Annotated in this window: 50 protein-coding genes (2 of these 50 only partly in view); 14 read left to right on the forward strand and 36 right to left on the reverse strand. The window is 58.6% G+C overall.

Annotated features, from left to right (window positions below):
- A protein-coding gene (gene acs, locus ACPOL_RS05125; protein ID WP_114206102.1) for an acetate--CoA ligase crosses the window boundary here: on the forward strand, positions 1-388 show its 3' portion. The gene continues 1,583 nt to the left of window position 1, outside the view; only the last 388 of its 1,971 coding nucleotides appear in the window; the start codon falls outside the window, past its left edge; the stop codon is at positions 386-388.
- Between the two features lie 118 nt (positions 389-506).
- Here acs and ACPOL_RS05130 read toward each other — a convergent pair whose 3' ends face one another.
- Both ACPOL_RS05130 and ACPOL_RS05135 read right to left on the reverse strand, forming a co-directional pair.
- Entirely contained in the window at positions 507-1,001 is a 495-nt protein-coding gene (locus ACPOL_RS05130; RefSeq protein WP_114206103.1) for a dUTP diphosphatase, read from the reverse strand.
- Positions 1,002-1,014: 13 nt separating this feature from the next.
- Positions 1,015-1,254 carry a hypothetical protein gene (locus tag ACPOL_RS05135; protein WP_114206104.1) on the reverse strand — a complete coding sequence of 80 codons (240 nt, stop codon included), beginning with the start codon at positions 1,252-1,254 and terminating at the stop codon, positions 1,015-1,017.
- Positions 1,255-2,074: 820 nt separating this feature from the next.
- Here ACPOL_RS05135 and ACPOL_RS05140 point away from each other — a divergent pair.
- Positions 2,075-2,713 carry a sigma-70 family RNA polymerase sigma factor gene (locus ACPOL_RS05140; RefSeq protein ID WP_338026751.1) on the forward strand — a complete coding sequence of 213 codons (639 nt, stop codon included), beginning with the start codon at positions 2,075-2,077 and terminating at the stop codon, positions 2,711-2,713.
- Positions 2,710-2,955: an anti-sigma factor family protein gene (locus tag ACPOL_RS05145; RefSeq protein WP_338026752.1), complete on the forward strand. Its 246-nt coding sequence runs from the start codon at positions 2,710-2,712 to the stop codon at positions 2,953-2,955. The genes ACPOL_RS05140 and ACPOL_RS05145 overlap by 4 nt, the downstream gene beginning before the upstream one ends.
- Before the next feature lie 609 nt (positions 2,956-3,564).
- Here ACPOL_RS05145 and ACPOL_RS05155 read toward each other — a convergent pair.
- Complete coding sequence (locus ACPOL_RS05155) at positions 3,565-3,765, reverse strand: cold-shock protein (RefSeq protein ID WP_114206108.1); 201 nt, start codon at positions 3,763-3,765, stop codon at positions 3,565-3,567.
- A 381-nt stretch (positions 3,766-4,146) separates the two neighbouring features.
- On the opposite strand from ACPOL_RS05155, the gene ACPOL_RS05160 reads away from it, so the two are divergent.
- Positions 4,147-4,956, forward strand: a complete 810-nt coding sequence (locus ACPOL_RS05160) for a GNAT family N-acetyltransferase (RefSeq protein WP_236657246.1) — start codon at positions 4,147-4,149, stop codon at positions 4,954-4,956.
- A 170-nt stretch (positions 4,957-5,126) separates the two neighbouring features.
- Positions 5,127-5,774, forward strand: coding sequence for a lysophospholipid acyltransferase family protein (locus ACPOL_RS05165; RefSeq protein ID WP_161557218.1), 648 nt, complete (start codon positions 5,127-5,129; stop codon positions 5,772-5,774).
- Positions 5,775-5,793: 19 nt separating this feature from the next.
- Here the strand turns inward: ACPOL_RS05165 and ACPOL_RS05170 are convergent, their stop codons facing one another.
- Positions 5,794-6,849, reverse strand: a complete 1,056-nt coding sequence (locus tag ACPOL_RS05170; protein WP_114206110.1) for a LacI family DNA-binding transcriptional regulator — start codon at positions 6,847-6,849, stop codon at positions 5,794-5,796.
- Between the two features lie 119 nt (positions 6,850-6,968).
- Positions 6,969-8,150: a M24 family metallopeptidase gene (locus tag ACPOL_RS05175; RefSeq protein WP_114206111.1), complete on the reverse strand. Its 1,182-nt coding sequence runs from the start codon at positions 8,148-8,150 to the stop codon at positions 6,969-6,971.
- A 145-nt stretch (positions 8,151-8,295) separates the two neighbouring features.
- Between ACPOL_RS05175 and xylB the strand changes: the two genes are divergently transcribed.
- The 3 genes from xylB to ACPOL_RS05190 are packed head-to-tail and all read left to right on the forward strand — an operon-like array spanning position 8,296 to position 12,269.
- Entirely contained in the window at positions 8,296-9,771 is a 1,476-nt protein-coding gene (gene xylB / locus ACPOL_RS05180; protein WP_114206112.1) for a xylulokinase, read from the forward strand.
- Between the two features lie 40 nt (positions 9,772-9,811).
- Positions 9,812-11,353, forward strand: a complete 1,542-nt coding sequence (locus tag ACPOL_RS05185) for a sialate O-acetylesterase (protein ID WP_236657247.1) — start codon at positions 9,812-9,814, stop codon at positions 11,351-11,353.
- Positions 11,354-11,396: 43 nt separating this feature from the next.
- Positions 11,397-12,269, forward strand: a complete 873-nt coding sequence (locus tag ACPOL_RS05190) for a creatininase family protein (protein WP_114206114.1) — start codon at positions 11,397-11,399, stop codon at positions 12,267-12,269.
- A gap of 19 nt (positions 12,270-12,288) precedes the next feature.
- Here the strand turns inward: ACPOL_RS05190 and ACPOL_RS05195 are convergent, their stop codons facing one another.
- The 5 genes from ACPOL_RS05195 to ACPOL_RS05215 all read right to left on the reverse strand — a co-directional run bounded on the left by ACPOL_RS05195 (position 12,289) and on the right by ACPOL_RS05215 (position 18,705).
- Entirely contained in the window at positions 12,289-14,421 is a 2,133-nt protein-coding gene (locus ACPOL_RS05195; RefSeq protein ID WP_114206115.1) for a hypothetical protein, read from the reverse strand.
- Positions 14,422-14,489: 68 nt separating this feature from the next.
- Positions 14,490-15,626 (reverse strand): SIS domain-containing protein, encoded by a 1,137-nt coding sequence (locus tag ACPOL_RS05200; protein WP_114206116.1) that lies wholly within the window; start codon positions 15,624-15,626, stop codon positions 14,490-14,492.
- Positions 15,627-15,777: 151 nt separating this feature from the next.
- Positions 15,778-16,617 (reverse strand): ABC transporter permease, encoded by an 840-nt coding sequence (locus ACPOL_RS05205; protein ID WP_114206117.1) that lies wholly within the window; start codon positions 16,615-16,617, stop codon positions 15,778-15,780.
- On the reverse strand, positions 16,610-17,575 hold the full coding sequence (locus tag ACPOL_RS05210; protein WP_236657248.1) for an ATP-binding cassette domain-containing protein: 966 nt from the start codon (positions 17,573-17,575) through the stop codon (positions 16,610-16,612). Before ACPOL_RS05210 ends, ACPOL_RS05205 begins: the two co-directional genes overlap by 8 nt.
- Before the next feature lie 116 nt (positions 17,576-17,691).
- Positions 17,692-18,705: a zinc-dependent alcohol dehydrogenase family protein gene (locus tag ACPOL_RS05215; RefSeq protein ID WP_114206118.1), complete on the reverse strand. Its 1,014-nt coding sequence runs from the start codon at positions 18,703-18,705 to the stop codon at positions 17,692-17,694.
- 135 nt (positions 18,706-18,840) lie between these two features.
- On the opposite strand from ACPOL_RS05215, the gene ACPOL_RS05220 reads away from it, so the two are divergent.
- Complete coding sequence (locus ACPOL_RS05220) at positions 18,841-19,041, forward strand: hypothetical protein (RefSeq protein ID WP_114206119.1); 201 nt, start codon at positions 18,841-18,843, stop codon at positions 19,039-19,041.
- A 30-nt stretch (positions 19,042-19,071) separates the two neighbouring features.
- On the opposite strand, the gene ACPOL_RS05225 is transcribed toward ACPOL_RS05220, so the two are convergent.
- The 4 genes from ACPOL_RS05225 to ACPOL_RS05240 form a co-directional block, all read right to left on the reverse strand.
- On the reverse strand, positions 19,072-19,863 hold the full coding sequence (locus tag ACPOL_RS05225; RefSeq protein ID WP_114206120.1) for an SDR family oxidoreductase: 792 nt from the start codon (positions 19,861-19,863) through the stop codon (positions 19,072-19,074).
- A gap of 12 nt (positions 19,864-19,875) precedes the next feature.
- Entirely contained in the window at positions 19,876-20,772 is an 897-nt protein-coding gene (locus ACPOL_RS05230) for an NAD(P)-dependent oxidoreductase (protein ID WP_114206121.1), read from the reverse strand.
- A gap of 177 nt (positions 20,773-20,949) precedes the next feature.
- Positions 20,950-22,545 (reverse strand): OmpA family protein, encoded by a 1,596-nt coding sequence (locus ACPOL_RS35415; protein WP_114210604.1) that lies wholly within the window; start codon positions 22,543-22,545, stop codon positions 20,950-20,952.
- Positions 22,546-22,698: 153 nt separating this feature from the next.
- A complete protein-coding gene (locus ACPOL_RS05240; RefSeq protein WP_114206122.1) occupies positions 22,699-23,358 on the reverse strand; it encodes a response regulator transcription factor in 660 nt (219 codons plus the stop codon).
- A 134-nt stretch (positions 23,359-23,492) separates the two neighbouring features.
- Here ACPOL_RS05240 and ACPOL_RS05245 point away from each other — a divergent pair, with 134 nt between their 5' ends.
- Positions 23,493-25,457: a DUF2339 domain-containing protein gene (locus ACPOL_RS05245; RefSeq protein ID WP_236657249.1), complete on the forward strand. Its 1,965-nt coding sequence runs from the start codon at positions 23,493-23,495 to the stop codon at positions 25,455-25,457.
- Between the two features lie 52 nt (positions 25,458-25,509).
- On the opposite strand, the gene ACPOL_RS05250 is transcribed toward ACPOL_RS05245, so the two are convergent.
- The 5 genes from ACPOL_RS05250 to ACPOL_RS05270 form a co-directional block, all read right to left on the reverse strand.
- Positions 25,510-28,065 carry a DNA translocase FtsK gene (locus ACPOL_RS05250; protein ID WP_114206124.1) on the reverse strand — a complete coding sequence of 852 codons (2,556 nt, stop codon included), beginning with the start codon at positions 28,063-28,065 and terminating at the stop codon, positions 25,510-25,512.
- A gap of 167 nt (positions 28,066-28,232) precedes the next feature.
- On the reverse strand, positions 28,233-29,108 hold the full coding sequence (locus ACPOL_RS05255) for an undecaprenyl-diphosphate phosphatase (RefSeq protein ID WP_114206125.1): 876 nt from the start codon (positions 29,106-29,108) through the stop codon (positions 28,233-28,235).
- A 37-nt stretch (positions 29,109-29,145) separates the two neighbouring features.
- Positions 29,146-30,153, reverse strand: coding sequence for a tetratricopeptide repeat protein (locus ACPOL_RS05260; protein ID WP_114206126.1), 1,008 nt, complete (start codon positions 30,151-30,153; stop codon positions 29,146-29,148).
- Positions 30,154-30,565: 412 nt separating this feature from the next.
- Positions 30,566-32,227 (reverse strand): ribonuclease J, encoded by a 1,662-nt coding sequence (locus ACPOL_RS05265; RefSeq protein ID WP_114206127.1) that lies wholly within the window; start codon positions 32,225-32,227, stop codon positions 30,566-30,568.
- A gap of 113 nt (positions 32,228-32,340) precedes the next feature.
- Complete coding sequence (locus ACPOL_RS05270) at positions 32,341-33,195, reverse strand: 2,3,4,5-tetrahydropyridine-2,6-dicarboxylate N-succinyltransferase (RefSeq protein WP_114206128.1); 855 nt, start codon at positions 33,193-33,195, stop codon at positions 32,341-32,343.
- 59 nt (positions 33,196-33,254) lie between these two features.
- On the opposite strand from ACPOL_RS05270, the gene ACPOL_RS05275 reads away from it, so the two are divergent.
- The gene (locus ACPOL_RS05275) at positions 33,255-33,788 is read left to right on the forward strand and encodes a GNAT family N-acetyltransferase (RefSeq protein WP_114206129.1); all 534 of its coding nucleotides are present in this window, start codon (positions 33,255-33,257) and stop codon (positions 33,786-33,788) included.
- 19 nt (positions 33,789-33,807) lie between these two features.
- Here the strand turns inward: ACPOL_RS05275 and dapA are convergent, their stop codons facing one another.
- The 7 genes from dapA to nrdR all read right to left on the reverse strand — a co-directional run bounded on the left by dapA (position 33,808) and on the right by nrdR (position 40,963).
- Complete coding sequence (gene dapA / locus ACPOL_RS05280) at positions 33,808-34,731, reverse strand: 4-hydroxy-tetrahydrodipicolinate synthase (protein ID WP_114206130.1); 924 nt, start codon at positions 34,729-34,731, stop codon at positions 33,808-33,810.
- Between the two features lie 352 nt (positions 34,732-35,083).
- On the reverse strand, positions 35,084-35,767 hold the full coding sequence (locus ACPOL_RS05285; RefSeq protein WP_114206131.1) for a 4-hydroxy-tetrahydrodipicolinate reductase: 684 nt from the start codon (positions 35,765-35,767) through the stop codon (positions 35,084-35,086).
- A 153-nt stretch (positions 35,768-35,920) separates the two neighbouring features.
- Entirely contained in the window at positions 35,921-37,372 is a 1,452-nt protein-coding gene (lysC, locus tag ACPOL_RS05290) for a lysine-sensitive aspartokinase 3 (protein WP_114206132.1), read from the reverse strand.
- On the reverse strand, positions 37,369-38,475 hold the full coding sequence (asd, locus tag ACPOL_RS05295; protein ID WP_114206133.1) for an aspartate-semialdehyde dehydrogenase: 1,107 nt from the start codon (positions 38,473-38,475) through the stop codon (positions 37,369-37,371). Before asd ends, lysC begins: the two co-directional genes overlap by 4 nt.
- Before the next feature lie 108 nt (positions 38,476-38,583).
- Positions 38,584-39,378 carry a carboxypeptidase regulatory-like domain-containing protein gene (locus ACPOL_RS05300; RefSeq protein ID WP_114206134.1) on the reverse strand — a complete coding sequence of 265 codons (795 nt, stop codon included), beginning with the start codon at positions 39,376-39,378 and terminating at the stop codon, positions 38,584-38,586.
- On the reverse strand, positions 39,375-40,415 hold the full coding sequence (locus ACPOL_RS05305; RefSeq protein ID WP_114206135.1) for an isocitrate/isopropylmalate dehydrogenase family protein: 1,041 nt from the start codon (positions 40,413-40,415) through the stop codon (positions 39,375-39,377). The genes ACPOL_RS05300 and ACPOL_RS05305 overlap by 4 nt, the downstream gene beginning before the upstream one ends.
- A 68-nt stretch (positions 40,416-40,483) precedes the next feature.
- Positions 40,484-40,963: a transcriptional regulator NrdR gene (gene nrdR, locus ACPOL_RS05310; protein WP_114206136.1), complete on the reverse strand. Its 480-nt coding sequence runs from the start codon at positions 40,961-40,963 to the stop codon at positions 40,484-40,486.
- Between the two features lie 129 nt (positions 40,964-41,092).
- On the opposite strand from nrdR, the gene ACPOL_RS05315 reads away from it, so the two are divergent.
- Positions 41,093-41,968, forward strand: coding sequence for a DUF4097 family beta strand repeat-containing protein (locus ACPOL_RS05315; protein WP_114206137.1), 876 nt, complete (start codon positions 41,093-41,095; stop codon positions 41,966-41,968).
- A gap of 25 nt (positions 41,969-41,993) precedes the next feature.
- Here ACPOL_RS05315 and ACPOL_RS05320 read toward each other — a convergent pair whose 3' ends face one another.
- From ACPOL_RS05320 to ACPOL_RS05335, 4 genes are all read right to left on the reverse strand, one after another.
- Positions 41,994-42,470 carry a DUF1440 domain-containing protein gene (locus ACPOL_RS05320; protein ID WP_114206138.1) on the reverse strand — a complete coding sequence of 159 codons (477 nt, stop codon included), beginning with the start codon at positions 42,468-42,470 and terminating at the stop codon, positions 41,994-41,996.
- A gap of 136 nt (positions 42,471-42,606) precedes the next feature.
- The gene (locus ACPOL_RS05325; protein WP_114206139.1) at positions 42,607-43,716 is read right to left on the reverse strand and encodes a lysylphosphatidylglycerol synthase transmembrane domain-containing protein; all 1,110 of its coding nucleotides are present in this window, start codon (positions 43,714-43,716) and stop codon (positions 42,607-42,609) included.
- A complete protein-coding gene (locus ACPOL_RS05330) occupies positions 43,713-44,510 on the reverse strand; it encodes a lytic transglycosylase domain-containing protein (RefSeq protein WP_236657250.1) in 798 nt (265 codons plus the stop codon). The genes ACPOL_RS05325 and ACPOL_RS05330 overlap by 4 nt, the downstream gene beginning before the upstream one ends.
- Complete coding sequence (locus ACPOL_RS05335) at positions 44,510-45,448, reverse strand: Cof-type HAD-IIB family hydrolase (RefSeq protein WP_114206140.1); 939 nt, start codon at positions 45,446-45,448, stop codon at positions 44,510-44,512. The genes ACPOL_RS05330 and ACPOL_RS05335 overlap by 1 nt, the downstream gene beginning before the upstream one ends.
- A 151-nt stretch (positions 45,449-45,599) precedes the next feature.
- On the opposite strand from ACPOL_RS05335, the gene ACPOL_RS05340 reads away from it, so the two are divergent.
- Complete coding sequence (locus ACPOL_RS05340; RefSeq protein WP_114206141.1) at positions 45,600-47,027, forward strand: HD-GYP domain-containing protein; 1,428 nt, start codon at positions 45,600-45,602, stop codon at positions 47,025-47,027.
- Between the two features lie 271 nt (positions 47,028-47,298).
- Here the strand turns inward: ACPOL_RS05340 and ACPOL_RS05350 are convergent, their stop codons facing one another.
- From ACPOL_RS05350 to ACPOL_RS05360, 3 genes are all read right to left on the reverse strand, one after another.
- Positions 47,299-49,365: a RecQ family ATP-dependent DNA helicase gene (locus ACPOL_RS05350; RefSeq protein WP_114206143.1), complete on the reverse strand. Its 2,067-nt coding sequence runs from the start codon at positions 49,363-49,365 to the stop codon at positions 47,299-47,301.
- A gap of 175 nt (positions 49,366-49,540) precedes the next feature.
- Positions 49,541-50,218: a YceH family protein gene (locus ACPOL_RS05355; RefSeq protein WP_114206144.1), complete on the reverse strand. Its 678-nt coding sequence runs from the start codon at positions 50,216-50,218 to the stop codon at positions 49,541-49,543.
- Complete coding sequence (locus ACPOL_RS05360; RefSeq protein ID WP_114206145.1) at positions 50,215-51,282, reverse strand: hypothetical protein; 1,068 nt, start codon at positions 51,280-51,282, stop codon at positions 50,215-50,217. The genes ACPOL_RS05355 and ACPOL_RS05360 overlap by 4 nt, the downstream gene beginning before the upstream one ends.
- Between ACPOL_RS05360 and ACPOL_RS33445 the strand changes: the two genes are divergently transcribed.
- Positions 51,276-51,446 (forward strand): hypothetical protein, encoded by a 171-nt coding sequence (locus tag ACPOL_RS33445; RefSeq protein ID WP_161557219.1) that lies wholly within the window; start codon positions 51,276-51,278, stop codon positions 51,444-51,446. The two genes, ACPOL_RS05360 and ACPOL_RS33445, sit on opposite strands and share 7 nt — an antisense overlap.
- Positions 51,447-51,486: 40 nt before the next feature.
- Here ACPOL_RS33445 and ACPOL_RS05365 read toward each other — a convergent pair whose 3' ends face one another.
- The 3 genes from ACPOL_RS05365 to ACPOL_RS05375 form a co-directional block, all read right to left on the reverse strand.
- Positions 51,487-53,373 (reverse strand): CRTAC1 family protein, encoded by a 1,887-nt coding sequence (locus tag ACPOL_RS05365; protein ID WP_114210606.1) that lies wholly within the window; start codon positions 53,371-53,373, stop codon positions 51,487-51,489.
- A gap of 172 nt (positions 53,374-53,545) precedes the next feature.
- A complete protein-coding gene (locus ACPOL_RS05370) occupies positions 53,546-54,655 on the reverse strand; it encodes a tetratricopeptide repeat protein (RefSeq protein WP_114206146.1) in 1,110 nt (369 codons plus the stop codon).
- A gap of 82 nt (positions 54,656-54,737) precedes the next feature.
- Positions 54,738-57,325 carry the 3' portion of a TonB-dependent receptor gene (locus tag ACPOL_RS05375; RefSeq protein ID WP_114206147.1) on the reverse strand. 1,171 nt of this gene lie beyond the right edge of the window, so 2,588 of the gene's 3,759 nt are visible here — the last part of the coding sequence; the start codon falls outside the window, past its right edge — the gene reads right to left on this strand; it ends in the stop codon at positions 54,738-54,740.

Raw genomic sequence — 57,325 nt, forward strand, 5'->3', positions numbered from 1 at the left:
TGTCATCAATGTGAGCGGCCATCGTCTCGGCACGATGGAGATAGAATCGGCGCTTGTTGCCCACAAGAAAGTGGCGGAGGCAGCAGTTGTGGGCCGTCCTCATGATATGAAGGGCCAGGCGATTTCTGCGTTCGTAACCTTAGAAAGCGGCCACCAGCCATCGCCAGAACTCAAAGATGAACTTCGTGCTTGGGTTGCGAAGGAGATAGGGGCGCTCGCCCGACCCGACGACTTGCGGTTCACCGAGCAGCTGCCAAAGACTCGTTCTGGAAAAATTATGCGGCGGCTGCTCCGCGAGCTAGCCACTCATGGAGAGATCAAAGGGGACACTACGACCCTAGAAGATTTCAGTATTATTGCGAAGCTGCGAGAGTCCGAGGAAGCATGAAGGCCATCCGGATGATAGCCATGCTTACCATCGCTGGTGCTTAACCCCTATTCCGACGAGATGATTTCCTTGGACGAGCATTAGTTCTATCAAGAGACTTATGCCCGTCCAAGTTGACTCAGCGTCCGCTCGACCCGAATCCTTTGGCATCGCGATCGCTATCAGATAGGTCTTGTACCGCAATCACTTCGAGATCAGTCATTGCGGCGAAGAGAGACATTTGCACGATCTTGTCGCCCTTCTTGATGGCCACTGACACATCACTCCGCTCCAGACTGACATCGGAGACGAACCCTTCCTTTGTTCTTGCGCAGTGCAACGTCCATCTCGGTTGATTGACGTTGATGAGGCACACAAGTATTTCACCGCGATATCCTGCGTCAATTCTCCCGCCGGCATAGGTAACGCCCTTAGCAGCCATCGAGGAACGATCCCCCAACACGAAGCCGTAACCTGTGGGACCTTCAACCGCTATGCCGGTCCGGACCTTAGCCGGCCTTCCCGGCTCCAGAGTTATGTCCTCTATGGAGTAGAGGTCGTAGCCTAAATCGCTGCCGGCGTAGGTCACGGTTGGTAATCTTGCGTCCGGATGGAGCAACTTGACTTTCAGCATGCTTTCGCTGCGATCAAGCCTTTTTCGCCTGCGCGGTCTCTTTGCGCTGCTTCGCCCATCGGCGCTTCTGCGCCTGGGCAATGCGGTTGCGAGCATCGTCACTCAGAATTCGCTTCTTCGGAGCCTGTGCACCGTTGCCACGCCCGCTGGTGCTCAGCAGCCGATGACCATTGGTCGCACTCAACAACGCTTTAACATGCTGCAACCTTGTGATTTCTTCATCGATTGATTCTAGAATCTGATTACGGTCCATTCTCTGATTTCTCCCATGTGATTCGGGAACCTGTAGCTCCCCTTACCGGCTTGACTTACTGCTTGCTCGGGATCTGATCGCTCCACCGGATCATACCGGCAGTGGTTACGGATCATTGCCTACAACCACAACCGTCCCGTGCGCCATAGTTGAACGCAAATCGAACGCCTCTCAAGGCACTTGAGTTGCACGTGACTTCGATAATCCCAACCAAGGCGAAACGTCCGCAGCACTGCAACTAAAAGTACAACTAAGCAGCAAGTCAGCCCATACAAACCCCTAGACTGCTCAGATGTTTTCCTCACCCTATGGTATGCCTAGAACGTGTAACTTGCCAGCCGTCTCGGCTGCCACTTCGCCAACGGTTCTTGGCTTGACCGGAAGAATCTCGGTAACCCGTTAGCAGATTAGGAGTCTACCATGTTATCCGGGGTAGTCGTTGAGCCTCCAAAGGACGAAGTATCAACCTCAGGATTGCACACTGACCATGGCAGAAACCTAGATTTACAGGATAGATGAACAAGAATGATAACCAAGAGCTCTGGCAAAGTGCCTAATGATCGCCCGGTCTAGCATCTTCGAACGTGATTGGCAGAAGTAGTCAGCAATCGCGTCACCGAACAGGTATCTCCAGTCTATGTTCCTAGAAGAAGATGAGCCGGGTTGCGCCATGGTCGATTTATGGCTTCCTTCAAGGCTCGAGGAGCTAAGTGATCATTCTTAGGGCTTATCGGATCGAAGCGATGAAACACCAATCTCCATTGACGAAGAACCAGTCAGTCACATGGACCGCAAGTTGCCGACTTACCCCTAGACCGGAATGATGACGGAAATCCGAGAGTTGGACGAATCCGCACTGATCGGCCGTATTTGCGCTGGAGAGAAGGAGTTGTTCCATGACCTTATTCGGCCATACGAGAAGCGGGTATATCTAACTGTGTTTGCCCTGCTTGGCAGCCAGACGGAAGCGGAAGATGCCGCGCAGGAGGCCATCATCAAGGCCTATCGTGGATTGAAGTCATTTCGCAATGAAGCCAAGTTCAGCACGTGGCTGCTCTCTATTGCTCTCAATGAAGCCAAGAGCCGGCTAAGAAAATCGAAGAGAATTGTTATGGAGTCCCTCGATGAACAGGTGGAGTCGCATCAAGGAGACTTTGCTCCTGCATTTCTGACCGACTGGCGGGAAATACCGTCTGAGGCTCTCGAGCGTTCCGAGTTGCGATCTACGCTGCAAGCCGCGGTGACGGAACTACCACCTATTTACCGGGAAGTTTTTACCTTGCGAGATCTCGAAGAATTGAACGTTGAGGAGACAGCGAAAATCCTGGGAGTTACGACCAACGTCGTCAAAGTCCGCCTTCATCGGGCACGTATGCTCCTCCAGAAGCGTTTGGTGCCTTTGCTAAAAACGTCCGTACCGTCCCGGCCCGGGTTGTTTCGGAGGATGTTATGGAGATGAATTGCAAACATGTTTGGAATTACATCTCCGAATACATCGATGGCTCGATTGATGACGAGCTGCGGGCACAGATTGAATCCCACTTAGAGCATTGCGAGATATGCTCAGCGATTCTCGACAGCACCCGGAACATCCTTTATTTGACGGCGGATAACCGCACCTTTGCGTTGCCGGTCGGCTTCAGCGAACGCCTGCGGGCTCGACTGGAAGAGGAGATGGCCAAATCGACTGACAGCCCCTAAGGTAAGTGACTCTGTGGGCTGGCAGCCACTCAGAAAGCCGAGACGAGACCCGCTGAACCGCACCATGTGCGTGATTCAAGCTTGAAGCAAGTCGCTCATCAAGGAATTAAGTTCGGGGAAGTCAGGAATGGAGCCAGAGAATGCGCCACGGATCGAGCCCGGCTACTTGTCTCGTGTGTAATTACAAGGGGATACTGCTCGCGAGCTAAGACCGCGTGCAAACCGCATTCTCAGCGAGGCCGCGGAGAAGCCGAAAATCACATCAAAACAAAATGCGTACTTGCGGTGGATAAACGAAGAGCTGGAGTCAATTCGCCTTAGCAGCTTCACACTCGAGCGAAGACGCCCCATCGTCCGACGATCATCGCAAGCACGAAGGGGGAAGGACAGCGGTCACCGCACCCTGTTCGAGAAGGTTGAGAGGATGCGTAGGCCGGATCTATTCGCCACAACCGAGCGCGGCAAGAGGCTTCGATTCAGCAAAATGCTCATGATGAGCAGAATGCTACTAGCGGAGCAGGATGCTTCTCAGGCGAGCCAAATAATCAAACTTAGAAGCAAAATGGGACGGCCTGCGCCGCCCCTTTTGCCTGGAAGTTTGCGCAAAGATTACAGGACCTGAACGTTCTCAGCCTGCCAGCCCTTCGGGCCCTTCACAACGTTGAACTGCACCGCCTGGCCTTCTTGAAGACTGCGGAAGCCATTGGCCTGGATCGCGGTGTGGTGAACAAATACATCTTCACCGTTAGCGCGGCTCAGAAATCCAAAGCCCTTCGCATCGTTAAACCATTTCACTGTTCCCTGTTCCATAACTTGATTCTTTTCCTTTTGTAGAGATAACGCTGAATTGAAATCGGGATATTCGCAGGTATTGCTACAGCAAAGTGCATAACGAGCGGTAGAGCCACAGTCCCTATTCGACGCTCCTTCAGTATAACCGGAATGACCTGCGACGGCGCAACTTTTATTTTGTCACCATCCGATTCAGGAAAAATGTTGTTTGACCGACTTCCTTTCAACGGATATTCGCCGGTTTTTATCGGGAAATTAAGACTCTTTCCGTAAGCGTGGCCTCATGATGGCGGCATGGTCGAATCCACTGATTCTGTGCAGCGCCAGCTTTCCGGTTCGAGATCCGGGGTCTCCCGGAACGGCGTTTTCGGATCAAACACGGTCTCCAGAGCGTCCTACTTGGATCCTGCCATCACCGCTCCCAAGTATATCGACCCTGCCCCGGTTGTCGAAGATGCCAATCCCGGCTGGGTGCCGATGGATCTGGGACGCTACCGGGTCACGATCGCCCAAACCCTCGGAGAACGCGAGTCGGCGTGCCGGCTGCGCTTCAAGGTCTTCAACATTGAGCTGGGCGAAGGGCTGCAAGCCTCTTACAAGACCGGGCTGGACACGGACCACTTCGACCTATTCTGCGACCAGCTCATCGTTGAGGATCGCAGTTCGCGCAGCATTGTTGGCACGTATCGGATGCAGTCCGGGATCACTGCCGCCCGTAACCTCGGATACTACTGTGAACAGGAATTCGACTTCCGGCCATACGCCAAGGTGCGCGATGCAGTTCTCGAACTGGGACGCGCCTCGATCGACCGCGAGCACCGTTCGAGCGAAGTCTTGACTCTGCTGTGGCGTGGAATCGCCCAGTATACCCGCCTCCACAACCTTCGCTATCTAATCGGCTGCTCGTCGCTGAACTCTCAGGATCCGAGGGTAGGTTGGCAAATGTATCGTCAACTCAGCGGGTTTCAGGTTGCCCCGGAGTTTCAGACTTCGCCGACAGACTCCTTTCTACTGCCCTTCACTGACGAGGCTCCGGAGGTCATGGCCAAGGTTCCGAAGTTGCTTCGGACGTATATTGGGATCGGGGCCAAAATCTGTGGCGCTCCGGCCTGGGACCGGGAATTCGGCACGATCGACTTCCTGACCCTGTTGGATATGCGTGAACTTACCCCCGCCGCGAGGGTCCGGTTCCAAACCGAAGCACAATAGCGCGAGTCCGGCAGAGAAGCCGCTTACGTGGCCGATGGAAGGCGATGGTTCTGGTGCTGTCGCTGCTTCAGTGCATGGCTGTTTTCCTCGTCCTACGGCTACGCGGCAAAACCTCCGAGAAGCAGCGTGCAGATTGGCTGCACCGCTCCTGCAGGATGGTCCTGCGACGGATGGGTTTCTCTCTTCATGCGGCGAGCCCGGGGATGGATGGCATCCTGATCGTCTCAAACCACCTCAGCTACCTCGATATTCTGCTTTATGGAGCTAACTCTCCCTGCGTCTTCGTGGCCAAGTCTGAGGTGCGCTCGTGGCCTCTTTTAGGTCTGCTGGCTTCGCTTGGCGGGACGGTCTTTGTCGATCGCACCAGCACCATCGGAGCGGCCCAGGCGGCCGCCAAGATTCAAAGCCTGCTCCATCTCGACATCAACGTACTGATCTTCCCGGAAGGCACCAGTTCGGACGGATCAAGCGTGCTTCGGTTTTACCCCTCACTCTTTGAACCGGCGGTCCGTGCTGGCGTACCCATTCTTCCAGCGGCCATTGGATATTCCGCATCCTCGATGCTGGAGCGGGATCTCTGTTATTACGGCGACATCTCTTTCGGCCCGCATCTGCTCCAGACATTGGAGTTGCCTGACGTCTCGGGCATGATCCGGTTCGCCACTGGCGCGAAGATTTACTCGAACCGCAAAGATGCCGCGTTGGCCGCGCATTTGCAGGTAGTCGATCTGCGCTCGCGCATTTTAGAAGCTCAGGCTCCGGGCGCAGAAACGCTGGCGGTAAATCAGAGGAGCGGAGCTGAAATCTCGCAGCTATGAATGATTCGACCTGGACCGCTCAGTTTCTTTTCAACGAGTCGCGCGGGACATCGGTCGATTGGCGCACAACCAGCTTGGTCGGGATCGTATATTCCCGTGGGGTCGTCGCTTTCAGCGGAATCTCGCCGTGATCGCGCAAAGCAAAGAAGGCGGTCCGCGCTAGATCGACCCTCGACATCTGCACCGTGGTAAGCGGAGGGGTTGTGAATTGAGCAAAGCGAATGTCGTCGAAGCCGATGATAGAAAGGTCTCGAGGCACTCTGAGCCCGATCGAAAATGCCGAACGCAATACCCCGATCGCGGTCATATCGTTCGAGCACATGATCGCCGTGGCCAACTCGCCACGAGCCTGCAAGCGCTCGAAGGCCAGCATGCCGCCCTCAATTGTGTGATTTGCTTCGACGATCCTGGCGTCTTTTGGTGAGAATCGGGCCTCTTTGGCGGCGATCTTGAAGGCGTCGACCCTGGCTCTGGCGGAATGCAAGGTGGCCGATCCACTGATGAAGGTAATCTGACGATGGCCCAGGGCGGCAAGATGATGAACCGCCTGTCCAATACCGGCGCCATAGTCGACTCGAAGGGTACTGACCAGCGGACTGGGCAAATCAAAGTCGATCAGGGTCAGCGGGATCCTTCGCTCGGCCAGCTGCTGCAGAAGCGGTTCTTCAATGCCGAATGTCATGACCGCGACACCCTCGACTTTTCGCTCGAGCATACGGCGAATGACCAGGTTCATTCGCTTCGGATCGTAATTGGTGGAGCCGATCAGAATCTCGTAGCCATTCTCGACGGCAATCTCTTCAAAACCCTGGATCAGCTCGGGAAAGAATGGATTGGTGATTTCAGAGATGACCAGGCCCAACAGCCTGCTTCTGCCGGATACGAGACCCCTCGCCTGGGTATTGGGGTAGTAGTCGAGTTCTTCGATGGCCTTCCATACGCGCTTGGCCAGATCTGGCCCCACGCTTGGAATGCCATTGACGGTCCGGGAGACGGTAGCAATCGAGACCCTGGCCCGTTCGGCGACGGCGCGGATATCGAGCTTTACCAGCGCTGTTTTGGTCTTTCGCTTCACGACTGCATAGTAGCTTATTATGGAAATTTCAAGAAAATGTTTCCTTGGAAACCCGGTCACGCGGCGTAATCTTATGGATTACGCAAGGGGTTCTTGCGCAACCCTCTTGGTGTTCAGACTCATATGCGTAATAACTCAGTCTGAATTCTTCCCGTCACCATTGCCTTATCCGCCGTGGTCATCATGTCGATCTCGCTGCGGACACCGAACTCCGGCAGGTAAATGCCGGGTTCGACCGAGAAGCAGGTAAACGGCAGCAACAGGCGCTCATCGTGAGTCTCCAGATTGTCCAGGTGCGCGCCGTTGCCATGAATGTCTGTAGCGATATTGTGCCCGGTCCGGTGAGTAAAGGCTTCCCCGAATCCGGCATCGCGGATTACCGCCCGGGCGGCATCGTCGGCCTCCCAACCAGCAATGGCGCGTCCCGACGCAAATGCAGACTCGATAAGGGAGATCGCAGCATCTCGCGCATTTCGCACGGTCTCGAAGACCAGCTGCTCGCGAGCATTCGGTCCGCGCCCGATGACGCCTGTCCAGGTGATGTCGTAGAAGACCGAATCCGGCCGGTCCATCCGCCCCCAGATATCGATCAGCACGAAGTCGCCTTGCCGGATGGGCTTCGTTGTCGACTCAGTTGCCGCGTAGTGGGAGTCGGCCGTGTTCTCATTGACCGCCACGTCTGGCGCATTCTCCCAGACCAGGCCGCCTCGCCGCATCGCCTCTGATAGCCATTGCACCATGCCGTATTCAGTTGTGCCTGCCGCGCCGCCGTTAGCAGGACGCACTCTTCTCCCGATCTCGCGGAATCCCTCCGCGAGAACTTGGTCGATGATTCGCTGTGCCTCATAGTGGCTGGCCATCCGCTCTTCGCTCAGTACTGCTTCGAAGTGACTGACCAGGTCGGATGAACTTACGATCGTCTTGCCAAAGCCGCGGAGCAGTTCGATCGTACCGGCGTCCACCATGGAGACATACATGATGGCATTGCGCGGCGAATATTGCATGGCGAGCTTCTGGCACGGCTTGAGCATGATCTCCAGCTCTTGCTCAAGCTCCTGCCAGGACGAATAGACGGCTTTGGTGCCCGGCAATGAATCCAGCCTTCCTTGCTCGATGCGGTGGACCAGCTTCTTCGGCTCTCCCTGGGCCGGAATCAGGTAGTACCAGCGCCGCGTCACATGCAACGATTCACTCAGCCCAAGGATGCGGTAAGCGATCGGATCGCGATGATGATGATCGTAAAAGAGCCAGCCATCAAGCTGCGCTTGGCGAAGAGCGGATTGGATTGCTTCAAGGTCCATGCGGGTTAGTCTAAACCGGAGCGTTGCGATCTTCGAGGTAAGACAAGCTCGCGACCGCTGCTCGAGTCCTATTGTGAATCTGCGCCTTCTCAGTGCTAATCTAGCCACGCATTAGAAAATCCTTTTACCCTTGCGAGAGATTTGAATGTCATTTCTTGGAATCGATGTCGGCACTGGCGGCACAAGAGCCGTAATAGTGGATGAAAACGGTAAGGTACTCTCCTCGGCATCGAGCGATCACGACCCCTTCCGCGCAGCTCATCCAGGCTGGGCGGAACAGGATCCCGAAGACTGGTGGCGCGCCGCCCAGGAGGCGATCGCGGACGCGATCCGTTTCAGCGGGGCCGGCGGGGATGAGATTACCGCGGTCGGCCTCACTGGCCAGATGCATGGCGCGGTGGTCCTCGACGTTGCCGGAGAAGTGCTGCGCCCGGCGCTGATCTGGTGCGATCAACGCACTGGTCCGCAATGCGACTGGCTCCATGAGCATATCGGACGGGAGCGCCTCATCGAACTCACGTGCAATCCTGCATTGCCGAACTTCACTTTGACCAAGTTGCTCTGGATTAAGGAGCACGAGCCAGAAATCTTCGCCAAAATCGCCCATGTCATGTGCCCCAAAGATTATGTGCGCTACCGTCTCACCGGCACCTTCGCAATCGATGTGCATGAGGCATCGGGCACACTCTTGCTAGATGTGACCCATCGCAAATGGTCTTCGGAGGTAGCCAGTATTGCCGGCATCAATGAGGAATGGCTGCCGCCGCTCTACGAGTCTCAGGAGGTTTGCGCGGAGATTTCGGTTGCTGCCGCGGCCAATGTCGGCTTGGCGGTAGGGACGCCAGTCGTTGCCGGCGCGGGCGATCAAGGGGCGGGCGCGGTCGGCATGGGCATCCTCAAACCCGGGTCGGTGAGCGCAACGATCGGAACTTCGGGCGTGGTCTTCGCCGCCACCGACGCACCGACCAAGGACCCTCTGGGCCGCTTGCATACGTTCTGCCATGCCGTACCCGGCCGGTGGCACGTTATGGGAGTGACCCAGGCGGCCGGCCTTTCGCTGCGCTGGTTCCGCGATACCTTCGCCAAAGGCGCCACCTACGATGCCCTGGGTCGCAGCGCTGCCAACATCCGCGCAGGAAGCGACGGCCTGCTGTGGGCCCCTTACCTGCTGGGTGAGCGAACTCCCCATCTCGATTCTCACGCCAGGGCCGCTTTCGTCGGCATTACCGCCGACCATACGCCGCCTCATTTCACCCGCGCGATCCTCGAGGGGGTAGCCTTCTCGCTGCGCGACACTTTCACCTTGTTTGCAGAACTCGGCATTCCGGTAAACGGCGTCCGGCTAGGTGGCGGGGGAGCACGCGGACCACTATGGCGACGAATTCAGACCGATATCTATGGGTATCCGGCGGAGGTGCTGACAGCTGAAGAAGGCGGAGCTTATGGCGCCGCTCTGCTGGCAGGAGTCGGAGCCAAGGCCTGGCCCGATACCGACACCGCCTGTGAACATTCGCTGCAGGTGGCTGAAACCCTCCAGCCGGATCCCGAGACAGCCAAGGTGTACACCGAGGCGTATCGACTCTATCGCGAGGTTTACCCCGCCCTGAAGAAGATCCAGTAGAGGGAATATCGACCAGATCGCCTTTTCCCGAGGAGAACAAGTGAATCAACGGCAACTTACAGGGTTGTGCGCCACGCTTTCGCTGTTGCTATTCGCGCCGGTCTGCCTCTCTGAGGTTCGACTTCCGAAGCTCCTCAGCGATCACGTCGTTCTGCAGCGCGACGCCCCGATCCACATCTGGGGCTGGGCGGATCCCGGGGAGCCAGTCAACATTTCGTTCACCAGCCAGAAGCAATCGACCACCGCGGACGAACTCGGCAAGTGGAGCGTCTACTTGTCGCCAGAAGACTCTGGCGGTCCTTACGTACTGACTGTTCAGGGGGCCAATACCGTCACCGTCTCGGACGTGCTGGTTGGCGACGTCTGGTTTGCTTCCGGGCAGTCGAACATGCAAATGCCGCTGAGAGGCTTTCCCAAGTCGGCGGAGCTGAAGAACAGTGCTGAAGAGATTGCCAACGCGAATCAGCCGCAGATCCGGCTGCTCCGCGTCCATGACCGGCCGTCCGATCATCCTCTTCCCGACTTGCAGGATGCTGACGAAGTGTGGACCACCTGCACTCCGGAGACGGCTGCTGATTTCTCTGCCGTCGCTTATTTTTTCGGACGCGAGATCCAGCAGCACGAGAAGGTGCCGATTGGGCTAGTAGACGACACTTGGGGAGGGACGCCGGCAGAATCCTGGATCAGTCTCGACGGCATCTCCGCGAATGCATCGCTGATGCCCATCTTCCAGACCTGGAGCCAGATGTCCAATACAACCTCGGACATTCCAGCTTTACGGGCCATCGAGAAGCGGGCTGACGACGCCGCCAAGCAGGCTGGCCTTCCGCCCCCCAAGCACCCCTGGCATCCGGTGCCCGCCTCCTACGACCCGTCCTATCTCTATAACGGGATGATCGCGCCGTTTGTCGGCTTCCGGATCAAAGGAGTGATCTGGTACCAGGGCGAAACCAACAGCGGCACAAGTCGCGCGCCTATGTACTCCAAGCTCTTCCCTACGCTGATCAATGATTGTCGCAGCAAGTGGGGCGAAGGAGACTTCCCTTTCCTGTTCGTGCAAATATCGAGCTTTAAATCGAATGCTACCGAGATATGGGGCATTATCCGCGACGCCCAACGCCGAACCCTCAGCGTGGCGAATACTGGAATGGCGGTCACCCTTGATGTCGGCAATCCGGACAACGTTCATCCCGCTGACAAACAAACCGTAGGCCATCGCCTCGCCCTCACTGCTCTCGACATTGCCTATGGGGAACATATCGAAGACTCGGGTCCGCTCTTTCGCGAAGCTTCTCCGCAGGACGGCCAAATCCGGGTATGGTTCGATCATAGCGAGGGATTGTCTGCTCAAGGGGGCGCGCCGTCGGGGTTTGAAGTAGCAGGCGAAGACCACAAATTTGTCCCGGCCACTGCGAAAATCGATGGCCAAACCATCGTCGCAAGCGCGCCTGAAATCAAGTCGCCGAAATTCGTCCGCTACGCCTGGGCCAACGTGCCGGCGGCTAACCTCTACAACCGCGCCGGCCTTCCGGCATCCACCTTTTCGTCAGAAAATGGCGTGGATGCGGGCACGGTGCGCTGAAACTGGTTCCGTCTGCAGATTGCACTGACGGAAAAAGGAATTCATGTCGCGTTCACTCTTACTCGTGTTATCGCTCCTGGCCTGCGCAGCGGCTTCAGGAAATGCCCAGAAGCTTTCTCCGAAGTGGGAAGAGCTTACCGCTCCGGACTTCGTGCAAGCGATCCATGAATCTCAGGGCGTCTGTCTGATGCCATTCGGAATTATCGAGAAACATGGCCCGCATCTTCCTCTTGGCACTGATCTGCTCGACGTGCGCTTCGCGGTCATGAATGCCGTTCAGCAGGAGTATGCAGTCGTATTCCCCGAATATTACTTTGGCCAGATCTTTGAAGCCCAGCAGGAACCGGGAACGCTCGCATATAGTCTGAGCACTCAGCTCTCGTTGCTTCAGGAGACAGTGAAGGAGATGGCCCGCAACGGTTGCAAAAAGATCGTGATCGTCAATGGCCACGGCGGGAACGAAAGCCTGCTTCCGCTCTTCGCTCAGGCCCAGCTGGCCACGCCGCGGGATTACGTCGTCTACGTCTTCGGCCTTCCCCGCCGGGATGTTCCCGGAAGGCCGGCACTCAAGACCAAGACCGACATGCATGCCGGTGAAACCGAGACCTCGGCGATGCTGATTGCCAGACCGGATCTGGTTCACCAGGATCGCGCCGCCAGCGAGTCGGGAGCCGACCGCGACCGGCTGAAGCTACCTGACTCCGTATACACGGGCATCTGGTGGTACGCGAAATTCCCTGACCATTACTCCGGGGACGGCTCGGCTGGAAATAAACAACTCGGCGAATTCGACCAGAAGAGTTGGTCCAGCCAGATCGCGGAAGCGGTGAAAGCGATCAAAGTCGACGAAGAAAGCCTGAAGTTACAGAACGAGTTTTACGAGAAGACGCAGCATCCGCTCGACACGAAGCAGTGAAGTGCCAGGGGCCAAAGCTCTAATCGCCGTCAGCCGGCTCCGATGGAACGGTTACGAGATGATGGCCGGTCGTTGCTTCGATGGAACTCGCCAGTGTGTCGGTCTTTCTGGGAAAGATGAAGTCCATCGGCGATTTTAGAAACTGCTCGAAAACAAACTTGATGATTCTGATCTGCTCGCCGCGAGAGACGTTATACGCGCGCAGAGCAACCGTCGATGCGATTGAAAAACTCACTCCGAGGTTGAGCACGAAGGTCACCGCGACTCCAGCGATTGCGTAGTAGAGCCAGCTCTCCCGGAATACGCTGGCGCCAAACTGGGACGCTGCCAAGGCGACCATTCCGGTGTTGAGGGTAACGTGCCGGACATCGAGGGGAATGCCGAAGAAGCGCGCGATGACGGGCGACAGACCGAGCAGGTAGCCAAGCACGATACTGTTGCTCCAGGCCGCCACGTTGCGCTCCAGCCAGTCGGCAATCCGATGCATGTTGCGCGACCCAAGCTGGTAGCCGATCGGATGTTGGATGATGGCGTCGGGAATGCGGTGGTAAACCACGAAGTTTTCCGCCCATCCGCCCGCCAGTCCACCAATCCAAAGAATGACTCCGGTGAAGGCGGCAAAGATGATCGTGCCGGACTCGAAGGGATTCATGCCATGGTAGGCATGTTCCGCACTTGCCGGGGACAAGTAGTGTGCATGAAAGGTTCGAAACCACAGGTGTTCGAAGATCACGCCGCCGATGCAGACAGCGATCACGTTCCCAAAGGCGGCGGCAAGCTGCGTCCGTGAGATTTGCGCCGCATACGCGGAGATCTTGCTCCAACGCGAAACGCCGCGGTTCTCGCGCACGATTCCGGCCAAGGCCGCTGCCGTCATCGAGGGCTGCTTGGTCGCCAGCGCAAGGTGGAAGATCTGCAGAAGAATAAAGCTGACCGCGTAATCGGTGCCGACCAGGAATCCTTCAACAAAGAGCGGCAGGTGAAATCCTACGATTCGAAGCTTGAGAGCAGCGGTAAAGACGGTGAGGATGCCACCTCCGGCAGCCGCACGCCACATTTGCCAATAGTCGCTCCGGGTGCGGGCAACGTAATGATCTCCACTATGGCCGGTCCGCTCCACGGTTTTGCGAGCGAGAAGGGTAAGGTTCTGGCGAAAGAGCAGCGAGACCCGGGTATCGTCCAGCCGCCCGCGAACCAGCGTGTTCAGCAGGGCGCGGGCGGCTACGCGCGACTCCTTCGTCGAGAGCGTGTTCTCGCCCGCGGAGAATGCGTCCGAGAGCAGTTCCATCCTCTCCAGGGCCGACTCGATACTTTGCAGATCATAGACGAGGGCGGAACTGACTCCGGCATCCTCCATCTGCAGATGGACGTGGTCCAATTCCAGGCGGCATTTGTGCACGACCTCCCGCCAGAGCATGCGTTCGGTGAGCCGCCATTCGGACTCGTTCCCCACTTTGCTTTTATTGACGAACATCTCGGTGGCAAAGATCAGCCGGTAAAAGGGAGAGTCGTGAACATCCTGAGTCGTGCCCCGGGCGCGGACCGCGGCGGTCACTCCGCGGCCGCCTACCCGGGTTGCCAGCAGGCGCAGCGACTGGCTCAAGTCCCGCTGAACTCGCAGGCACGACTGGAAGCCCTGGGAAGGCCAAAGAAGCTGAAAGAGGCGCTCATACACAGCGGGTTCGAGCGAACTGAACCGTTCCACCGCTCGTGGTGATGAAAAAATGTTGGTAAAAAGCAGACCGGCGTCCGTGACTTTGCGGGCCGACGGGAGTACGCGGCCAAAGAGCCGCCGCACCAGTTCGGAAAAGAGTCCGTGGTGTGCGGGAAGCCCGGCGTCGGCGAATAAGGGCACCGAATCCAGTTCGCTGAGCAAGAGCAGCCACGACTTCTGAAACTCCCGGTTCAGCGAGGGATTCTGCTCCATCAAGCCGATCCAGCGAAGCAGACGGATGGAGAAAGTGCGGTCGCCGCCTTCCGACCAGACGAAGGCGAATAAATGGCTGGCCCGCCGCGTCCTGGCCGCGAGGGTTCCGGCTTCACAGAAGTCCTGGGTAAGCTTGCGCAACTCATCCTGAGCGCGCGAAAACCTCATCCGCCGCATCAACCGCCGGTGACGGAGAAGTCTGCGCGCAATCTGCAGAAATGCCATGCAGAGAGAATAGCTACTTTTCACTCGAAGCGCGCTGAAAAGAATGCCTTTCCCAGCGCGGTTAAGAGTTATTCCTGGACGACCGCCTTCACCAGATTTCGCGGGTTATCGACATCGATTCCGCGAAGAATTGCGCTGAAGTAGGCCAGCAATTGCAGGGGCACCACTTCGAGCACCGACAGTAGATATTCGCTGGCTCTGGGAATGCGGATCACGTTCGCAGTGATGAGGGGAATCTCCACATCGTCTTCCGAGATCAGGGCAAAGATCTCTGCTCCCTGAGTGTGCATGTCTCGAACCAGCTGCAAGGTCTTCTCGTAGCGCAGCATCGAATCCGGATCGTTACCGTCCCGGGTGGCGAGGACGACCAACGGAGCGTTCTTGCCCACCAGCGCATTCGGGCCGTGTTTTAGTTCGCCGGCGGGATATCCTTCCGCCTGCATGTAGGCCGACTCCTTCAGCTTGAGCGCGCCTTCGCGGGCGATTGCATAGTGGATGCCGCGGCCAAGGTAGAGCACCGCACTCGCTCCCCGCATCCGCTCAGCAAAGCCGCTCGCCTGCCGCTCCCACTCGGGAAGCGCACTGCGCAAGGCCTCCCCGACTTCAACGAGCTGCTCGCAAAGCGAGGAGACGGCATGGTTCGTCATGCGGCCCCGCAAGCGCGCCATATAGAGAGTAGTCAGATACAACACGACGAGCTGGGTGGTGAAGCTCTTGGTAGCCGGAATCGCCTTTTCGGTTCCTGCATAGGTAGGCAGCGAGGCGGTCGCCTCTCTCGCCATGGTTGAACCGGCATGGTTGGTGATGGCGACGGTCGAGAGTCCGCGCGCCGTCGCTTCGCGCAGCGCGGCCAACGTGTCCGCCGTCTCGCCAGACTGCGAGACCACGATCACCCCGGGCGACTGCAGTGTGTGCGTCGATCGGTAGCAATATTCGCTCGCATATTCGACGTCTACAGTGAGTCCAGCGAGGTCTTCAAGCATGATTTCGGCGGCCAGCCCAGCATGCCGGCTGGAACCGCTGGCGGCGATAACGATGCGTTCGTGGCCGCGGAGGGCCTCCGCCAGCGCCTTGAAGGGCTCCGGATTGAGGCTTTCATTCAGCATGTAATGACGCAGCGTCGCTGCGATCGCGTCCGGCTGCTCGTAGATTTCCCGGAGCATGGAATGCGCAAAGACCCTGTCTTCCAAGACAGTTTCGACCATCGGAATTCTCCACCATTCAGCCAGGGACCAGATCCGGCGCCCAAGGATCGAGCATGAGTCTAGCTGATTTCTATTGTGACGTTTTAATAAGTCTCGTCTTAGGATAAATGGCCGGTCGCATATTCGATAGCTTCCTCAGCAGCGACCCTCTTTAGAGGATCACCCTGCGTAGAAATCCTTTTATGCCGAGCGCCCAGAGCAGTGCTAGAGAGATCAACAAAGCAAGCACGATCAAAGGAGCCGGCATGTGAGGTACGGAAGGCGTCAGCGCCGCTCTCAGTCCTTCACTCATATACACGATCGGATTTACCAAGACGAGAATTTGCAGCCAGCGCACATGGTTCAGAAAAGCCCAAGGGTAGTAGACGCAGCCGAGGAAAGTAATCGGAATGACGACGATCGAGAAGATCAGTCCGATCTGCTGCGGTTTGACATTGGAGCCGATCGCCAACCCTAAAGCGCCGGAGGTCAGACTGGCCAGCAATAACACTACGATCAGCAGCAGCCAATTGGAGACATGAACATGGACCGGCGTCGAGGGCACGAGGTACGCCAATGGAATAATCAGGAGCGCAGCGATGATGCTTTGGAGCGCGCTGAAGCAGACTTTTTCAATAGCGACGGCCGCTACCGGCAACGGGCACATGACCCGGTCATCAATCTCCCGGGTCACTCCGAACTCCGAAGCCAGGGGGAGCGCAACCCCGGCGATGCCGCTGAACATGATGGCAACCGCCATCAAGCCCGGCAGCAGGATGGTCGCGAAGTTCGGTCCAGCGCCAGTCGCCATGGGATTGCTGGTATTCATGTGCGGAAAGACATAGGTGAATACGAAGAGAAACAGCAAGGGCTGCATGCCGACGCGGAGGATGAACGGAGCGAGTTCACGGCTCAACACCCGAAGATCGCGCAGAAATAATCCGGAGAATGCTTCGATGAAGATCCCTCTGCCACCCTTGGTTAAGATCGCAGTCTGAGTTGCGCTACTCACGAAGGTCCCTTCCTGTCAGCCCGATGAATACTGTTTCGAGGCTAGGCTCGCTGATCGAAATGTCCCGCACCCCGAAGGCCTGAGCCGACTGCACCACTTCGGCCAAAACGCCGTCGGTGGTTTTCGCAAAAACACGAATGCCTTCCGGGGTTATCTCTGCGCTTTGCACATTGGGAAGCTGCTGGAACTGCTGCACCAGCAGCGACAAACCCTCGTGGCGGCGTAGTTTCAGCTCGAAACGCGTCTGCGCGCCGAGCCTGGTTTTCAGCTGCTCTGGAGTATCCAGGGCGAGAATCTTGCCGTGATCGACGATCGCTACCCGGTCACATAGTTCATCGGCTTCTTCCATGTAGTGGGTCGTTAACACCACCGTGATTCCCTGCCCGCGGAGAGCCTCGACCGCCTCCCACATGGCGATGCGGCTCTGCGGGTCGAGGCCGGCGCTGGGTTCGTCGAGAAACAGCACGGCGGGTCGATGCGCAATCGCCCGGGCAATCTGTACCCGCTGCTGCAAACCTCCCGAAAGCTGATTGGGAAAGCTTTTGCCGCGCTCCTGCAGCAGAAACTGCTGCAGGAGTTCGTCGGCGCGCGCCTTGGCATCGCTACTGCTAAATCCGAAATAGCGGCAATGGAAGTAGAGGTTTTCAAAGACGCTCAACGCCCGGTCAAGGGTGTTGTATTGCGGCACGACGCCGATGTTGCGCCGCGCCAGCGCCGGCTGATCGACAACATCCGTGCCAGCAATCCGGACTACCCCGGACGTGGGGCGGGCCCGCGTCGTACAGATGCTGATGGTGGTTGTCTTTCCTGCGCCGTTCGGGCCCAGCAAACCGAAGATCTCACCCCGGTTGACCAAAAGATCGATGCCGTTGACCGCGACTACACGCTGCTTATCTTCATAAACCTTGGTCAGACCGGAGATCTCAACGATCACTGGGGCATCCTTCAGGCGAGGCAAAGAGAACTTCTACAGGTTGGATTATACGGGGCAGCGGGAGCTACCCTCTCATGGCATCGAAAGCCGCTCCCACTGCCTCGCTCGCGGAAAATATATCGAAGATCGATCTGAATGCCTTAGCTGCCTACCTTGATGACGATCTTTCCCACATGAGAAGCATGTTCGATGGCGTGGAATGCGGAGCGGGCGTCCTCGAATTCGAAGACGGAGTCAACGACCGGCTTAAGCCCGTTTTGCTCGATAGCGCGGTTCATGGCCAGGAAGTGCGCCTTCGAACCTACGTAAATCCCGTGCACCTGGACCTGTTTGTGCAGGATGGGAGCGATCTGCAGAGGCTCCGACGATTGCGAGAGAACACCGATTTGCGCAACCATCCCTCCGATCCTCAATGCCTTCAGCGATTGCGCGAAGGTACCCGACCCGCCCACTTCAACAACTAAGTCGGCACCTTCCCCGTTGGTCTGCCGTCGAATCCAGTCGGCCCAGTCAGCCTGGGTTTTGTAGTTCACCCCGGCATCCAGGCCGAGCATCTTCGCGCGTACAAGTTTTTCATCGCTGCTTGACGTTCCTAACACCCTCGCTCCGAGCAGCTTGGCGAATTGCAAGGCAAAGATGGAGACGCCGCCGGTTCCCTGAATGACAACGGTATCGCCTGGCTTGATGCTACCTTTGGTGACCACCGCGTTCCATGCCGTGACGCCGGCGCACGGCAGAGTCGCTGCTTCCTCATAAGAGAGCTGTGGCGGAATTCCCACAACTCCGCTGGCATCGAGCAACACGAACTCTGCCAGCATTCCATCCACGTCGCCGCCCAGGGCTGCGAGCTGCTTTGCCGCCGAAGGCGGCCCGTCCAGCCACCGCTGCATGAAAATCCCGGCCACCCGATCGCCAGGTTTCACGTCGGAGACGGCTTCGCCGACCTCGACTATCTCGCCACTGCCGTCCGAACACGGAATGCGAGGCATTGCCAGTCGAGGGTCATACAGACCGGTGACCATCCTGAGGTCCCGGTAGTTCAGTGAGACTGCTTTGACCCGGACCACGACTTGGCCCGGTCCTGCCTTGGGGATCGGCGAGTCAAACACCTCGAGGTTGTCGATCCCAAAAGAGGAAATTCTCCAGCTCTTCAATATGCACTCCTATAGACAAACTGCTTACTTTACCTCAACACTGAGAACGTTGTCCAAAACTCGCCGCCCAAGCCTGTTCCGCAGTACGATAAAGGTATGGCTAGAGGTTGGGAGAGCAAATCCGTGGAGGAGCAAATGTCGGTTCACGACGAACACCCCGCTTCGCAGACCGCGAAGAATAAGGCGATCGGCGATTTGGCAAAAAAGCGCGACCTTCAGGCGTTAGAGTTGCAACGGGAACGGATTCTTTCAGAACGAACATCGAGTCCCCACCGTCGCGCAGCCCTGCAAGCCGCCCTCAGCGATATCGAAGCAAGGTTGACTTCTTTCAATTAAACGGAACGAACTGGTGGGCATTGACCTTGCCTATCCGGTCTTTCGGTTGAAGAGTAAGGAGTTTGCTTGATCGACTGGCGTGAGCAGAATTCGCGCTATGTTGACATGGGCCGGACGAGTGACCGCCCATAGGATGGCGTCTGCAATGTCTTCAGGCTTGAGGGGAGTCACGCCCTCGTAGACCTGGGCGGCGCGCTTCGTGTCTCCGCGAAAACGAACCTCGCTGAAGGGCGTCTCGACCATGCCCGGATCGACGCTGGTCACGCGCAATGGAGTGCCGAGCACGTCCTGCCGCAAGCCATCATTGATGGCTCGCTCTGCGGCTTTTGTCGCACAATAAACCGCGCCTTTGGGATAGGTCATCTCGCCAGCCGTCGAGCCGAGATTGACGACGTGGCCGGTACCCCGTTCGATCATGCCAGGTACAACCGCGCGCGTCACGTATAGCAGCCCTTTGACGTTGGTGTCGATCATCTCGTCCCAATCCTCAGGCTTACCCTCCTGGAGCTTGTCGAGCCCGCGGCTCAGGCCGGCGTTGTTGATCAGCACATCGATGGCCTGCCACTCGGATGGAAGTCCTGCGATGCTCGACTCGACCTTAGGCCCCTCTCGAACATCGAGTTCCAGAAGGTGAACCTCGAGTGCACCCGCGTTGAGCAACTCCGGCTGCAGCGCCTGCAACCGGTCCATTCGCCGTGCCGCGAGCAGCAGACGCGCCCCTTCGCCGGCGAATGCCCGGGCGCAAGCCGCGCCAATCCCTGAGCTGGCGCCGGTAATGAAGACTGTCTTCCCTTGCACCGTAAATTTTCCTTCGCTTGCCAATGTTCTACGTCCTCATTTTTGGGTTTGCGTATTAGAGTTCTTCGCCAGCTCGTAGAGCCCCGCCGCCCAATCGCGCTCTTTGAGACCGGCCTCTGCGGCCTTAGCCAGGTTAGCAGCGAAACGATCGGCGAGCGGTGTCTGCACACCGGCGGATTGGGCGGCATGGCGAAACAGATTCATATCCTTCGCGCCGAGGCCGATCGTCGCGCCAGGCTTGTCCGGCGGATTCAGCATCACCTTGCCGTAAGCCTCGTAGAGGGGCGACCGGAAGAGTGCGCTGTTCACGCTCTCAAGAAACGTTTCCGGATCGATGCCCTGGGCGCCGGCAAATACTAACGCTTCGCTCAGCGACTCGATCATGGCGGTAATCAGGAAATTCCCGCCTATCTTAAGAGCGTGAGCCCGCCATGGCTCCTCGGAGACGATGGTCAGACCCCTGCTGATGCTTTCGAGGAGCGGCCGGACGCGTGCTACCGATTCTTCCCTCCCAGCGACGACGATCCAGAGCTTGCCCTCGGCGGCGACGTTCGGACGACCGAAGACCGGCGCTGCGACGAACTCACTCTGGCTGCGGTTATGCTCCGCAGCCAGGCGTTGCGAAAGCTTCACGCTGATCGTGCTCAGCGAAACATGGATTGCTCCAGTTCGCATTGCGGAGAGGAATCCGGGAGATGCGTCCCCGCCGAAGACGACCGACTCCATAGATTGATCGTCGTTCAACATCGTAAAGACTACGTCCGCTTCCTTTACCGCTCCCTCTAGACTTTCCGCGAGTGTGGCCCCCTCCGCGATCAACTCAGCGGTCCTCCCGGGCGTCCGGTTCCATATGACCAGATCGGGGTTAGAACGCAGCAAGAGCTTCGCGATGGGCAGTCCCATCTTGCCTAAGCCTAGAAAAGCAATTCTCATTTCCTACTCTCAATTGGATACAGCAGTTCTACTGCGAAGACGTGGAATAAAGCATGAAGAGCCAAAACATCCACGAGAATAATCATCAGGAGCCGAAGATCTGAGAAGCCTTTACTCAGAAGTCTGGGAAGGCTGAAGACCTCCCCAGACAATGAGCCAGGAGATACTACGCGGAGTTTATTGGTTGGGAGGGTTCGAGACCCCGGTACTTTGCGCTGGCTGGGGGGCAGGGGTCGCTTGCGGCTGCGCCTGGGCGCTTGGCGCAGACTCCTGAACCCCGATCGAATTCCCGGAAACCACAAGCTGAACTCGACGGTTTTCGGCGCGGCCCTGGTTGGTGGAGTTGTCGGCCACCGGATCGCTCTTGCCATAACCCGTCGAGCTGATGTTGTTCGAGCTCACTCCTTGGGAGGTCAGATAATCGCGGACGGCATCGGCGCGCTGTTGCGAGAGCTTCTGGTTGTAATCGTCGGACCCGACGTTGTCCGTGTACCCTTCCACCTGAAGCTGCAGGTTAGGGTAAGCCAGTAGAATGCCCGAGACCTTCGCCAGCTTCTCCCGCGCCTCGGGTTGGAGGTTGTACTGATTGAACCCGAAGAGAACGTCCGACATGTTGACAATCAGACCGCGGGCGGTCTCGCGAGTCTGCAAGACCTGATTGAGCTGGTCCTTCAACCGCTCTCGCATTTGTTCGGTCTGTTGGCTGGCTTGCTGTGCGCTTTGCTCGGCCTGACGCTGGGCCGCCTGGGCTTGAGCAGCCTGGGCCTGGGCGCGGGCCGCGTCAGCATCCGCCTGCGCTCGCCTTAGAGCCTGCTGATCGGCTGCCTGTTGAGCGGCAAACGCTGCCTGCTGGGCGGCTTCCTTCGCCTCCTGGGCCTGCTGCTTGTCCTCTTCCTGTTTCTTGCGAATGGTGATGATGCGCGCATCCTCGGCGCCCTGCACCGCCTCGCGGGCATAGGTGATCTGCTCCTTGCGCGCACTCTTCTTGGAAATGTCTTGAGCGTTGGTCAGATCCTGCTGGGCCTTCTGAAAGGCTTCAGGAGCGTATTTGTCAGCGCCGTTTGCCTGGGCTATCTGGACTGCGTTGATTGCTTCGTAGAGTTCTAGAGGGGATTTGTCATCCCGGGTGATCGGATGAAGCACGGCATGCTGCCCCGCGGTTTGCACATAGGCGCCGCGTGGAAGCAAGGTCGCATGCGCATTCACTTGTTCGATAATCCCTTGAGTCCGGTCGGGCAGAACAAAATTCTGCATAACGACCAGGTCACTCGGCATCGTGACCGCAAAATAAGGTTCCGCGGTGATGATGAGGCCGTAGGCCTGCAGATCGGTAGTCACGGTTATCTGGGTCTTGCTTCCTTGCGGCAACACCTCACCGAGATTGATGGGACGGCCATCGGGCGTGATTGCCCATAACACATAGGTCAGATACTCCTGGCCAAAACTGTTCGCCGGCACCAGTCCCTCGAGTTTTGCGTCGATGGTCATGCGTCCGCGCTCGCTCTTGACGCTAGCTTCGCCTTTTCCTTGTGAAAGAAGACTGGTTCCCTGGAAGCCGATCCTGGTCGAACCGCTGCGGTGAAAGTAGTTGATGGCGGGAATGTCGCGGCCAACCACTTCAACTCGATAGACAGGAACTCCGTCGCGCATCTGCGCTTGGGGCTGCTGCGTAGCCGAAGGCTGCTGGGCGGTTGGATTCATCTCCTGCGCGCGAGCCGAGCCAAGGACACTCACAGTGAAAAGAAAGGCAGTTGTTGCTGAACTTATTCTCATGCTAGATCGCTTTCCCATGCTAGAACGCTCCTTACAGCAGCAAACCGTACGCCGATGCGCACACCGAATTCAGCCGCTACAGCTTGTTAGGATGCGCCAACTGGAAGCTGGGGCTCAAGGAAGGCGGTAATTTGTCGGTATGTCCTTTTAGGATCAGGGGCTTACAAGATGATTCGCGAGCGCGAACAAGGCCAATTCAAGACGCGTGGAGACCCCAACTTTGTCGAAGATATTGGAGAGATGGCGCTTCACCGTTTCTTCACTGAGACCGAATTGCGTGGCGACGTCGCGATTGGTGCATCCATCGACGATGCAACGGAGAACTTCGACTTCGCGGCGGGTAAGTCCGTACGACTTCTGTTCCGGAGAGGCTTGTTCATGCACCAGCTGATGCAGTGAATTTACTAACCCCTCGACACGTTCTTGTCCAAGCCAGTACCCCCCGTCTGAGACACAGCGGATCGCAGGCTCCAGGCTCTCGTCAAGCCCTTCGTGTAGAACGATACCTCTCGCTCCAATCTGCAGCGCCTCGATGATGTGCTGGGCTCGAATGGTCCGGTTGAGCAACAGGATCTTGATCTTCGGCCAGCCGCTCATAATCGCGCGCATGGCTTCCAGGCCGGGAAGTCGCGGCATCGTGAGGTCGAGCAGCACGATATCAGGCAACAGATCGAGGGTCTCTGTAATTGCCTCGTCGCCATCCTCGACCTCGCCGACAACCTTGATACGCTCATCCGCTCCCAGAAGATTGCGGACACCAATCCGAACCAAAGGATGGCTGTCGGCAATCAATATGCTCACTTCATCCGACATCGAGCTATCCCCATTTCCAACAACCCCGTATTGTGCCACACATTCAAAAGATGGGCAGCCCCCGATCCAGCTATCAGCCGTCCAAGGCTTTGTCCGTGCTTTTCTTCACCCTCTACAGACTGTACATTTCTCCAATGGATTCCGATCGATCCGAAGCCGCGACCGATGATTGGCGGGATGAACTGGCGGCGCTCAGGCGGCGGGTAGAAGTTCTTGAAGAAAGACTAGGCGACTCAGGCAGGGCGCCAAGCCTCGAATCTCAAGCCAACCATCAGAAAGATGGCGGTCTGCCCGATTTGGATTCGAAACGCGCACCGACTACATATCAGGGCGATGCGCCGGCGGCGTTGCCTCACGAAGCCTCGGAGAAGCAGCAGGCGAAGGCTCCCGCCGACGCCAAACGAAATCACCCATCGGCTCTCGAATCGAAGATCGGAGCACTGCTCTTCAATCGGGTCGGCATCTTTGCTGTGCTCGCAGCGGCCGCCTGGTTTCTGAAGCTGGCGATCGATCGGGAATGGATCGGTCCTGGCATCCGCGTTGTCGTCGGTCTGGTGGTTGCGATTGGCCTGTTTCTATGGTCGGAATGGTTTCGCCACAAAAGCTCCCTGCCGTTTTCGTTGACATTGAAGGCGCTGGGATCAGGCATCGCTTATCTATCACTCTGGGCATGCTTTAGCCTCTACCACCTGCTTCCGGCGGCTCCGGTCTTTACCGCGATGGTTGCCGTGACCGTCATGAATGCGGTCCTAGCCTGGCGCCAAAACTCGGAGCTGCTCGCCGCCCTGGCGTTGGCAGGCGGGCTGCTTACCCCCGCCCTGCTGACAAATGGTAGTGATTCCGAGTGGTTCTTATTGTCCTATCTTCTGCTTCTGGATGGCGGAGCACTTCTGCTTATGGCCGTGCGTCCATGGCCGGGGCTTGCGATCGGCGCCTTCATCGGAACTACGATCTACTTTGCTACTTCCTGGCTGCGATTCTTTACTGCCGAGGCGGCGGGGCTTACTGGCGTCTTCATTGCGCTATTCTTTGCTGTCTTCACCGCTGCACCCATGCTCGAGCGGCGGGCGCGATCGGTTCGACTTTTCTCCATTAGCCCCTCCCCTTCTGGCCGGATCTTGTCTGGGTTTCCTATTGCCGTCGGCGTTTGCGCCTTTCTGGAGGCGTATCACCTCTTCTCAAATACCGCTCTGTCAGACTCGACCTCCTGGATTGCGGTCTCGCTTGCGGCGGTCTATACCGGCCTGGTGTTTGCGATGCGGCAGTCGCAGGCGCTTCCGGCGGGTGACACCCTCCTGGCCGTGCATCTTTGCCTCGCCGCCGGCTTTCTTGCGCTCGCCGGCCTCCTGCAGTTCCATGGTTATGGAATCCCACTCTGCTGGATTGCTGAGCTTGTAGTCTTACAAGCTTTGTCGGCCCGCTTCGACGCAGTGCCGCTGGCACGAGTCATGCGCGGCTGCGCGGGCGCCATGCTTTTGCTGTCTTTCGGCGCTCTCCTGCTGCTCGACGGCTACGATCGTCCGTCCGTAGCGACAAGCGCCTTCCTCAACGCACATTTCGGCGCTTATCTCGCCGGATTGGCCGGATACGCGATTGTAGTGGCATTATCCTCGAAGGCCCTTCGATCCGAATCAATCCTCGATGCCTCGGTGTCGCCAAAGGTCCTCTCCCTTACCAGTTGGAAATTTCTGGCTGGCGCATCCGTGATCGCGTTTAACGTTATCGCACTCGCCGCGGTGACTTTGCAGATCAACCTTTACTGGAAGCCAGAGTTGCGCTCGCTCCACCAGAGCGTACATTCCATACATCAGGCAGCCTATGTGGATTTCACCTATAGCGCATGGTTCATGTTCTACGGGGCGGTGTTGATGGCCGCTGGCTTTCTACGACGCAGCGCCTTCTTACGCTGGCAAGCCCTGGTGCTGCTTATTTTCAGTATTGGAAAGGTCTTCCTGGTCGATACGAGCCATCTCAACGAGGGGTACCGGATCTTGAGCTACCTGGGCCTCGGGGTGCTGCTGCTTGCCGTAAGTTTCGTCTACCAGCGCGATCTGCTGGCTCTACGCGGGGATGGAAGCTTACAAAAATCCCATATGTAGACTTTTCCCCGCGGAGCGGTTGCGGTTTCATCTTGCGCCGTCCCGTTGAGACTTAGCGCATGGCTGCTTCGACTTGGCTCAGCCAATCTGGCGGTTTCAGAATTTCGCGCGGCTTCGAACCATCGGCTGGACCGACAATCCCATCCCGCTCCATCATGTCGATCAAGTGAGCAGCCCGCCCGTAGCCAATTCGTAACCGCCGCTGTAGCAGACTGGTCGAGGCCTTGCCGAATTCCAAGACCAGGCGCACACCGTCTTCGTAGAGTTCATCGTTGCCATCGGCATCCTCTCCGCCAGCTTCGAGGTCACGGCCTTTGTCGTCCTTCGGCGCTTCGAGGAAACTCTCTACGTACTCAGCCTGGCCTTGATTCTTCCAGAATTCGACCACCGCGGCAGTCTCTTTCTCGGTAACGAACGGGGCATGGACGCGCTGCACCCGCGAGGTTCCCGGAGGAAGAAAGAGCATGTCGCCGCGCCCCAACAGCGCTTCGGCGCCGTTCGAATCGAGGATCGTCCGCGAATCGACCTTGGTCGCCAAACGGAAGGACATGCGTGTGGGGACGTTGGCCTTGATGAGTCCGGTAATCACATCCACGGATGGCCGCTGGGTGGCGAGGATCAGGTGAATGCCGACAGCGCGGGCCATCTGCGCGAGCCGGGTAATCGCCTCTTCGACATTTGCTTTGTCGAGCATCATCAGGTCGGCGAGTTCGTCGATGATGATGATGATGTAAGGAAGTGGTTCCTGCTCATCGGTATCTTCAAAGAGGCTCGGGGTTCCATTCTCAAAGAGCCGGTTGTATTGATCGATATTGCGGACGCTGCGCGAGGCAAGCAGCTTCAGCCGCCGCTCCATCTCGCGGACTGCATTCTTCAACGCATTGGCGGCCAGCTTCGGCTCGGTGATGATCGGGGTGAAGAGGTGGGGAATCCCTTCATACATTCCCAATTCCACTCGCTTCGGATCGACCAGAATCATGCGCACTTGTTCTGGAGTCGCCTTGTAAAGGATCGACATGATCATCGCGTTGATGGCCACCGACTTGCCACTGCCGGTCGAGCCGGCAATCAAGACGTGGGGCATCGTTGCCAGATCCGCGACCACAATGCGGCCATTGATGTCCTTGCCCATGGCGAGAGCGAGCTTCGATTTGGTATGCAGAAAGACTTCTGATTCGATCACGTCCCGCAGCCAGATGGTCTCCCGCTCCTGGTTTGGCACCTGGATGCCGACCGTGCTCTTGCCTGCCATGCGCTCGATCAGAATGCTCTCGGCACGCATCGCGAGACAAAGATCTTCGGCCAGGCCGGTAACCCGGCTGTATTTGACTCCGGCTTCGGGGCGAAACTCAAACGTGGTCACGACCGGTCCGGGATTGATCTGGACGACCTGCCCGCGCACATCGAATTCGCCGCACTTCTCGACCAGAACTTGCGCCTCCGTGCGCAACACGTCTTCGCGAACCACCTGCGACTCGTCGCTGCGGTGCAGGAGAGTACTTGGCGGCAGCTTGAAGCCGCTGACCGATTTCGGGGTCACTGTCACCGTGCGGGACTCGGCGTCGGCTCGTCCGCCAACTGCGATGTTGCGGGCTTCAAACCTCGGTTCGAGCCTTGGTGCAGGTGGGGGAGCAGCCGGGGCCGGAGGCGCTTCTACTCGCCGCGGCACGATGAGCTGCGGGCGCACCGGAGCGAGAGGTTCTGGCTCCGGGTCGAAGTCATCAACTGACGGTGGCGGCATCTCGTTCCATGCCTCGGCAACCGGAGGCGGTTCAACATACATCTCTGCAAACCCTGCTTGGCGTGTGCCTGGCATTGGCTCCGCGGGTTCGACGATGCGAGCCGGAAGCGCCTCGGACGCTCGCTGCTCCTTTGGCGAAATCTTCCCGGCCTTAGCTGCCGACTTTTCCGCCCTGGCCATCTGCTTGGCGCGGATCGCGTCGGCCTTCACTGCCTCACGTAGTTCCCGCTTGCGTCCCCGCGCCACCTTCCAATTCGCCCAACGATCTCGCCATGCCTGCACAAAGGCGAGGCGTACGGCCAGCCATTCCCTGGCGGTGTTGAAGCTGAAGGTGGTGGAGAGATAGAGCGCAGCGGCAACCATGGCGAGGGCCACGATGCACGCGCCGGGAAAATTCAGGTACTTCACCAAGAGGTCGGCAACCAGGCGTCCGGTGAGACCCTCTATAGGCAGACCGTGCATCCAGTGCAAGTGGCCAGAGATGCGCGCCGCGCTGATTAATCCGAAGATCGCGGGACCGAAGACCAGGATCAGGCCAGCGCCGACCAATTTGGCGATCGGAGATCCAGCCGGCCGCGAGCGGACCCACGAGAGACCGAGCATCCCTAACAGAACAGGAAACCAGAGGGCGGTGACGCCCTCTACCTGCAGCAGCAAGTCGCTGATCGTGGCTCCAACGATGCCGGCCCAGTTTTGGGCTGCATGCGCCCCGGCCGCGCCGGAGGCCGTGTTCAACGAGGGATCAGTCGGTGTATAGGAAAGGGTCGCGAGAAGAAGGAGGCCAGCAGCAACCAGCAACAGCAAGCCTAAAAGCTCGTTGAGCCGACGATTGCGAGTAGGGGCGACAACGAATCTAAGGGTCTTCATGGGAGACGCAACGACACGCTTACCGCAATGCCAGCAGCAGCCAGCGCGGCCCAACGCATCCCGAACCTCCAGAGCAACTTCATTATTTCAGAACCGAAGCGAGTCTAGACGAGGGTTTCGAGATTTGTGGGGCCGGGGAACCGACTTCCAAACTCCAGGGGAGGCGCTTATCCGCCAACTAAATCTGCTCCAAAGACCAGCAGAATGATTCCCAGGATGATCCGATAGATCGCAAACGGCACAAAGCCGTGCTTGCGCACCCAGATCAGAAACCATTCGACCACCCCTAATGCAACGATGAACGAAACGATGAGGCCGATGACAAGGATGATCCAGCCATGAGTCGTGATCACCAGGGGGGCAATGGCGGGTTCACCGGCGATTTGTTTTGGATGAAGAGACTTCAGCAGGTCATAGCCGGTGGCCGCTACCATCACCGGAATGGATACCAGAAAGCTGAACTCGAGTGACGCACCGCGAGTGAGGCCGGCAAGCTGGCCGCTGCTGATCGTCGACATGGAGCGGGACGTGCCGGGAAAGACTGCGGAGAGAACCTGGAAGGCGCCGATCCAGACCGCCTGCCATACGGACATCTGTTCGACGTCCTTCGTCGGAGACTCGCGTCGAGCGCTCCACCAATCGATGGCCCACATGGCGACACCGCCTATCAGGAGCGCCCAGGCGATGACAGTGATACTTTCCAGGTGCTTGCCTATGGTTTTTGCCAGCAGGAATGAAGGGATAGCGGTCACCAGGAAGGCGATGGCAGTCAGCGAAATGGGATGGTTCCAGATTGTCCGGTCGCCGGTCTCGCCTTTAGGAAAGGTGCGGAAGAAATCAATAATCCGTCCTGTGAACAGCGACAAGAGCGCCAAGATCGCGCCTAATTGAATGACCACCGTATACATCTTCCAGTATGGATCGGCCAGGTCCAGATGCAGTAAAGCTTCGGCGATGCGGAGATGGGCTGTAGAACTGACGGGCAGAAATTCGGTTAAGCCTTCTACAGTGCCGAGCAAAACCGAAATCGGATAATCGTTCAAGAAGCCTCCGGAGGTTCCCTGGTCTCACGTCGCTGCGTCATTCGCGGTCGACGCCGTAAATGGGAATACCCTGCTCCAATTTGTATACCAGACCCGCTGCCCGCGGAACGTAATCCGTCTGCGGGTACTTGGTCTGCAACCGGGCTGCTAAGTCCTTCGCATGGACGCGCGCGCCGTCGGCTTTTTTATCCTCGTTGTCGGCGGAATACATATCGGCGGCAGCGGCTTGCCGCCAAGCAGCCTTGTAGAGGGCCTCAGCAGCCTTGGGACTCTCCGGATGGTCATCGGCATATTTGATGTAGAGCTCCGACTCCTTCTCCGGGCATTTCTCAGAGCCTTGCCAGTCGCCACATATCTTGTTGTCGATGAGGTCGTAGGCTGCGAAGTCGGCCCACTTCGTTCCCGGATATTTTTTGATGATCTTTTTCATCTCATCTTCATCGAGTTGCTGGCGAAGGTAATTTTCCTTTTCGTGAGCGGAGGGTCTCGAGAAGGCGTCCTCCTTTTCCAACTGCCAACGAATATCGGCCGAGCGCCAATCAGCCTCCGCCGCATACTTTGACTGTGGAAAAAGCTCGGCCATTCTCCGGTAGAGCAGCCGCGCGTCCTGCGCCGCGCGTTTGGGCGCATGGGCCTCACTGGCCAGCTCTTCCGTATTCGCGGCGATACCAAACAGCACCGCATCGCCGTTTGGAGTGTCGGCGGCGATGACGCCCTTACTGGTTGTCCAGCCGGAGATCGGCGGCGGCGCCGCTTCGGCCCCGAAGACGGGAGCATCCTGGGCGTGCGATTCCTCAACATCGGTGTTCGCAAAGACCCGCAGCCATTGGCCGTTGCGCTCAACGATTACCATTTCGCGCCCCGGTGTAATTGTGGCCAATTTCTCTGAGGTGCTGTCCGCGGAAACGAACAGCAGCGTCTCGCGGATGGCTGTCGCCAGGGTTCCTGCCGGAAGTGGCGGAGGTTTTTTCTCGCTCCACGACGGACTGGTGATTGCAATCATGGCGCAAAGGGTGGCTGCTGAGAATAAAGATCGGTTCTTCATCACGCTCTTGAGACGATCAAGGAATGCCGTACGTTTCTAGCGCCGCACAGCAGGCCGACTCGGTGACGAGCGTGACATACAATCAGAATCATGTCCACTGCGGTACGAATCTCGATCGGTGAATACCTGCAGACGAACTATCGTCCGGATCGCGAGTATATCGATGGCGAGTTCAGGAAGCGCCCGACGACAGCTACTCCGACACTCAGGAACGCGCAGAGGACTACTTCCGCTTGGGTGTATCCACAGTGTGGATCGTAGATCCCAGGACCCGTACTGGGCGGAAGCGCGATAGCCGGGCCTGGATATCTTCGCGGAAGCTTGAGGTCGCGAACAGCCCCATCCATGTCGATTTGGCGGAAATCTTCGCCTGCTTGGAGCAGAGCCAGAAGTTAGGGCAAACTGAGGGAACTCAGATCTCCAGAATCACCGGCATAATTAAAGGCCGCCTGCTGGTGTTCTTCTGGATGAATCGTTTCAGATCGACGCGAACCTTTTCCTTGATGACGCCGTAGTCCGCCTTCTCTTCGGAGCTCGACCCTTCGAGAGTCTTTGAGACAATCTGCCGGGCGTTTTCGATAAGCCCTGCGTCGACGGCAGCGAAGCCTCGAGTCACCACCTCGGGCTGGCTCTCGACCTTCCCGCTCAACTTGTTGATGGTGATGATCGGCAGCACAATCCCGTCTTCGCTGATATGCCGGCGATCGCGGATCACGATGTCCTCGACGACATCGACGTTGGATCCGGAGTCGATGCAGACACGGCCAGCCGTAACTTTGCCGTTTTTGCGTGCTTCTTTGGGCGTGATTTCGAGAACATCGCCATCTTCAATCAGAATGGCCTGTCCGATCACCCCGGTCTCGACGGCCACCTGCGCATGCTTCTTCAAGTGGCGATAATCCCCATGGACAGGAATGAAGAATTTGGGCCGCAGCAGGTTAATCAGCAGCCGCTGCTCCTCCTGGCTGGCGTGCCCGCTTACATGGATCAGCCCCGAAGCGCCGTCATCAAAGATCACATTGGCATCACGGCGGCATAAGTGGTCGATGACTCGATAAATACTTTTCTCGTTGCCGGGAATCACCCGCGAACTCAACACCACGGTGTCACCGGAGACGATGCGGGCGTGTTTGTGATTGTCGACGGCTGCGCGAGAGAGCGCACTCATCGGTTCGCCCTGGGTGCCGCTGATCAGGATCAGCACGTTTTCAGGCGCGTAATCATTGATCTGGCCGGGATTGATCATCAGACCCGGCGGTATATCCAGGTAGCCGAGGTCCTGCGCTATCTCGGAGGATTCAACGATCGATCGCCCGACGACGGCGACCTTGCGGTGGTGCGTCTGGGCCAGATCGAGGGCGATGCGAATGCGGTAAATTGAGGACGAAAAACAGCTAAAAAAGAGCTTTTTCTTCGTCCTGGAGAAGACTTCATCGAGTCGCGGCTTCACTGCCCATTCGCTCGGGGTGTACCCGGGACGATCGACATTGGTCGAGTCCTGAAGCAACGCCAGAACGCCACGTTTGCCATATTCGGCAAAGGTATGAAGGTCGAAGGCCTTGCCATCTGGCGGGGAAAGATCAATCTTGAAATCGCCGGTGTGGACGATGACCCCGACCGGGGTCTCGATTGCCAATGCCACGCAATCGACGAGGCTGTGAGTGACGCGGATCGGCTCTATGGTAAACGGGCCGATGGTGAACTTGGATTTCGGCGCGATCTCGATGAGCTCGGTGCTGTCCAGAAGCTTGTGTTCTTCGAGCTTGCCTTCGACATAGGCGAGAGTGAATTCGGTGCCGTAGACCGGCACGTTCAGTTCAGAGAGGATCCACGGAAGGCCGCCGATGTGGTCTTCATGGCCGTGGGTGAGGATGATTCCGCGGACGCACTGGCGGTTTTCCACCAGATAGGTGATGTCAGGGACGACGATGTCCACGCCGAGCAGCTCGGATTCCGGGAACATCAATCCCGCGTCAATCACGATAATGTCGTCCTGCCAACGAATTGCAAGGCAGTTCATGCCAAATTCGCCCAGGCCGCCGAGCGGAATAATCTTAAGTTTATTTTCTGTCATCGAATCTTCGATCCTAGCACAGCCGGGCGGGGTTCACTTGCTGCCCGGAGGGGACACTGGCTCCGATCAAAGTGCTTGTCCAGAAAGAGAACGCTTTTTCAGGCTCGCCGGATTCAGCGCAGCAAGTCTTCAAGAGCCGAACTCAGCTCGGTCTTCTGATCCCGGTATTTCACGATGACGGGAGTATAGAGGGAGACGCCCCAATCGAGTCCTTTGCCATGAGTTACGGCTCGCGAACCCGGCACCACGACGGCGCCTTCGGGAATGACCAGTGGCCAGTCTCCTTCGGCCCGCAGGACCTCGCCGCGGACGAGATCGTAGACCGGCGTTCCCCGGGTGAGAATCGTCCCGGCAGCGAGCACCGCGCGGCGGCGCACCAGGGTCCCCTCGTAGATGCCGCAGTTGCCGCCGACCAGCACATCCTCCTCAATGATGACCGGAGCGGCATTGATAGGTTCGAGAACACCTCCGACCTGTGCAGCGGCGCTCAGGTGAACTCGTTTGCCGATCTGGGCACAGGATCCGACCAGGGCATGGGAGTCGACCATGGTGCCCTCATCGACATAGGCGCCGGAGTTGACGAACATGGGCGGCATGCAGACGACCCCCGGGGAGACATAGGCGCCAGCTCTTACCGTCGAGCCTCCGGGAACAACGCGCACACCGTCCTCGGCGGCAAACCGGCGCGCCGGAAAGGTGTGCTTGTCCACAAAAGAGAGCGACTCGCAACCGGAGCCGACAAGCGCCCCCAGGCGAAAGCCCAACAGAATCCCCTGCTTGACCCAGCCATTGATTCGCCACCCGAGCGGCGCCTCGGCGTCCGGCTCGGCTGCCCGGACCAGGCCCTTCTCGAGAGCTTCGCGCAATGCCATGAAGGCGTCCATTGCGACCACATCGCCGATCGCAGCGGGACCCAGGGCGAAATGGCGCTCAATCTCGGCTTTCAGAGAGAAGTCCTTCTCAGTCATGCTTCCAAGATATCGCGTTCGGGACGCCGTGGAAGCGCCTTGCTCTAAACTTAGGCTGCATGGCCTCGTCCGTCACAGTTCGTGCCGTCTCAGCGATCGAGGACCTCGAGATTGCTCGCCTCTTGCTGCGGGAATACGCGGCTTATCTCAACCAATCTTTGGGCGAAGAGCACATCTGTCTCTCGAGCTATGAACAGGAACTGGTTGGCTTGCCGGGAGCTTACGCCTCGCCGGCTGGTGTGATCCTGCTCGCCTTTCAAGATGACGAGCCGGCAGGCTGCGTCGCGTTGAAACCGCTCAAACCGGAGCGGGCAATCGAGCGGGAAGAGTCAGCATGCGAGATGAAACGGCTGTGGGTCCGCCCGCAGTTTCGTCGGTTGTCGATCGGGCTGGTGCTTGCGCAGGCGCTGATCCGCTATGCGCAGTCGCGGGGATATACGGCAATGTACCTGGATACCGTGCCGGCCGCGATGCGCTCGGCGAACCGGATGTATCAGGAACTGGGGTTCGTGCCGGTGGAGCGGTATACCACCAATCCTATTCTCGGAGCTCACCCGATGCTGCCGGTTGAGTTCTTTCGGCTGTCGCTTTAGCGGTCCGGTCGGACCTTCCCTAGAACGTCCTCTGGTCGGCTTCTTGCTGGGGAGCGTGGGTGCGCAATCCTAATTCCTCAACAAGACATTCGAGCTTGTGCCTGGTTGCTGGAGCGACGGGGACCATCGGCAAGCGGTACGCTTCGGAGAGACGACCCATCATGGCGAGAACCGCCTTGACCGGTCCTGGGCTGGTCTCCCAGAAGTTGGCCTGCATCAGACGGAAGTATTTGCGGTTGATACTGCGCGCGGCGTCCCAGTCGTTGCTCAGCGCGGCCCGGACCATGGTGGCCATCTCGGCGGGAATTTCATTCGAAGCGACCGAGATCAGACCCGCTCCGCCGACCGAGATTACTGGCAAGGCCAGAGGGTCGTCCCCCGCAAAGACTTTGAAGCCTAACGGCAGCTGGTGGATCAACTCGGTAATCTGGCCAATTTGCCCGCTCGACTCCTTAACGGCCTCGATATTCGGCGCAGCCTCGGCAAGCCGGGCGATGGTGGCGGGTTCGAGGTTAGCGCCGGTGCGGCTCGGGATGTTGTAGAGCACCACCGGCAGCGGAACTGCGTCAGCGACCGCCTTGAAGTGCTGAAACTGACCCTCCTGAGTAGGCCGGTTGTAGTATGGATTCGCGGTCAGCACCGCGGTCACACCGGGAACTTCGGCGGCAGCTTTCGCCTTGGCTACGGCCTCGCGTGTAGCGTTGTGGGTGCAGCCTGCCCAAACCGGGACGCGGCCGCCAGCAGCGCCGGCAACGATGCGGATGACTTTGAGCCATTCTTGATCGTTGAGGGTGGGGGTTTCGCCGGTGGTCCCGCAAGCGACGAGAAAATCGATGCCGCTATCGATCTGCCAGTCCACCAGGGCGTTCAGGGACGATTCATCCAATTCGCCATCGGCGCGAAAGGGTGTTACCAGCGCCGTGCCACATCCAGTGAGTTCCATTGCTCTGTGAGTTTATCGCGAACGGGGGTGTGGGTGGGTCAGGCGGAGTTCATATCGGCTGCTGGCGTGCTTGGCAGCAGGGGCCGCCGCCGGGAAAAAAGCGTAGGCTCAATGGTATGCAGCCCATCATACTGCCCCCAGAAAGCCCAGCAGCAGCCAAGAGGCCAACGCTGAAGTTACGGAATCTGCCATTGGTGATGGTGTGTCTGGGCGGATTTGCCGTTGTAGGCATCCTTCTTTGCGCGGCGGCGATTCTCGGGGCTATCGTTGCCCTTGGGTTCTTCGCGTTGATTGCGGTATTGATTCTGTGTGGACTCCCGGTGCTATTCCTAGCCGCTTATCGCAGGCAGTCTCAATCAAACTGTTCATAGACATCGCGGAACTCGAAGACGCCCTGGCGGGTAGAGATCCACTCGGCAGCGCGGACGGCTCCTTCGGCGAAGCCGCGCCGGGAGAAGGATTCGTGGCGGAGCTCGATGACTTCGCTGTCGGTCCTGGACTCGATGACGTGAATGCCGGGGGTGTCGCCTTCGCGCTTCGACTCGATCGGGACGTTCAGATGCGGATTTGCCGACTCCAGAGCAAGCTTCAACGTCAAAGCGGTCCCTGACGGGGAATCCTTTTTATCGACGTGATGGGTTTCGACGATCCTGAACTTGAAACCGGGCGCGGCCTGGGCCAACTCGTGCGCGACCTTGTAGAGGGCATGCACGCCGATCGAGAAGTTGCTGCCATAGACAAGTCCGGCATGGCGGCGTTCGGCGAGCGCGCGCAGGTCTTTGAGATGCTCGAGCCAGCCCGTTGTTCCCACCACCATGTGCGCTCCGGTGGCCAGACAAGCGCGCATGTTGGGGATGACTGCTTCCGGCGTGGTGAAGTCAATGACGGCGTCAAACTGCGCCAGGAAAGGGGCGGTGATGGCCGACCCATTTACATTTGCCTCTTCTCCGATGACCCTGACGCTGTGGCCTCGTTCCTTTGCCACCTCGGCCACCAGGCTACCCGTCTTGCCACGTCCCAACACTAAGAAGAGCATCTCGCTTAGCTCTCACTTTCCTGGAGCAGTCTCGCAGTCACTATGTAGTCTCCGACGGTGATTCTGTTTCGCGTTCCGTTTCGGGCGAGCGCCAAGCCGGATTCCTTCCAAGCATTCCAACTATGGGGAGAATGCCCTGTAATATCCATCCTGCTACTTAACAGCGCCTTCTACGGTGACGGTGGACACTCTTGCTTCGACATCGAAGACGTCGGGGTCGGGATCCTGAAAGAACGCGGCATGGAGAGAGCGCACCGCTTCCTCGACATCGTCTTCTTCGATCATAAAGCTCATATTGATCTCCGACGCTCCTTGCGAGATCATCCTGACGTTGACGTGACGAATGGCTTGAAAAACCTGCGCGGCAATGCCATTCTGCCCGCGAATGTCTTCGCCAACCATGCAGATCAGCGCCTTACGACCCTCGTACTTCACATCAGCAACTTTACTCAAGTCGGCGGAGATCTCAGGCAGCCGTTCGTTGGAATCGACCGTGAGCGAGACGCTAACTTCGGAGGTGGAGACCATGTCCACGGCGCATTTGTGTTTATCGAAGACGTCAAATATGGATTTGAGATATCCATGCGACATGAGCATCCGGCTGGCGACAACGTCAATGATGGTCAGCCGCTTTTTCACTGCGATCGACTTGAAGGGGCTGCGGCAGTGAGACGCCATGGCCGTAATGCGGGTACCTTCGTTGCCGGGGTTTCGCGAATTCAAGACGGCGACAGGGATATTTTTCTGCACCGCCGGCAGGATCGTGGCCGGATGGAGCACCTTGGCGCCGAAATAGGCGAGTTCCGCGGCCTCTTCGAAGCTGATCGTCTTAACTCGGAGGGCATCGGGGCAGATACGCGGATCGGCGGTCATGATGCCGTTGACATCGGTCCAGATCTCGATCACCGAAGCGTTGAGGCCGCCGCCGACCAGCGCGGCGGTGAAATCCGATCCTCCGCGCCCGAGGGTGGTGGTGACGCCGTCTTCGGTCGCACCGATAAAGCCGCCCATCACCGGAAGCTTCTTCTCCTTCAGCAGCGGAAGCACGAACTCTTCGAGCCGTTTCTCGATCAGGGCGTCGATCGGGATGGCCCGGCCATGCTGCGCGTCGGTGACGATGCATTGTTTCGCGTCGACGTGGACGGCGGCGAGACCGGTGGCGGCAAAGCCGGCTGCGACCATGCGGCTAGAGAGCTGCTCGCCGAAGCTGACCACCATGTCGCTGGTCCGGGCAGTGAGCTCGCCGACTGCCGAGAGGCCGCGGAATATCTCGTCGAGCGACTCAAATTTCTTGTCGATCCACTCGGAAAACTCAACAATGGAGGGCGTCGCCGTGGAGGACTGGCTGTCCGCTAAAAGCTTGCGCGCGGTATCGTGATGCCGGTGGCGAAGCCGTGCGCTGATGGCCAGGGCGCCTGCTCGATCGCCTCGTCCTGCCGCATGCGCCGCCGTAATCAGCTGATCGGTGACCTTCGCCATGGCGCTGACGACGACGATCGGCAGCACTCCCTGGGAGCGGCGGTGGGCGACGATGCGCGCGGTTCGGGCGATGGCAACGGCGTCCTCGACCGAGGTCCCGCCAAACTTCATGACGACGAACTTCATGCCAGCGCCGCCACGGGATCGTTTGATTTTGCCGCGACGACTGAATCGCTCCCCGGATCGAGCTTGCCGAGCTTCTCGAGGATTTCAGCGTTGAGGATTGCCGCACCGGCCGCACCGCGAATGGTGTTATGCGAGAGTACCGTGAACTTCCAATCGAAGAGGCTGCAGGGGCGAAGCCGGCCGACGGTCGAGGCCATGCCGTTTCCACGCATCCGGTCCAGCCGGGGTTGCGGCCGATCCTCGGCAGAGACGAACTCGACCGGCTGCGCAGGCGCGCTTGGAAGAGCCTGGCCGGCGAGTGGAGAAAAGTCCCGCCAAGCCTCAATCAATTCTTCGCGAGAGGCTTTCTTGCTCAATTTGATGCTCACGCACTCCATATGGCCATCTTCGACGGGAACGCGATTGCAATGCGCGCTCAGCTTCGCAGCGAGCGGGTCAACTGCACGGCCATTCCACCGGCCAAGCAGCTTGAGTGTCTCTTCCTGCAGCTTTTCTTCTTCGTTCTTGATGAAGGGAACGACATTGCCGAGGATGTCGAGCGAGGCGACTCCGGGATAGCCCGCACCGCTGACCGCCTGCATGGTGCTGACAAAGATGGCTTCGATGCCGAAGCGCTCGGCGATCGGCTTGAGCGCAAGCACCAAGCCGATTGCCGAACAGTTCGGGTTGGTCACGATGTAGCCGCCGGAAGCTTTGCGCCACTGCTGCTCTTCAATCAGCGGGAGGTGATCGGCGTTGACCTCGGGGATGACTAAAGGCACGTCTGGATGCATGCGGAAAGCACTGGAGTTGGAGATGACCGCGCAGCCGGCAGCGGCGAAGGCGGGCTCCATTTCGCGGGCGATATCGGCGTCGAGGGCGGCAAAGATAATCTTTGGCGCCGCTTGCGGGATTGCCGGAGAGACCAGCATGTTCGCGATGTTATGGGGAAGCGGAGTGTCCAGCTTCCATTTCGCGGCCTCGCCATAGGGCTTGCCGCTCGAGCGGTCGCTGGCCGCCAGCCAAGTGACTTCGAACCAGGGATGGTTCTCTAAGAGCTGAATAAACCGTTGGCCAACCATACCGGTTGCGCCCAGGATGCCTACTTTGCGCCGTTGCCGCATTCTCGCTAACTGCCGCCCAGAAAAGACTTGCCCCGCAACGACTCGGAGTTCAAGTCGGTCAGGCTGTGTCTTTCAGTGTACTTCGTCAAGGCAGAAATCTACCTCCAATTAGCGCAGCTGGCCGTTCCCAGTACCATATGTGAAATCAACGGTAGCGGTTTGGTGCGAAGCGACGGTGACCTGGGCGGTCTGCTGCCCGAGCACTTCATGGACGGCGACAACGGTATAAGTTCCCGGTGGCAGTCCGCGAATGACGAAGCTCCCGTTCTGGTCCGAAACCGCGTAGAACGGGTTGGGGGACACGTTGATAAAGGCGTTCATCCAGGGATGGTTGTTGCAGCGCACCGGGATCATCAACTCCGGCTTGGCGAAGACCCGCTGGGTCGTCCCACCCTTAGGAGGCTGCGAGATGTCGACTTCAGGATTCGTGGGAGTCTCGGCGGTGGTGTGGATGTTGTGCATGGTGGGATCGGAGTTGGTGAACTCCACCGGCTGGCCGACCATGACGCCAATCACGTGCGGTATGTACCGGCAGCCCTTCTGGTCGAGTTGCACTGGCGCTGACGGCGCGGGATAGATCTTGTTGCCCAATCCGTCTTTCACGTAGATAAAGACGTTCTGCAGCTTGCCGTCCTTGATCATGTATTGCTCGGAGTAGTTTGGATCGGAACTCAGCGAACAAGCCGGATCCTGCGCCATGTCAATCTCAATGCGCGGCGGCGCTTTTTTGGCGAAGTTGATGGTGCCGGAGATGGTGCCGGCGGTGTTGACATCGATCTGGGTGTAGGTGGCGGCCGGACCAGCGCCAGGCGCAACCTCGCTGCGATTCGCCGTCTTGTTGCACCCGGCGCTCAACAGGACCACGGCTACCATCGAGATCGCGGAAGCGAACCACCTCGTCATTTTGCTCCCTCCATGGCCGCCAAGACCGCATCTGCGAAGGCTTTCGTTCCCGCCGTGCCGTGCACGTCCCGGGTGAGGGTTTTGGCCTCGACGTAGACTTTCTCCAGCGCAGTTTGAATCCGGTCGGCGGTTGCGTCTTCTTCGAGATGCCGCAGCATCAGTACTGCCGATTGCAGCAGCGCGGTGGGGTTGGCGATGTCCTTGCCCGCAATGTCGGGGGCCGAACCGTGCACAGCTTCGAAGATCGCGGCGTGGTCGCCGATGTTCGCGCCAGGCACCAGTCCCAGGCCGCCAATCAACCCCGAGCAGAGGTCGCTCACGATGTCGCCGTAGAGGTTCTCCATCACCAGGGTGTCGTACTGGTACGGGTTCATCACCAGCTGCATGCAGGTGTTGTCGATGATGTGCTCGCCGTAGGTGATCTCCGGATACGATTTACTGACTTCCCGGGCGCACTTCAGGAAGAGGCCGTCGGAGAGCTTCATGATGTTGGCTTTATGGATCGCGTGGATCTTGCGCCGTTTTTGCTTGCGGGCATACTCAAACGCCCACTTGGCGATGCGGGTCGAAGCCTTTGCGGTAATGACCTTGATGGACTCGACGACGCCGGGCACGACTTCGTGCTCGAGACCGACGTACAAGCCTTCGGTGTTCTCACGAACGATAACCAGGTCAACACCTGGATATTTTGTCTCGAGACCGGGAAGGTTCTTGATGGGGCGGAAGTTCGCATAGAGCTCGAACTGCTTGCGCAAGGTGACGTTGATCGAGGCGAATCCGCCCCCGATCGGGGTGGTCACCGGCCCTTTGAGACCGACCCGCGTCCGCTCAATCGATTCGGAGAGCTCATGGGGAATGTATTCGCCTTGTTTGGCGAAGGCCTCGGCGCCGGCGGCAAACCGCTCCCAGGCGAAGGTCACGCCGGTCGCTTTCCCGGCCGCTTCCAAGATGCGGACGACTGCATCGGTTACCTCCGGTCCGATGCCATCGCCGGGGATTAATGTCACTGCATGGATTCGTGCAACAGCCTCACTCATTGACACTCGCTTTCAAATTGCGCTTGATTATGCACTCGCCGCCCTTGTGGCGAAACTCAGGCAGCGTGCTATTCCTTGGCCGCCGCCGCGGCGCTCTTGTGGCTTAGCAACTGTTCCAACTCTTCCTTGAACTCGCGCACGTCTTTGAAGTCCCGGTAGACGCTCGCGAAACGTATATAGGCGACCGTATCCAGACCCTTCAACCGGGACATGATGAGTTCGCCGATTTCGCTCGTGGTGCGCTCACGCTCGGGGGAATCCATTAGATAGGTCTCGGTCTCATCGACGATCGCTTCCAGCTTTCCTGCCGAGACCGGACGCTTTTGACAGGCCTGCAACAAGCCCGAGAGCACTTTTTGCCGCTCGAACCGCTCGCGGCGTCCATCTTTCTTGACTACCATGTAGGGAATTTCATCGATGCGCTCGTAGGTGGTGAATCGCTTCTGGCAACTCTCGCATTCGCGCCGCCGGCGAATGGAATCAGCCTCCTTGCTCTCCCGCGAGTCCACCACACGATCTTGCGCAAAGCCGCAATAAGGGCACTTCATCTCGTCTGGTTGATTTTAACAGCCACGCAGGGGAAGCAATCAGGGTGCGGACCAAAGCAGGAATTCTCCCAGAATCGGGAACGAACTGGATTGCTTCCGCGTACCACGCTGCATAAAGGAGTGCTCTCCATGAAAGCCCTGGTTCTGACTGTTTCACTCGCCGCCATGACGTCGCTCGCGCTCTCCGCCTCCGCACAGAGTGAGGAGCATTGGGACAAGACCTATACGGTCGCCGGCCAACCGGACTTGACGCTCAAGACCGGGGACAGCAATTTAGCCATTAAGTCTTGTGGAGCATGCCAGACGGTACGCATTCACATCGACTCCCCGAAACGCAAGTTGAGCGACTATCGCATCGAGGAAGAGCAGAGCGGAGACAGGATTCATTTCTCCCTGAAGGAGAAGCCGCATATCGGGGTTCGCGTTCGAGTGAGCTGGCATGGCGAGCCGGTCAGCGTCCAGGTTGAGACGCCGGCGAACCTGACGCTCCACGCCGAGACGGCAGATGGCAACCTCGATGCTTCCGGGCTCAACGGGACGATTAGTCTTCATTCGAGCGACGGCCGTCAGACGGTCGCGGATGTTTCCGGCAGCTTGCATATCCAATCAAGCGATGGAGGCGCCGAATTACGCAATATCTCAGGGACGGTCGACGCACACGCCTCCGATGGAGACCTGAATATTTCAGGCAAATTGGATGGACTGAACGTCAGCACCAGCGACGGAAAAGTCAGTCTCGAACTGGCCAGCGGCTCAACCCTGAAGAATGACTCAACCGTGCACAGCTCCGATGGAACGGTGACCGTTCGATTGCCCAAAGACTTCTCTATCAACCTGGACGTTTCGACGTCGGACGGCAAGATCGATTGTAATTTGCCGCTGACGCTGGACGGGTTTCATAGCAATGGCGGATCAGACCACTCGGTGCGAGGAAAGCTGAACGGCGGCGGCTCGCTTTTGAGCATTCATACTTCCGACGGAACAGTCCATCTGTCTTCCTTGTGAAGCTCGGCTCTGACTGAAGACGCTTTTAAAGCCCTTTCCGCACCAGACGGCGGACGAGTTCGGTCGTTACGCCGTAGATGGCGTGAGTGACCCATTCACTCTGCCGCTCCTGGGTTTGCTGGCGGACGGGTGGATCGGAGAGGCCCATTTTCGGCAATAGGGACTGGTGGGCGAGGCGGTTCAGCGCCAGGCCGAATCCCGCGCCGCGCCAAGCGGCGGCTTTCGGCTCCATCTCGACTGCAACGCCGTAGACCGCTCCTGCGACCGCTCCAAAGGTCCAGTGAATACCTTGGGTCGCCAGCTGCCTCTGGCCCTCGGAGAGCGGGTGTCCGGCGACCTGTTCGGCCAGCACTACCGGCGGAGGCGTTTGCCCCGCGGTTCGAGGCGGATAGATCTTCTCTGCCAGTGCCTTTGCCCCCGAACCGACGATGCCCCCAACCAAACCCGCCAAGGCTCCCTTGATGATGGAGCGCTTCCGCCCTTCTGCTGCTTCTTTCGCCATTTTCTACCTTCTCCCGACTGGATGCTTTGCCAATGGACTTCAATTGAGTAGATGCAGAACCGGAGAGAATCCGCATTCAAGAAAAAGGCTCAAAGTTTGATTCGGGGACGGAACCTTGATCCCAAAGAGAAGGATCTCAGAGCGAAGGGGGAGGGGCAGACACTGAGGGATGTGCAGCCGTTGCCGCGGCAACAATCTCGGCTGGAATTTCTCGATCGCCAGCCTCTTCGCTTTCCTCGGTGACGCGCTTGAGCGAGACGTGTTCGAAGCGCGACCATATCAGTCCTACCGGAACGATCGAGAGGAAGCTGACAATCAGCAACATGGCGCCGGCGCCGAGGGCGGGTTCAGGAGCTACGCCTAGCCAGGCGTGCATGGTGGCCGAGGTAGCCAGGATGGTCGTGAACCAGCCAACAACCGGCAATTGGAAGATTGATCCGCCCATGCTGGCCGCCATCAAGACCATGCATCGGGCGAGCGTCATGTGATACAGCTCCGGCGAATTTGTGAAAGCCCAGAGGGTCTCCAGGTAGGCCAGGACGATGAGCGCCCACATGGCCAAGGAGACGCCAGCGGCGAGCAGGAAGTCGGTCACTGAATCGATCGTGTCGAGGCCATCGCGAAAGGCGCGGATTTTGTCAGCCACGGATTTGCCGATGCCTGGGGAAAGCGCGCCTATCGTCTTTTCGGTGAAGGCCGCCAGAACCCCGCCGGAGACTCTGACGAAGACGGCAAAGATAGCTAACCCTATGGTTACGATGAAGCTGACCTTGGCTACCTTCACCATCAGTTCATGATGCGGCAGGGCGTTTCGATCAGGAGCGAAGAGCAGGGTGAGCGAGAAGATCAAGGCCATTGCGCCCAGATCGAACATGCGCTCGACGGTATATACGGCAACCTGCGAGCCAACGGTCAGGTTCACGCGGCGGGCGACGAGGTAGGGCCGAACCAGATCGGCCAACCTTCCGAAGAGCGCTACGCCGGTGAAACCGATGACCTGAGAGCCGAGAATGCTGAAGGGCGAGACGCGCTTCACCGGCTTCAGAAAGATTGACCAGCGCACTGAGCGGAGAACGTAGCCGCCGTAGATCAACGCGACCGCGATGGCGAACCTTCGCCAGTCAGCCTGCTTCAACTGCTGGCCAAAGACCGCCCAGCTGAACTGGACGCGGGCACGAATGAAGAGCGCAAGCACCACCAGAGCAATGGTGACCAGAATCCACAGGATCCAGCGCTTGTTCTTCAAGGAGCGACGGCTCCGGAGAGAAGAGATGCAGATGTGGTCGCCGAGGCGAGGCTGCTCTTCGCATGAACCGCTCGGACGGAGGCGTTGAAATCGCGAATGATCCTCGCGATATAAAGACGGGTTTCCCGGTACGGCGGCACGCCATGCCAGCGGTCCACGGCGCCGGGGCCGGCGTTATACGCGGCCAGGGCGAGCGCGAGGTTGTCGTGGTAGCGGGTCAACAGAGCATCCAGATAGGCGGTGCCGCCAGCGATATTTTCCTCCGGCAGGAAGCTATCGTTGACGCCGAGCTGCGCGGCGGTCTTCGGCATGAGCTGCATCAAGCCTTGCGCGCCGGTCCGGCTCGATGCCCGGGTGTGGCCACCACTTTCGGCGCGGACAACGCTGGCCAGAAGATTCTCGTCCAGATTATGTTGTGCGCCGGCGGTAGCGAGCATCTCGTGAAGTTCTGCTTTGGTCAAGTCGGCCCTGACCTCCGTTTTGGCTGGGCTCGGATGGATCAGGGGACCCACGGTGGCGTCGACCGGACTGTGCAGAGTAACAGCCTCAATTGAAACCACTTCGCTGGCGCCGACTTCGACGAAATTGGAGGTTCCGGGTTCTGTATAAAGACGCATCCGGTTCCCGTCCTGTTCGCGGTGATCGCAGATCAGCTCAAAGCCGTTCTTGAGCGTGACTTGCTCGGCGATGCGATCGGCCGCAAGGGCGGGCATGGCGGTGGCGGCGAGAGCCGTCAACAGGAGAAACGAGGTGAGCCTGCCCGACTTCGGCTTGCATGGAAGAAAAGCCAGCATCACGGAAACTCTACCACGGCAGGGCCAACCAGCACTCTTGCTTCTTCGTCGGCCCACTGGCGGTTGCGCTGCAGAGCTCCGATGATCGAGAGCGCCACGCCATCCTGGTCGTTGGTTGCGGTGATCGACCAGCCTGAACGCCTGGCCCGCTCCAGCAGCTCGGGAGGCGCATTTCCCATAAGCACCGGTTGACCTGCGTAGTCGAGCATCTCGACATCGTTATAGTTGTCGCCGATGGCCATGATCTCTTCGCGGCGAACGCCCAACGTGGCTGCCAGTCTGCCGATGGCGGAGCCTTTCGAGCAGCCCGGCGGCAGGATGTCGAGGATCGAGAGATTGTTGCCGGGATATTCGGTGCGATGAGTCTCGATCAGGCCGACGAAGTCGCTGTGGTTCAGGCGGTGTTCGGCATTGCGCATCTGCTCGACAGTGCCGCAGACCATGCCCTGCACCGGTGCGAGACCGGTGTCGAAGGCCAGTTCCAGGGGATGGATTTCGCGAATGTAAGGGCGGTTCTGCTCCACCCATTTATCGACGCTTCGTTCCAGAGCCTGGAGTGAATCGACGACCAATTCGCCGGGTCCTTCATGGTCGAAGGTGAAGACAGTGGTGCCGCCGAACTGGCGCAACTCGGCGCACAGGGCGCGGGCGGTTTCGGTGGGAAGGAGCCAGCGATCGATGCGTCTCCCGCTGAAGGTGCGAGTGACTGTCCCGTTCGAGGAGATCATGACGGTCTCGGGGGAGAGCCCGGCGAGTTCGAGGACCGGAATCGCATAGGCCTGGCGCCGGCCGGTCGCCACCACAATATGGACGCCTTCGGCCTCGGCCCGGCGAAGCGCCTCCTGATTGCGCGCGCTGATACGAAGGCCTGCGGAGGGGAGCAAGGTGCCGTCGATGTCGATAGCGATTAAACGGGTAGGGCCGGAGAAAGAGGTCATCTTCTCAAGTCTATCTGGAGCCGCGAGAAAGCACGATAAATCCTCGCATTCAAGCCCATGGCTTTCTCGCCGATAGAGCTCTCAGGACACATGCCCAACCCTCTCCCCATCCTCTCGAGCTCCTCCCTGGAAACCGCCCAGCCCGTTTCCATTGAGGCCGGATTGGAAACGTGACGCATTTGCCGGAACGCTCTCTGCCGGCACCATTTCCTTGTCGGATATCGTCTCTGCCCTGTCCTTTGCGCTCGATCTGACCGAGGATGCCCGGCCCGGCCATGCGGTGCGCAGCTGCCTGCTGGGCATGAGGATCGGCACCGAGCTGGGTCTGCCTGATCAACAGCTGTCGAGTCTCTATTACGCTCTATTACTCAAGGACATCGGGTGCAGCTGCAATGCCAATCTACTGTGCGAGATGGTTGGCGGAGATGATCGCCGGATCAAGCGCAGTGTCAAGCTTGAAGATTGGCGCTACCCCTCCATTTCGGGCTTGAAGCTGCTATGGGAGCATGCCGGCGCGGGCGAAGCGATCTTGATGAAGTCGAAGCGGGTGCTCTCGCTGGCGATGCGGCGCCGGCGTTTCCGCAACGAACTGGTGCGGCTGCGCTGCGAGTGCGGGGTCAAGGTTGGCAGGAAGATCGGTCTTCCCGAGGCCAGCGTCGAGGCCATCAGCAGTCTCGACGAACATTGGGACGGGCGCGGCTATCCGGAGAGACTGCGCGGCGAGGCCATTCCGATCCTGGCGAGAATCATTAACCTCGCCCAGTGTCTCGACCTTTTCAGCTCGGAGAACGGCACTGCGGCGGCGATGAGATCGATCTCCGCCCGCAGCGGGAGCTGGTTTGATCCAGAGCTGGTGCGGGTGGCGCGGGCGCTTTCCCAGCAGAATCGCCTCTGGGAATTTTATGGCTCGGGCATGGAGCGCAAGGTGGTTCTCGGATTGGAGCCGGGAATGATCGTTCGCGCCGACGACGCTCAGATTGACAGGATTGCGGAAGCATTTGCCGACGTGGTTGATGCCAAATCACCCTTCACCTATGCTCATTTGCTCGGAGTGAGAGACGCGGCGATGCATATTGCGCGCCAAATCGGGATGAGCGGCGAGCGTCTGAATCTAGTCTACCGGGCCTCCCTGTTGCACGATCTTGGCAAGCTGCGGGTGCCAAATTCCATCCTGGACAAGCCTGGCAAGCTGGACTTCATGGAGTGGCAGGTGGTGAGGGAACACCCAGGACTGAGCGGCGAGATTCTGAGTCGCATTCGTCCATTTCAGGAGCTGGCGAGAGTGGTTGGCGAGCACCATGAGAAGCTCGATGGCAGCGGATACCCGGGTGGACTGAAGGGCGATCAGCTTTCGATCGAATCGCGAATCGTAGCCGTCGCCGACGTCTATGGGGCGCTGTTGGAAGACCGCTCCTACCGTCCCGGAAGAAGTCGGGCTGCGGCGCTGCTTAGCATGAAGGAATCGGTGCCCGGTAAGCTGGATGCTGAGTGCTATGAAGCCCTCGCTGCGTCGTCTGCCTCCGGTCTGCCTTTCGCGAGACGAGATTCTTCTCACGTTCATCGTGACATGTACGGATAATTGTGAGGTCGTTGGCAGATCGCAGTCGCGCTATCAGCAAAGGGAACAATGAAGTCCATCTGTTGATAGGCTAAGGTTTATGGATGAACTCTGTTCCCGTTGCGGTGAAGCGATCCAGCCGGAGATCGCGCGCGGATCGTTGTGCGACGCGTGCAGGTCGCTTGCCGACGAACAATCGTCGGCTCCCATGAAGAGTCTCCCGGAGTACGATCATCGCGGAGTTCGGATGCCGGCCCGTACCCGGGTCGGCGGTATCATCATCCCTCAGTAGCTACTGCGAACAGACGCGACAGATTGCTTCTCCGAATTTCTCGGCCTTGGATGGGCCGATCCCCGCTACCGACAGAAGCTCGTCGATGGTGCGAGGCTCTTCGACGGCAACTGCGCGCAGCGTCCGGTTGCCAAGGATGTGAAAGGCGCGGACGCCGAGTTTATTGGCTTCCTCCAGCCGCCAAGCGCGCAGCTTGTCCCACAATTCGGCGGATCGACCGGTAAGCGCTGCGTCTTCTGGTTCCGGCTTGCTCGACTTCGTTGATGAGCGAGAAATCGGCTTTGCTGAAGGCTTCCGGGCCACGATACCAGGCCCCTCCTTCAACAGAACGGTGTCGAAGATCCGTTCGTCTATGTCCTCTCCATCGCGGGTGAGGCTGACCTTGCGATAGTTGATGCTGCGGCCCTCTTTTTCGAAGACGGCATCCTCGATCGAGACCAGTCCGGCCGAGGCCAACGCGTTGAGCAGGACGTCGAAGTCGTTCCGTCCCATTTGCTCGTGAGGAAACAACTGCTTGTAAAGTTGGCCGATCGAGATGGATCGCCCGCTGTCGAGGGACTTGAGGATGGTCTCCATGGTTTGCCGCTCGCCGAGACCCGGCGCTCGAAACTGCTGGGCGATGCAACGTTCGGGTGAGCAAAAATCGCACTGGCCGCAGGATCGCCGGCCGTCCTCGATGTCGCCGAAGTGACGGACCAATGCTGCCATCCGGCATTGACTGGCCTCGGCATACTGCATAACCTGATCGATCTGGGCCTGGCGGCGGCTCAATTGGACCGCGTAAGCGTCGCTCCACTTGCCGTCGGAGGCGACCACGTTGTCGGAATAATCCACGCTGGCTCCCCCGTGAAGAGAAAGCTTCTCCAAAGCACGGTCGAAGACTTCGGCATCCATCTTGAGCGCGTTCCGAAGGGCGTCTTTATGAAGTCCACCGCTGCGCAAACGGCGGCGAATGTCGTGAAGAACTTCTGGATTGGGGTAGTCGCGTTCCAGGAAAAATTCGAGCAGCCGGCGATCTGCCCAGGAGTACATCAGTACGGTGCGGCTGGGCTTACCGTCGCGTCCGGCGCGGCCAATCTCCTGATAGAAGGCCTCGAGCGTAGCCGGAATGGAGGTATGAATCACCGTACGTATATCCGCTTTGTCGATGCCCATGCCGAAGGCGATGGTGGCGACAACCGTCTCCAGTTCTCCGGCAAGAAAGGCCTGCTGTACGCGGTCGCGGTGCTGGGCATCAAGACCGGCGTGATAGGCGGCGGTGGGGAAAAGCGGGGAGAGTTCGGCGGCGAGCGCGTCGGCCTCTTTGCGCGATGGGGCATAGACGATCGCCGGACGCCGGGCAGGTTCGGCGAGCAGTTCGCGGGTGAGGTCGGCGCGGCGGGGCTTGGGCGTTTCAACAACTTCGATCGCCAGGTTGTCGCGGCGAAAGCCATGAATGAACCGCGCCGCCGACCGCAAGCCAAGTTGTTTAACGATATCGTCCTGCACTAGTGGAGTCGCGGTCGCGGTGAGCGCAATCACCGGTGCAGGTCGAAGTGCGGGAAGATGCTGCCCTAGAGTGCGGTAGTCGCGGCGAAAGTCGTGCCCCCAAGCCGAGATGCAATGCGCCTCGTCGATCGCGATGAGGGAAGGCTTGCGCCTGGCGAGCATTTCGGCGAAGCCCGGGACTCGCAGGCGTTCGGGAGCAATGAAGAGAAATTGCAGCGTGCCGTTCAGATACTCAATGCAGGCCTGCCGCGACTCCGTGCGCTCTCGCCCGGAATGAATCCGTGCCACCTGCAATCCCTGAGCGGAGAGCTTCGCCACCTGATCCTCCATAAGGGCGATCAGCGGGCTGACGACCAGAGTGGTGCCGCCGCGGGCGATCGCCGGAAGTTGATAGCAGAGCGACTTGCCGGCGCCCGTGGGCATGACCAGAAGCACGTCTTGACCGTCAATCGCGGCACGGCATACCGCTTCCTGATTGGCGCGAAAGTTCGCAAACCCAAAATGGCGGTGGAGCACGTCGAGCAGCGGGAGGTCGATGGACGGGGACGAGATCAATTGTTGGTCTTCAGCACCGGTCATAAGGGACTGACCACCACTCGTTGTTCGGCCAGATCCAATCGGTGGATCGAACCGGCGTTGCGCGGGGACATTGCCCTATCATAACCGCCTTGATGGGTGAATAACTTGGGCCTAAATGTCGCGTCGCCGGTCATGATTTGCAGGCCGAGGGATGTTGATTTCCCAGCGCGGAAGCTTAACTCTGGCTCTTCGACATGGCATCGACGCGCCCGCGCAGATCGAGGACCTCTTGCCGGAGAGCGGCCACCTGCTCTTCAAGGCTTTGGAGGCGGTGACTGCCGTCGATCTCTTCGGCTTTTGAAGGAGATCCGGCGCCGGAAGAAATGAAATCAGCGACATAGGTGTCGCCACAGAAGAGATGCATGGACCGCGCCTCTTTCGTGCCCGGCTGCCTGGGCAGTGTCCGAACCAGGGGAGGCTCGCGATCTATAAGCTTCTGGAGGGTCGCCTGGACGTCGGAAAGTTCATCGAAGCTGTAGAGCCGGTCGCTTCGGCTGCGAAGTTCACCCGGTGTCTGCGGTCCCCGTAGTAGCAATACACAAAGGACGGCGACTTCGCGACGCCCAAAGTTGAAGGCTTCGGAGAATCGATGTTCGTACTTGGTTACGCGGCTATCGAACCCGCGCACCGCTCCAGCCAGACCCTTATCATCCAGGCCGTGGAGGGCCTGCCGCACGGTATCTTCATCGAACTCCGTAACCGGGTCACGATTGGATTTCTGATTGCACGCGTTCAGCAGGGCGTTCATCGATAGAGGGTAGTAGTCAGGGGTCGTGATCTCTTTCTCAATCAACGCGCCGAGGACCCTGGCTTCTACGCCGGTCAACACGGGAACGGCTGAAGAGGAGGTCACTGCGGAGCCGTTCCCGAGGGATTGGCGTTCCGAGCGGCGGCAGCGGCCGCGTCTCGCTTAGCCTGGCGTTTCAGGTGATAGTGATGAGTCACGTCCGGCCAAAATTCGATTAGAGCAGCGCCGATCATTCCTTCCGCGGTCACAGTTGCGGCGCTCTGAAAGGTCTGACCGAGACCGCGGTCGGCTTCGGGGTAGTACACATTCGAAATGCCCCCTGCGATCAAGTTACCCATCACGTTTGCGTAGTTCGGGCCCCTCGTACCATCGTCTCGTCTGCAAACCACGGTCGTCGACATCGAGTACAGGAGGCGATGGGGGAACGAACCGTGTCCTAAGCGGAAATAGCGAGGGTCCTCATGCAGCACGACCGGGAGAACGGCGTTTCCCCAGAAGTTGCCATCGGCAGTGTCGGCATAATTTGCCCCGAATCGCTTGGCATACCCCTGAATGCCTTGCCCGTAAGCCGCATGACTATCCTGAGCCTGTCCGATGCCCGCAGTGACGGCGGCAAACGCGAAGACATATGGGTCGGTCGTACTCTTAAACATGAGCTTGAATTTCTGACCAGGGGTAAGCGGAGGGACGCTGCCCTCGTAGACAGAATTAAAAGCCGGAATTACTCCCAGGATTCGCTGTTGCTCCTGCTTTTTCAGCTGCTCCTCTGCTTGTTTTTTTTGCTCTGGGGAGAGGGGCTCGGTTTGCACTGACGCCGCTGGCGCTGAAGACTGTGGGGGCGGCGGTGTGCTCGAGTTTGCATCTGGGGGAGCTTGCTGGCTGGCCGCCTGAGGCGAAATTCCGGATAGGGAGAGATCCGCAAGCTGGATGCTTGCGGCCGGCTTAGGAGCGTCAGGCAGCGAGGAGTATTCCAGAGACGACTGAGCGAGCGCGATTGGAAGCGCCAGCCAGGCAGTCATAGCAAAAGCGGCTGAGCGCAACCACGCCGAGCGATAAAGATTCAGACTGCTTAAAAGTGCTAGAAGCGTAGTCAGCGGGCCGGAATTGAGTTGTGGGATGCCGCGCGCGGTGCCCTCGTTCGAGAGCAGTGACCGCGAAGTAAATGACAAATTTGACCTTCCTCATTAACTGGCTGACCACCCCATTAGACGAGAAATACGCCTTCGAAGTTGCGGTATTTTACTTTGGGGTCACCGAGCAGCATCTCGAAGGCCATCAACTTGGCTTTCCACGGAGACGGTGGCTTCGGCAGAAGATCTGGCCGCGTATTTAGTTTACCGGAAGTTTAACCGATTGACACAAACTGACAGCTGCTAGAGTTTCGGTTTGATTCCCATCAACGTCTCGGCACTCAACACTTTGCCACCCTCCTGAATAATGTAGAGCTTGTTGACCTCGAGGTTTTCAAGAGAGTCTACTTGTCCCGATGGCCAGCGGACTTCGACCAGGTCAACCCGCTTCGCCTGCTCCAAACCGAAGTGGAGCCTGAGATCGTTCTGCGAGTAATAACTGCCGCCGCTGCGGACTTCATCGATCTGCGACAATGGCGCTGCAGTTTTGGGATCAGTCTTGGCGACGACCTTGATCCGGGCGCCGATGCCGGTGCGATTCGATTTAACACCCACGACCTTGATCTTGATCCAGCTTCGATTCCATTCTGAATCGCAGCGTAACAACTGTGGCAGCGAATTCACGCAGTTCACTGCGATATCGATGTCGCCATCGTTATCGTAGTCGCCGAAAGCGCAGCCACGGGCGGGCGCAGCGGCGGTGATGCCGGGGCCGGCCTTCTCGGTAACTTCCTCAAAGCGGTCGTTGCGGAGATTGCGATACAGGTACTTGTGCTCGGCATAGGGAGCTTCCGTCTTGGAACTGGACACCTCCGGATAGACATGGCCATTTGCCACGAAAATATCCAGCCAGCCGTCATTGTCCATGTCAAAGAACCCGACGCCCCAGCCGAGCAGACGCGTATTGACCCCAAGCCCGGAGACATAGGTGTGGTCCTCAAAGGTGCCGTCACCGAGGTTCTTGTAAAGCGAGTCGGTATCGCCGGCGAAGTTTGTCTTGACCAGATCGAGATTGCCATCCCGGTTGTAGTCGCCGACGGCAACTCCCATGCCGGCTTGTGGCTTACCATCGGGAGAAAACGCGGCGCCGGCTTCGATGGCGACGTCCTGGAACGTCCCGTCTTTTTGATTGCGATAGAGAGTCGCCGCAGTCGAGTCGTTGGCCACATAGATATCGGGCCAGCCGTCATTGTCGAGGTCGGCGACGGCGACGCTCAGCGCATAATTGCCGGCGGTGTTCCACATGCCGGCTTTTTCGGAGACATCGGAGAAAGTACCGTCGCCGTTGTTGCGGTATAACAGGTTTTTGCCGCCGGGCAAGCCTGGCGGTCCGCAAGCGACCATGAGGCCTTTGTAGGTGCAGGGGCCGGACTCCGGCAACGGTGCAGTCTTCAGATCGAGATCGATATAGTTGCCAACGAAGAGATCGAGATGGCCATCGCGGTCGTAGTCGAGGAAAGCGCAACCCGAATTCCACCGCAACTTCGACTGCGAGAGACCCGCCTTGATGGTGGTGTCCGTGAAGGTGCCGTCACCGTTGTTATGAAAGAGAGCGTTCTGCCCGTAGTAACTGACGAAGAGATCGTCATGTCCGTCATTGTCGTAGTCGCCTACGCAGCAGCCCTGGCCCCACCCGCTGCGTTCGAGCCCGGCCTTTTTCGTGACATCGGTGAAGGTTCCATCGCGATTGTTTTTGAAGAGATGGCAGGTTGGCTCATGCCCGGCGGGAAAGCCCTCGAGCCTCCAGCCGTTCACGAGAAAGAGATCGAGCCAGCCGTCTTGATCGTAGTCGTAGAAGGCAAGACCGCAGCCGGTGGTTTCGAGGAGGTACTTATTCTTTCCCTCCCCACCGAAGATGGTCTTTGCATGCAGCCCTGACTGCATGGCGACATCGACAAAGCTGATGCCTAACGGAGTTCCCTGGATCGGCGATCGTGCCCCTGGCGGTGGCGGCATCGGTGTGGCCTGGTAGGCAGGTTCGGTGCCCATCGTCTTTGGCGAGGGCGACTGTTGCCCGGCGCGCGCCCAGGGAGGCGTAGCCAGCATCAGCACTTCGGCGAATGGAAGGACAAGGGCGGTGCGGCTGAATGAAGCAAGGAAGCGGCGGCGGTTCCAGTCGGAGGAAGACATCAGATATTCGGAGATGGGACTCGATCTAAGTGCCTTCCAAGTATACTTGGGCAATTTTGGCAAGAGGCGAACGCGGGCAAGATAGACGACGGCTCCAGGGAAGTGCGATGTACACACGTCCTTGAAACGAGATAATCCAGGATGCAAAACTTCGATCAACCTTCTCTCATTGTCAATGAATACCTTCGAGCTTGGGGCCGGTAAGTGAGGGGGCGCTCGTGGCAGGAACAGCCGTGGCGGCGCCGGGAGACGAGTTGGGGAGCTTACCGTTTTGTATCTGGTCTGCTAACTGGGACTCTTTGTTTGCTTCCGCGGTTCTTCCGGTCCGGCGATATGCCTGGCCGAGCAGGTTGTGGGCCAGGTAGTTGCCGGGATCCATGGCGCGCGCTCGTTCGAGATAGAGAATGGCGAGAAGATAGTTCTGCTGATTCAACATTACTTTTCCCAGCAGAATGTAGGGACCGGTGGCGTTCGGCTCGAGCACGACTGCTCGACTGAGCGCTTCTTTGGCTCTCGCATCGTCGCCGGAGCGAACATAGGCATCGCCCAGCCGGTCGTAGAGATTTCCGTTAAGCGGATTCAGGTCGCGTTCGCGATTGAACTCGGCGATAGCTTCGGGAAATTGAGCGCGGGCGAGGGCCACTTCTCCAAGAAGCAGGTGAGCCAGCGGCAGGTCTGGCTGCAGAGCGACCGCCTTGCGAGCAAAATCCTCGGCAACCTTGGGATTTTCCTGCCGCAGCAGCAAGCGGGCGGCCAGGAGGTAGGCGGCGGCGGAATCGGGAGGAAATCCGTATTGCGCGGCGATGGCATGGCGCGAATCATCATAGCGGCCGACGGCGATGTAGCAGACGCCCAGCACATAATTCGGATCGACGTTCTGCGAGGGTATGGCCACGTGAGCTTTCTCGAGCAGCGGAATGGCCTCGGCTGGTTTGCCAAGGCCATAGAGTGTGACTCCCAGCATCTGCATCGACTCGTCGTCGGAGGGATCCTGGGCTATTGCTTTGGCGTAGGCCATCTGAGCGGAGGGCAAGTCTCGTTGCTGATAGTCAATTAAGCCGCGGAGGCGCTCTACTCCGGATGGTTCCGGATTCAGCTTCGCGAGAGCATCCAACTGGCGAAGCGCGTCTGCAGAGTGCCCGGCGTTGAACGCCTTCGTAGCCTCTGCCAGCATTGCGGCGGGCGAGGAGGGGGCGCTTCCCGCAGGCGTGTCTTGCTGCCCGGGTACTGCAGGGACCCAAATGGAGAGCGCTAAGAGGACAACTGGGAATCTACGACGCATGAGAGCGATGTTCAAAGTCTAGCTGAGAAACAAAGAGGGGAAGCACGATGGCTCCCCCTCTTGTGAAACTGAGTACGGTTATTTAGAACTGCACCCGGACCGAGAACTGCAACAGACGTGGTCCTTGTCCGAAATTCGCAGTGCTGCTGGTGACATAGACGTTGCCGGTTCCGGTATCGCCGCCATCGATTGCCTGGGTTGCTCCACCGCCGCCAAAGTTGCCGTTGATGTGATTGAAGGCGTTATATCCGTCAACTCTAAATTGGGCGACGAGGCTCTCGCGAATTGGGAAATTTTTCTGCAGCGAGATATCCGTGTTGAAGAAGTGCGGGCCAAAGGCGGTGTTGCGGCCCCCATTTCCGATCTGATCCAAACCAGGAGCAGTAAACCCTAAGTAGGACGCCGTAGTTAACGGAGTCGAGGTACCGCGGAACAAAGTACGGCGGTGGTTGACTGGATCAAAGCTGCTGAGGTTGATGGGCAGCCAGTTGCCGTGCCCGTTGACATAGCAAGGTGCATCGCCGCCATTGTTAACGGGGATAGAGGCGCTGCATTCGTTATAAGTCAGGGTGAATGGCAGACCACTCGACCAATTCAACACCGGACTAACTTGCCATCCACCGATGATTTCATTGGCCCACCCCGGGATATTCGATGCAAACTTTTGGTTCCGACCTATAGGCAGCTCGTAGACGCCATAAGCAATGAGTTGCTGCTGGCGAATATCGTTGTTTCTCCCGCGGACGGCGCGGCGATCCCAAGTCGCGTAATTGCTGTTGAAATCGATACCCTGCTGCCAGGAGTAATTGCCGGTGAAAGAGAGGCCTTTGGTGAACTGCTTATCCATGTTGATCTGCAGGGCATTGTAGTGGCTGTCCTGATCGTCGCCATAGTAGCTGATTCCGTTGCTCCAACCGCAGGATCCGGCGGGAACCCCGGGCTGAGGTGTGTAGAGAGGGTCCTGACAGGCCGCGACACTTCCGCCATAGAATCTTCTCAGCAGGAGCGCATTGCCGGTCCCGCCGTTCGCGGCGATGCCAGTCGTCACGCTCGGATCATAGTGGAGTGGCTGCCCGGTAATACTGTACTGCGCGGGAAGCGTGATGCCGGGTTCGTTCGGGTTAGTATTGTTGCCGTCGCCGGCGCTGAGAGTATGTGTCCCTTTATTGCCGACATAGGCCACAGTGATTGAAAGGGTCGGGGTGACGGCATGCTGAACACTGAGGTTCCATGCATCGATCGTGGGCAGACGCAGACCGCTTGGTCTCGCCTTGGCGCTCACCTGATATCCGGGTGAAGGCAAGAGGCCGTCAGCTGGCACAGTCGGGAAAGCATTGGCGATCGGGCCGCCACCGGCAGGCTGATTGGCCGGTTGAGCGCAACCCGGGGTGTCGGGACCGAGACAAAATGCGTACCCGGTCGCTCCCGAGGTGGTGGTGATGTCCTGGGCCGCAAGGACTGGCAGGTTTTGAGTGACTACGTGTCCGAAGATTGAGCCGAAGACTCCGAGGTCGAAGCTACGCCCGTAGCCCGACCGGATCACGGTCTTTGGATCCAACTGATAGGCAACGCCGATGCGCGGGTTGAACGGATACGATGCGCGGCTCCAGCCCAGATTGCTGCCAATCTTGCCATAACCGGCGACTCGCAGGTAACCATCGGTCGTGCCGTTGTTGAAATTCAACAGCGCGCCATTGCCTTTCCCGTTGACGGCTTCGGGGAAGTATTCTTCAAGGCGCAGGCCCAGGTTGAGGGTGAGGTTGTTGGTGACTCGCCAGGAGTCTTCCCCGTAGAAGAAGAACCTCTTCTGGAACTCCTTAGCGTTGGTCGATGTACTGACGTAGCGGGTGTATTCGGTAGCCTGCCCGAGAACCAGGGCGCCGAACCCTAAGCCGCCTTGGGTGGCTGCATTTGGGTCGGAAGTCGGCCCGGTGCCGAAGTTGATAAGTCCGGTGCGGTCCGAATCGCTCGGCACCCTAAGGTTGCGGGCATAGCGGAGATCGGCTCCAAACTTGACGGTATGGTTCTTGATGATCTTGGTCCAGTTGTTGACTACCTGGAACTGGTCTTCGCGTTCCTCAAGCGGGCAGTTGCAGCGGTTCACGTTGAGACCAGCGCCGTATTGCGGACCCTGGTCCTGGCTATTGTTCGGGCCACCGGAAGAACCTACTTCCGTCACATTGAACCCTGGTGCGCCGCTCGTGATCGGCTGACCAGCGATGTTCATTCCAGGGATGCCGAGGTTGTCGGCAAAGGGGACGCCCTGGTTGTACTTCGAGTCGATGATGTTGTAACGGTAGTAGCCGAGGCGTACATCGGTGAGCAGCGTCGAGCTGATGGCGAAATCTGCACCGGCCGCGACGCTGTCGTTGGCTCCCGTTGAATTGCCACCGTAGCCGCCGATACCAAAGCCCGCGCCTCCGGCTGCGCCGAAGATGGTGGTACCGCTCAACGTGTCGGTGAATCGGCTGAAGCGCTCGAAGAGGTGGATCTTTTCAGACAGCGTGAAGTCAACGCGCTCGTCCCAAGCGTTGCTGTTGAAGATGCCGGTGCCGCTGGCAGAATAGTTGTTCTTCAAGCCATTGAAGCTTCCGGCCGAGTTAGGCGCGTAGGGCTGCAGAAGCTTGAGCAGACCCTGCGTCTGGGGCGAGATGAGAGCGGCGGGAATGA

Source organism: Acidisarcina polymorpha, assembly GCF_003330725.1.
Classification (GTDB): Bacteria; Acidobacteriota; Terriglobia; order Terriglobales; family Acidobacteriaceae; genus Acidisarcina; species Acidisarcina polymorpha.

What these genes read in the sequence shown, in the direction of transcription:
- ACPOL_RS05135 (WP_114206104.1), bottom strand. Translation starts at nt 1,254, where the DNA reads ATGGACCGTAATCAGATTCTAGAATCAATCGATGAAGAAATCACAAGG.
- nrdR (WP_114206136.1), bottom strand. Translation starts at nt 40,963, where the DNA reads ATGAAGTGCCCTTATTGCGGCTTTGCGCAAGATCGTGTGGTGGACTCG.
- ACPOL_RS05315 (WP_114206137.1), top strand. Translation starts at nt 41,093, where the DNA reads ATGAAAGCCCTGGTTCTGACTGTTTCACTCGCCGCCATGACGTCGCTC.
- ACPOL_RS05305 (WP_114206135.1), bottom strand. Translation starts at nt 40,415, where the DNA reads ATGAGTGAGGCTGTTGCACGAATCCATGCAGTGACATTAATCCCCGGC.
- ACPOL_RS05335 (WP_114206140.1), bottom strand. Translation starts at nt 45,448, where the DNA reads ATGACCTCTTTCTCCGGCCCTACCCGTTTAATCGCTATCGACATCGAC.
- ACPOL_RS05190 (WP_114206114.1), top strand. Translation starts at nt 11,397, where the DNA reads ATGTCGCGTTCACTCTTACTCGTGTTATCGCTCCTGGCCTGCGCAGCG.
- dapA (WP_114206130.1), bottom strand. Translation starts at nt 34,731, where the DNA reads ATGGAACTCACTGGATGTGGCACGGCGCTGGTAACACCCTTTCGCGCC.
- ACPOL_RS35415 (WP_114210604.1), bottom strand. Translation starts at nt 22,545, where the DNA reads ATGAGAATAAGTTCAGCAACAACTGCCTTTCTTTTCACTGTGAGTGTC.
- ACPOL_RS05260 (WP_114206126.1), bottom strand. Translation starts at nt 30,153, where the DNA reads ATGAAGAACCGATCTTTATTCTCAGCAGCCACCCTTTGCGCCATGATT.
- ACPOL_RS05370 (WP_114206146.1), bottom strand. Translation starts at nt 54,655, where the DNA reads ATGCGTCGTAGATTCCCAGTTGTCCTCTTAGCGCTCTCCATTTGGGTC.
- ACPOL_RS05220 (WP_114206119.1), top strand. Translation starts at nt 18,841, where the DNA reads ATGTCGGTTCACGACGAACACCCCGCTTCGCAGACCGCGAAGAATAAG.
- ACPOL_RS05245 (WP_236657249.1), top strand. Translation starts at nt 23,493, where the DNA reads ATGGATTCCGATCGATCCGAAGCCGCGACCGATGATTGGCGGGATGAA.
- ACPOL_RS05265 (WP_114206127.1), bottom strand. Translation starts at nt 32,227, where the DNA reads ATGACAGAAAATAAACTTAAGATTATTCCGCTCGGCGGCCTGGGCGAA.
- asd (WP_114206133.1), bottom strand. Translation starts at nt 38,475, where the DNA reads ATGCGGCAACGGCGCAAAGTAGGCATCCTGGGCGCAACCGGTATGGTT.
- ACPOL_RS05270 (WP_114206128.1), bottom strand. Translation starts at nt 33,195, where the DNA reads ATGACTGAGAAGGACTTCTCTCTGAAAGCCGAGATTGAGCGCCATTTC.
- ACPOL_RS05250 (WP_114206124.1), bottom strand. Translation starts at nt 28,065, where the DNA reads ATGAAGACCCTTAGATTCGTTGTCGCCCCTACTCGCAATCGTCGGCTC.
- ACPOL_RS05195 (WP_114206115.1), bottom strand. Translation starts at nt 14,421, where the DNA reads ATGGCATTTCTGCAGATTGCGCGCAGACTTCTCCGTCACCGGCGGTTG.
- ACPOL_RS05155 (WP_114206108.1), bottom strand. Translation starts at nt 3,765, where the DNA reads ATGGAACAGGGAACAGTGAAATGGTTTAACGATGCGAAGGGCTTTGGA.
- ACPOL_RS05320 (WP_114206138.1), bottom strand. Translation starts at nt 42,470, where the DNA reads ATGGCGAAAGAAGCAGCAGAAGGGCGGAAGCGCTCCATCATCAAGGGA.
- ACPOL_RS05140 (WP_338026751.1), top strand. Translation starts at nt 2,075, where the DNA reads ATGATGACGGAAATCCGAGAGTTGGACGAATCCGCACTGATCGGCCGT.
- ACPOL_RS05330 (WP_236657250.1), bottom strand. Translation starts at nt 44,510, where the DNA reads ATGCTGGCTTTTCTTCCATGCAAGCCGAAGTCGGGCAGGCTCACCTCG.
- ACPOL_RS05300 (WP_114206134.1), bottom strand. Translation starts at nt 39,378, where the DNA reads ATGACGAGGTGGTTCGCTTCCGCGATCTCGATGGTAGCCGTGGTCCTG.
- lysC (WP_114206132.1), bottom strand. Translation starts at nt 37,372, where the DNA reads ATGAAGTTCGTCGTCATGAAGTTTGGCGGGACCTCGGTCGAGGACGCC.
- ACPOL_RS05365 (WP_114210606.1), bottom strand. Translation starts at nt 53,373, where the DNA reads ATGTCTTCCTCCGACTGGAACCGCCGCCGCTTCCTTGCTTCATTCAGC.
- ACPOL_RS05285 (WP_114206131.1), bottom strand. Translation starts at nt 35,767, where the DNA reads ATGCTCTTCTTAGTGTTGGGACGTGGCAAGACGGGTAGCCTGGTGGCC.
- ACPOL_RS05240 (WP_114206122.1), bottom strand. Translation starts at nt 23,358, where the DNA reads ATGTCGGATGAAGTGAGCATATTGATTGCCGACAGCCATCCTTTGGTT.
- xylB (WP_114206112.1), top strand. Translation starts at nt 8,296, where the DNA reads ATGTCATTTCTTGGAATCGATGTCGGCACTGGCGGCACAAGAGCCGTA.
- ACPOL_RS05350 (WP_114206143.1), bottom strand. Translation starts at nt 49,365, where the DNA reads ATGACCGGTGCTGAAGACCAACAATTGATCTCGTCCCCGTCCATCGAC.
- ACPOL_RS05165 (WP_161557218.1), top strand. Translation starts at nt 5,127, where the DNA reads ATGGGTTTCTCTCTTCATGCGGCGAGCCCGGGGATGGATGGCATCCTG.
- ACPOL_RS05200 (WP_114206116.1), bottom strand. Translation starts at nt 15,626, where the DNA reads ATGGTCGAAACTGTCTTGGAAGACAGGGTCTTTGCGCATTCCATGCTC.
- ACPOL_RS05130 (WP_114206103.1), bottom strand. Translation starts at nt 1,001, where the DNA reads ATGCTGAAAGTCAAGTTGCTCCATCCGGACGCAAGATTACCAACCGTG.
- ACPOL_RS05230 (WP_114206121.1), bottom strand. Translation starts at nt 20,772, where the DNA reads ATGAGAATTGCTTTTCTAGGCTTAGGCAAGATGGGACTGCCCATCGCG.
- ACPOL_RS05175 (WP_114206111.1), bottom strand. Translation starts at nt 8,150, where the DNA reads ATGGACCTTGAAGCAATCCAATCCGCTCTTCGCCAAGCGCAGCTTGAT.
- ACPOL_RS05145 (WP_338026752.1), top strand. Translation starts at nt 2,710, where the DNA reads ATGAATTGCAAACATGTTTGGAATTACATCTCCGAATACATCGATGGC.
- ACPOL_RS05275 (WP_114206129.1), top strand. Translation starts at nt 33,255, where the DNA reads ATGGCCTCGTCCGTCACAGTTCGTGCCGTCTCAGCGATCGAGGACCTC.
- ACPOL_RS33445 (WP_161557219.1), top strand. Translation starts at nt 51,276, where the DNA reads ATGACAAATTTGACCTTCCTCATTAACTGGCTGACCACCCCATTAGAC.